This is a genomic window from Streptomyces sp. NPDC024687 (assembly GCF_055559055.1).
Genome location: NZ_JBVHLJ010000006.1, coordinates 560,435 through 607,114 on the forward strand (window position 1 = coordinate 560,435; position 46,680 = coordinate 607,114).

The 46,680-nt window shown below is 70.6% G+C and carries 43 protein-coding genes, 1 rRNA gene and 1 pseudogene; 20 read left to right on the top strand and 25 right to left on the bottom strand.

What is annotated here, in order from left to right; genetic code table 11:
- Positions 1 to 75: 75 nt before the first annotated feature.
- Both ACZ39I_RS26230 and ACZ39I_RS26235 read right to left on the bottom strand, forming a co-directional pair.
- Positions 76 to 204 carry a hypothetical protein gene (locus tag ACZ39I_RS26230; protein WP_467246890.1) on the bottom strand — a complete coding sequence of 43 codons (129 nt, stop codon included), beginning with the start codon at positions 202 to 204 and terminating at the stop codon, positions 76 to 78.
- A gap of 459 nt (positions 205 to 663) precedes the next feature.
- On the bottom strand, positions 664 to 2,487 hold the full coding sequence (locus tag ACZ39I_RS26235; protein WP_467246891.1) for a bifunctional metallophosphatase/5'-nucleotidase: 1,824 nt from the start codon (positions 2,485 to 2,487) through the stop codon (positions 664 to 666).
- A gap of 146 nt (positions 2,488 to 2,633) precedes the next feature.
- Between ACZ39I_RS26235 and mshD the strand changes: the two genes are divergently transcribed.
- On the top strand, positions 2,634 to 3,560 hold the full coding sequence (mshD, locus tag ACZ39I_RS26240) for a mycothiol synthase (protein WP_467246892.1): 927 nt from the start codon (positions 2,634 to 2,636) through the stop codon (positions 3,558 to 3,560).
- Between the two features lie 32 nt (positions 3,561 to 3,592).
- On the opposite strand, the gene ACZ39I_RS26245 is transcribed toward mshD, so the two are convergent.
- From ACZ39I_RS26245 to ACZ39I_RS26295, 11 genes are all read right to left on the bottom strand, one after another.
- On the bottom strand, positions 3,593 to 6,133 hold the full coding sequence (locus tag ACZ39I_RS26245) for a type VII secretion system-associated protein (protein WP_467246893.1): 2,541 nt from the start codon (positions 6,131 to 6,133) through the stop codon (positions 3,593 to 3,595).
- Complete coding sequence (locus tag ACZ39I_RS26250; protein ID WP_467246894.1) at positions 6,130 to 6,540, bottom strand: hypothetical protein; 411 nt, start codon at positions 6,538 to 6,540, stop codon at positions 6,130 to 6,132. Before ACZ39I_RS26250 ends, ACZ39I_RS26245 begins: the two co-directional genes overlap by 4 nt.
- A complete protein-coding gene (locus ACZ39I_RS26255) occupies positions 6,537 to 8,306 on the bottom strand; it encodes a putative T7SS-secreted protein (RefSeq protein WP_467246895.1) in 1,770 nt (589 codons plus the stop codon). The genes ACZ39I_RS26250 and ACZ39I_RS26255 overlap by 4 nt, the downstream gene beginning before the upstream one ends.
- Positions 8,306 to 8,914 carry a hypothetical protein gene (locus ACZ39I_RS26260; RefSeq protein ID WP_467246896.1) on the bottom strand — a complete coding sequence of 203 codons (609 nt, stop codon included), beginning with the start codon at positions 8,912 to 8,914 and terminating at the stop codon, positions 8,306 to 8,308. Before ACZ39I_RS26260 ends, ACZ39I_RS26255 begins: the two co-directional genes overlap by 1 nt.
- The gene (locus ACZ39I_RS26265) at positions 8,914 to 9,405 is read right to left on the bottom strand and encodes a hypothetical protein (protein WP_467246897.1); all 492 of its coding nucleotides are present in this window, start codon (positions 9,403 to 9,405) and stop codon (positions 8,914 to 8,916) included. Before ACZ39I_RS26265 ends, ACZ39I_RS26260 begins: the two co-directional genes overlap by 1 nt.
- 157 nt (positions 9,406 to 9,562) lie before the next feature.
- Positions 9,563 to 10,222: an ABC transporter gene (locus tag ACZ39I_RS26270; RefSeq protein ID WP_467246898.1), complete on the bottom strand. Its 660-nt coding sequence runs from the start codon at positions 10,220 to 10,222 to the stop codon at positions 9,563 to 9,565.
- An 85-nt stretch (positions 10,223 to 10,307) separates the two neighbouring features.
- Entirely contained in the window at positions 10,308 to 11,858 is a 1,551-nt protein-coding gene (locus ACZ39I_RS26275; RefSeq protein ID WP_467246899.1) for an ABC transporter permease, read from the bottom strand.
- Positions 11,855 to 12,718 (bottom strand): ABC transporter ATP-binding protein, encoded by an 864-nt coding sequence (locus ACZ39I_RS26280; RefSeq protein ID WP_467246900.1) that lies wholly within the window; start codon positions 12,716 to 12,718, stop codon positions 11,855 to 11,857. Before ACZ39I_RS26280 ends, ACZ39I_RS26275 begins: the two co-directional genes overlap by 4 nt.
- Positions 12,715 to 12,861 carry a hypothetical protein gene (locus ACZ39I_RS26285; RefSeq protein WP_467246902.1) on the bottom strand — a complete coding sequence of 49 codons (147 nt, stop codon included), beginning with the start codon at positions 12,859 to 12,861 and terminating at the stop codon, positions 12,715 to 12,717. The genes ACZ39I_RS26280 and ACZ39I_RS26285 overlap by 4 nt, the downstream gene beginning before the upstream one ends.
- A complete protein-coding gene (locus ACZ39I_RS26290) occupies positions 12,858 to 13,685 on the bottom strand; it encodes a cupin domain-containing protein (RefSeq protein ID WP_467246904.1) in 828 nt (275 codons plus the stop codon). Before ACZ39I_RS26290 ends, ACZ39I_RS26285 begins: the two co-directional genes overlap by 4 nt.
- A gap of 58 nt (positions 13,686 to 13,743) precedes the next feature.
- Positions 13,744 to 14,286, bottom strand: coding sequence for an RNA polymerase sigma factor (locus ACZ39I_RS26295; RefSeq protein ID WP_037710944.1), 543 nt, complete (start codon positions 14,284 to 14,286; stop codon positions 13,744 to 13,746).
- A gap of 75 nt (positions 14,287 to 14,361) precedes the next feature.
- Between ACZ39I_RS26295 and ACZ39I_RS26300 the strand changes: the two are divergent.
- The 6 genes and pseudogenes from ACZ39I_RS26300 to ACZ39I_RS26325 form a co-directional block, all read left to right on the top strand.
- Positions 14,362 to 14,572, top strand: a pseudogene (locus ACZ39I_RS26300) (GntR family transcriptional regulator); the annotation flags it as partial.
- A gap of 377 nt (positions 14,573 to 14,949) precedes the next feature.
- Positions 14,950 to 17,319 carry an RNA degradosome polyphosphate kinase gene (locus tag ACZ39I_RS26305; protein WP_467246905.1) on the top strand — a complete coding sequence of 790 codons (2,370 nt, stop codon included), beginning with the start codon at positions 14,950 to 14,952 and terminating at the stop codon, positions 17,317 to 17,319.
- Complete coding sequence (locus tag ACZ39I_RS26310) at positions 17,300 to 18,331, top strand: CHAD domain-containing protein (protein ID WP_467246906.1); 1,032 nt, start codon at positions 17,300 to 17,302, stop codon at positions 18,329 to 18,331. Before ACZ39I_RS26305 ends, ACZ39I_RS26310 begins: the two co-directional genes overlap by 20 nt.
- Positions 18,332 to 18,362: 31 nt before the next feature.
- Positions 18,363 to 18,797, top strand: a complete 435-nt coding sequence (locus ACZ39I_RS26315) for an NUDIX hydrolase (protein ID WP_467246907.1) — start codon at positions 18,363 to 18,365, stop codon at positions 18,795 to 18,797.
- A 297-nt stretch (positions 18,798 to 19,094) separates the two neighbouring features.
- Positions 19,095 to 19,931, top strand: a complete 837-nt coding sequence (locus ACZ39I_RS26320; protein ID WP_467246908.1) for an SCO4651 family lipoprotein — start codon at positions 19,095 to 19,097, stop codon at positions 19,929 to 19,931.
- A 98-nt stretch (positions 19,932 to 20,029) separates the two neighbouring features.
- Positions 20,030 to 20,206 (top strand): hypothetical protein, encoded by a 177-nt coding sequence (locus ACZ39I_RS26325; protein WP_467246909.1) that lies wholly within the window; start codon positions 20,030 to 20,032, stop codon positions 20,204 to 20,206.
- 48 nt (positions 20,207 to 20,254) lie between these two features.
- On the opposite strand, the gene ACZ39I_RS26330 is transcribed toward ACZ39I_RS26325, so the two are convergent.
- Positions 20,255 to 20,593 carry a metal-sensitive transcriptional regulator gene (locus ACZ39I_RS26330; protein WP_352391662.1) on the bottom strand — a complete coding sequence of 113 codons (339 nt, stop codon included), beginning with the start codon at positions 20,591 to 20,593 and terminating at the stop codon, positions 20,255 to 20,257.
- A 199-nt stretch (positions 20,594 to 20,792) separates the two neighbouring features.
- On the opposite strand from ACZ39I_RS26330, the gene ACZ39I_RS26335 reads away from it, so the two are divergent.
- Together ACZ39I_RS26335 and ACZ39I_RS26340 are read left to right on the top strand one after the other, a co-directional pair.
- Complete coding sequence (locus ACZ39I_RS26335) at positions 20,793 to 21,413, top strand: DUF47 domain-containing protein (RefSeq protein WP_007383023.1); 621 nt, start codon at positions 20,793 to 20,795, stop codon at positions 21,411 to 21,413.
- An 8-nt stretch (positions 21,414 to 21,421) separates the two neighbouring features.
- The gene (locus ACZ39I_RS26340) at positions 21,422 to 22,420 is read left to right on the top strand and encodes an inorganic phosphate transporter (protein ID WP_467246912.1); all 999 of its coding nucleotides are present in this window, start codon (positions 21,422 to 21,424) and stop codon (positions 22,418 to 22,420) included.
- Between the two features lie 113 nt (positions 22,421 to 22,533).
- On the opposite strand, the gene pstB is transcribed toward ACZ39I_RS26340, so the two are convergent.
- The 4 genes from pstB to pstS all read right to left on the bottom strand — a co-directional run bounded on the left by pstB (position 22,534) and on the right by pstS (position 26,648).
- Entirely contained in the window at positions 22,534 to 23,310 is a 777-nt protein-coding gene (gene pstB, locus ACZ39I_RS26345; protein ID WP_403671218.1) for a phosphate ABC transporter ATP-binding protein PstB, read from the bottom strand.
- Positions 23,311 to 23,349: 39 nt separating this feature from the next.
- Positions 23,350 to 24,411, bottom strand: a complete 1,062-nt coding sequence (gene pstA, locus ACZ39I_RS26350; RefSeq protein WP_352391659.1) for a phosphate ABC transporter permease PstA — start codon at positions 24,409 to 24,411, stop codon at positions 23,350 to 23,352.
- Positions 24,408 to 25,412 carry a phosphate ABC transporter permease subunit PstC gene (gene pstC / locus ACZ39I_RS26355; protein ID WP_467246976.1) on the bottom strand — a complete coding sequence of 335 codons (1,005 nt, stop codon included), beginning with the start codon at positions 25,410 to 25,412 and terminating at the stop codon, positions 24,408 to 24,410. The genes pstA and pstC overlap by 4 nt, the downstream gene beginning before the upstream one ends.
- Positions 25,413 to 25,526: 114 nt before the next feature.
- Positions 25,527 to 26,648 (bottom strand): phosphate ABC transporter substrate-binding protein PstS, encoded by a 1,122-nt coding sequence (gene pstS, locus ACZ39I_RS26360; protein WP_467246913.1) that lies wholly within the window; start codon positions 26,646 to 26,648, stop codon positions 25,527 to 25,529.
- A gap of 297 nt (positions 26,649 to 26,945) precedes the next feature.
- Here pstS and ACZ39I_RS26365 point away from each other — a divergent pair, with 297 nt between their 5' ends.
- Positions 26,946 to 28,487, top strand: coding sequence for an FAD-binding oxidoreductase (locus ACZ39I_RS26365; RefSeq protein ID WP_467246914.1), 1,542 nt, complete (start codon positions 26,946 to 26,948; stop codon positions 28,485 to 28,487).
- 22 nt (positions 28,488 to 28,509) lie between these two features.
- On the opposite strand, the gene ACZ39I_RS26370 is transcribed toward ACZ39I_RS26365, so the two are convergent.
- From ACZ39I_RS26370 to ACZ39I_RS26380, 3 genes are all read right to left on the bottom strand, one after another.
- Complete coding sequence (locus tag ACZ39I_RS26370) at positions 28,510 to 29,208, bottom strand: phosphatase PAP2 family protein (RefSeq protein ID WP_467246915.1); 699 nt, start codon at positions 29,206 to 29,208, stop codon at positions 28,510 to 28,512.
- A 169-nt stretch (positions 29,209 to 29,377) separates the two neighbouring features.
- Positions 29,378 to 30,322 carry a C40 family peptidase gene (locus ACZ39I_RS26375; protein ID WP_467246978.1) on the bottom strand — a complete coding sequence of 315 codons (945 nt, stop codon included), beginning with the start codon at positions 30,320 to 30,322 and terminating at the stop codon, positions 29,378 to 29,380.
- Between the two features lie 151 nt (positions 30,323 to 30,473).
- Entirely contained in the window at positions 30,474 to 31,184 is a 711-nt protein-coding gene (locus ACZ39I_RS26380; RefSeq protein ID WP_467246917.1) for a trypsin-like serine peptidase, read from the bottom strand.
- Between the two features lie 129 nt (positions 31,185 to 31,313).
- On the opposite strand from ACZ39I_RS26380, the gene ACZ39I_RS26385 reads away from it, so the two are divergent.
- Positions 31,314 to 32,213 carry an alpha/beta fold hydrolase gene (locus ACZ39I_RS26385; RefSeq protein WP_467246919.1) on the top strand — a complete coding sequence of 300 codons (900 nt, stop codon included), beginning with the start codon at positions 31,314 to 31,316 and terminating at the stop codon, positions 32,211 to 32,213.
- A gap of 344 nt (positions 32,214 to 32,557) precedes the next feature.
- Here ACZ39I_RS26385 and ACZ39I_RS26390 read toward each other — a convergent pair whose 3' ends face one another.
- Positions 32,558 to 33,493, bottom strand: a complete 936-nt coding sequence (locus tag ACZ39I_RS26390; protein ID WP_467246921.1) for an oxidoreductase — start codon at positions 33,491 to 33,493, stop codon at positions 32,558 to 32,560.
- Positions 33,494 to 33,582: 89 nt separating this feature from the next.
- Between ACZ39I_RS26390 and ACZ39I_RS26395 the strand changes: the two genes are divergently transcribed.
- From ACZ39I_RS26395 to ACZ39I_RS26435, 9 genes are all read left to right on the top strand, one after another.
- Complete coding sequence (locus ACZ39I_RS26395; protein ID WP_467246922.1) at positions 33,583 to 34,197, top strand: TetR/AcrR family transcriptional regulator; 615 nt, start codon at positions 33,583 to 33,585, stop codon at positions 34,195 to 34,197.
- A 292-nt stretch (positions 34,198 to 34,489) separates the two neighbouring features.
- On the top strand, positions 34,490 to 35,809 hold the full coding sequence (locus tag ACZ39I_RS26400; protein WP_467246923.1) for a S53 family peptidase: 1,320 nt from the start codon (positions 34,490 to 34,492) through the stop codon (positions 35,807 to 35,809).
- Positions 35,810 to 36,182: 373 nt separating this feature from the next.
- Complete coding sequence (locus ACZ39I_RS26405; protein ID WP_467246924.1) at positions 36,183 to 37,457, top strand: S53 family peptidase; 1,275 nt, start codon at positions 36,183 to 36,185, stop codon at positions 37,455 to 37,457.
- Positions 37,458 to 37,796: 339 nt separating this feature from the next.
- The gene (locus ACZ39I_RS26410; protein ID WP_007383036.1) at positions 37,797 to 38,105 is read left to right on the top strand and encodes a hypothetical protein; all 309 of its coding nucleotides are present in this window, start codon (positions 37,797 to 37,799) and stop codon (positions 38,103 to 38,105) included.
- A 244-nt stretch (positions 38,106 to 38,349) separates the two neighbouring features.
- Entirely contained in the window at positions 38,350 to 39,183 is an 834-nt protein-coding gene (locus tag ACZ39I_RS26415; protein ID WP_467246925.1) for a DUF8175 domain-containg protein, read from the top strand.
- A complete protein-coding gene (locus tag ACZ39I_RS26420; RefSeq protein WP_467246926.1) occupies positions 39,173 to 40,504 on the top strand; it encodes a hypothetical protein in 1,332 nt (443 codons plus the stop codon). The genes ACZ39I_RS26415 and ACZ39I_RS26420 overlap by 11 nt, the downstream gene beginning before the upstream one ends.
- On the top strand, positions 40,501 to 42,060 hold the full coding sequence (locus tag ACZ39I_RS26425) for an SCO6880 family protein (RefSeq protein ID WP_467246927.1): 1,560 nt from the start codon (positions 40,501 to 40,503) through the stop codon (positions 42,058 to 42,060). Before ACZ39I_RS26420 ends, ACZ39I_RS26425 begins: the two co-directional genes overlap by 4 nt.
- A gap of 10 nt (positions 42,061 to 42,070) precedes the next feature.
- The gene (locus ACZ39I_RS26430) at positions 42,071 to 43,480 is read left to right on the top strand and encodes an ATP-binding protein (protein WP_390001156.1); all 1,410 of its coding nucleotides are present in this window, start codon (positions 42,071 to 42,073) and stop codon (positions 43,478 to 43,480) included.
- Positions 43,481 to 43,494: 14 nt separating this feature from the next.
- Entirely contained in the window at positions 43,495 to 45,048 is a 1,554-nt protein-coding gene (locus ACZ39I_RS26435) for a type IV secretory system conjugative DNA transfer family protein (protein WP_467246928.1), read from the top strand.
- A gap of 3 nt (positions 45,049 to 45,051) precedes the next feature.
- Here the strand turns inward: ACZ39I_RS26435 and ACZ39I_RS26440 are convergent, their stop codons facing one another.
- The 3 genes from ACZ39I_RS26440 to rrf form a co-directional block, all read right to left on the bottom strand.
- A complete protein-coding gene (locus ACZ39I_RS26440; protein WP_467246930.1) occupies positions 45,052 to 45,924 on the bottom strand; it encodes a GNAT family N-acetyltransferase in 873 nt (290 codons plus the stop codon).
- Between the two features lie 31 nt (positions 45,925 to 45,955).
- Positions 45,956 to 46,501, bottom strand: coding sequence for a GNAT family N-acetyltransferase (locus tag ACZ39I_RS26445; RefSeq protein WP_467246931.1), 546 nt, complete (start codon positions 46,499 to 46,501; stop codon positions 45,956 to 45,958).
- A gap of 84 nt (positions 46,502 to 46,585) precedes the next feature.
- Positions 46,586 to 46,680 (bottom strand): 5S ribosomal RNA (gene rrf / locus ACZ39I_RS26450); the annotation flags it as partial.

Here is a 46,680-nt window from a genome sequence, read left to right on the forward strand (position 1 = left end):
CGGTGGGCAGGGCCGAGGCGGGGCCCCCGGCGCGAGACGCACTCGCCGACCGGTGGCCCCGCCTCACGGCGTGCCTCAGGCCTTGTGGCCGACCGGACGCTTGGCCGGGGGCTTCTTGGGGGCCTTGCCCTTGGGGGCACCCTTCGGCTTCGGGCCGAGGGGCTTGCCGTCCTTCTTGACCGGGGCGATCTTGTGGAAGCTCATGTCTGAATCCCTCACTGTCCTGGTTCTGCAACAGTTCCTCTGCCGATCTGCTGCAATTACCTATGAATGAATTTGCTTTACTTCAGTGAATTCTGCGTCAGCCCTTGTGGGCGACCGGGCGACGCTTCGGCGCGTGCTTCTTCGGCGCCTTCTTCTTCGGGGCCGGAGCGGGCTTCGGAGCCTTCTTGACAGGGGCGATCTTGTGGAAGCTCATCGTGTTGTCCTTTGCGTTTGCGTCGTTCGATCTCGACATGGAAAACACTACGGCAATCCTGCGGGAGAAAAGGCCATTCCGCCTTAGACCTCAATAAGACTGCATGTGCATTTCCTGAGAATCGAAAGGCTGACACAGAATTTAAGGACGACATCGTCGGCTTAGCGGACGCAAAAGACCCCGCCGACCATCCATCCGCCCGGTGCGGCGGTGGGTGGTCGGCGGGGCCGGGGTTTTTTCGAGAGTTACTGCACGACCGTGATCCGGTTCGTGACCGGCGGTGCGATCGGGCCGGTCGCCGAGGAGTTGGCCGTCAGGTAGTCCACGAGAGCGGCGAGGTCGTCGCCGCCGACGAGGTCGCCCGTGCCCTGGCCCAGCGTGGTGAAGCCGTCGCCGCCGCCCGCGAGGAAGCTGTTGGTCGCGACACGGTAGGTGGCCGCCGGGTCGATGGCCGTCCCGTTCAGCTTCACGGAGTCCACGACGATCCGGTCCGCGCCGGTCTTCGTCAGGTCGAGCGTGTAGGTGAGGCCGGTGGACGGCTGCAGGATCTTCGGCGAGGCCGCGTTCGAGCCGCTCACCTGCTCCTGGAGCACCTTGACCAGCTGCGCCCCGGTGAAGTCCTGGAGGTTCACGGTGTTGGAGAACGGCTGCACGGTGAAGCCCTCGGCGTACGTCACCACACCGTCGCCCTCGGTCCCCTTGGCCGCGTAGGTCAGGCCGGCCCGCACCCCGCCCGGGTTCATCAGCGCGAGGTCGGTCTCGGGGTCGAGCTTCTTGCCGTACGCGAGTTGCGCGTCGGCGATCAGGTCACCCATCGGGGACTCGGTGCCGGTGCTCGGGACGTCGGCGGAGATGTAACCGATCGCGCGGTTGCCGATGGGCGCCGCGAGGGTGTTCCACCTGCTGATCAGCTCGGTCATGTCGGGCGCCTTGGCGACGGTCCGGGTGACCACGTGGTTCGCCGACTTCACGGCCGTACGGGCGATGTCGCCGGTGAAGCGGTCGTACGTCAGCGTCGTGTCCGTGTAGAGGCGGCCGAAGGAGGCGGCCGAGGTGACCATGCGGGGCTTGCCCGACGGGTCGGGGATCGTGCAGACGTACGCGGCGTGCGTGTGGCCGGTGACCAGGGCGTCGACGGACGGCGAGATGTTCTTGGCGATGTCGACGATCGGGCCGGAGATGCCGTCACCGGCGCCCGGCGAGTCACAGTTGTAGTTGTACGAGCCCGAGGCCGGCTGCCCGCCCTCGTGGATGAGCGCCACGATCGACTTCACGCCCTGCTTCTGGAGCACGCGCGCGTACTTGTTGATCGTCTCGACCTCGTCCTTGAACTTCAGGCCCTTGACACCCTCGGCCGAGACCACACCCGGGGTGTCCTCCAGGGTGACGCCGATGAAGCCGACCTTGACGCCGTTCTTCTTCCACACCCAGTAGGGCTTGAGGATCGGCCTGCCGGTCTTCTCGTCCAGGACGTTCGCCGCGAGGTAGGGGAAGTCGGCGCCCTTGAACTTCTTGTCGGTGTAGCAGCCGGCGGTGGGGTGACAGCCGCCGTTCTGCAGCCGGCCCAGTTCCTTGGCGCCCTCGTCGAACTCGTGGTTGCCGACGCTCGTCACATCCAGGTCGAGCTTGTTCAGCGCCTCGATGGTGGGCTCGTCGTGGAACAGACCCGAGATGAGGGGCGACGCGCCGACCATGTCACCGCCGGCCGCGGTGACGGAGTACGGGTTGCCCTTGCGGGCCTCGCGCAGATGGGTCGCGAGGTACTCGACGCCCCCCGCGTCGATCGTCTTCGTCGTCCCGTCCGCCTGGAGTTCGGTGACCCGGCCGGAGGAGCCGGACGGCGGCTCCAGGTTGCCGTGCAGGTCGTTGAAGGACAGCAGCTGGACGTCCTGGTAGCGGCTCGGCAGCGGCTTGCCGTGCTTGCTGTCGTGCGCGCCCGCGGGCATCGCGGCGGCGAGGGCGCCGACGGTGGCGAGACCGGCGGCCGCGGCGACCAGACGGTACGTGCGGCGTCCGCGGCGGATGGCGCCCGACCGGCGCGGCTGGTCCGACTGGGATATGGCTGGCATACGCCCCCCTGTGTTCCGGGTGTGAGAGTGGCCCCCGTCCGGCGCAGCCTAGGGTCAACGCGCGTAGCGCGACAGGGGTTTCATGGTTACATCCCGGTTGCTTCTTTGCCGCCGCTTTGCCCGGACCTGCCCTTACCCTCGTAGCCATGACCAGCGACGACACCGCACACCCCGGCATCTCCCGCTCCATCGAGACCCTTTCGGTGCTCTCGCCGCAGCAGACCGAGGCCGTCCTCGGGCTCCTCGCCGAGGCCGCGCAGGCCGACGGCAGGCAGGCGGTGTCCGAACAGGGCAGGTTGCAGCTGCGGGGCGGCGCCCGCGAGGGCGTGTCCCATCTGCTCCTGTACGTCGGTGCCGAACTGGCCGGATACGCCCAGCTGGAGGACACCGACCCGGTGGAGGCACCGGCGGCGGAGCTGGTCGTCCACCCCGCCCACCGCGGTCACGGCCACGGCCGCGCCCTGGGTTCGGCGCTCCTCGCCGCCTCCGGCAAGCGGCTGCGGGTGTGGGCCCACGGCGGCCACAGCGCCGCCCGGCACCTCGCCCAGGTCCTCGGCCTGACCCTGTTCCGTGAACTACGGCAGATGCGGCGCCCCCTGACCGACCTGGAGCTGCCCGACCCGGTGCTCCCGGCGGACGTGACGGTCCGTTCCTTCGTCCCCGGCGAGGACGATGCCTCCTGGCTCGCGGTCAACGCGGCCGCATTCGCCCACCACCCCGAGCAGGGCTCCCTGACCCAGCGCGACCTGGACGACCGCAAGGCGCAGTCCTGGTTCGACCCCGAGGGCTTCTTCCTCGCCTTCCGCGACGGCGAACTGGTCGGCTTCCACTGGACCAAGGTGCACGCGACCGAACAGCTCGGCGAGGTCTACGTCCTCGGCGTCCGCCCCGGCACCCAGGGCGGCGGCCTCGGCAAGGCCCTCACGACGATCGGCCTGCGCCACCTCGCCGCGCAGGGCCTGCCGACCGCGATGCTGTACGTCGACGCCGACAACAAGGCGGCGGTCTCGGTCTACGAACGGCTCGGTTTCACGACGTACGAGACGGACCTGATGTACCGCACGGAGACGTGACGAGTCGGGCCTACGGCTGCTTGCACGGGGAGTCAGCCGGCAGCGCCTTGGGCCTCACGCCAGGCCGGCAGGAGCGTGTCGAGGAGCGCCTCGGTGCGGGGAGGCAGGCCGCGGGCGCCGCCGGTGAGTTCGTGATGGCGGGCGGCGAGCGCTGCTGCCGTCGATGCGAGCCTGGCCGTGTCGCCCGTGGCGTGCGCGGCGCGCAGGAGTTCGTTCCAGAGTCGCTCGTCTGCCGGTGCGTTGGTCAGGGCCGTGTCGAGGGCGTCGAGCGCCGGTGCCGGGTCGCCGGCCTCCAGGTGGTGGCCGGACAGGGCCAGTGCCACGTCTGCCACCAGCAGGGGCAGCTCGGTCTCCACGACCTCGTGGGAGAGCCAGGTGTAGCGGCCCTTCGGGCGGTCGGCCAGCAGGGGGCCGCGGGCCAGTGCCAGGGCGTCGTCGAGCAGACGCTCCCGCATCCGGGCGTTGCCCGAGCCGCTGCCCGCGGTGGCTTCGTGGTGGAGCGTGCGCAGCACGTCGAGGTCGCAGACGACGGAGGACGCGAGGGTCAGCCGCCCGGTGGTGCCGATGCCGAGCCGCGGGCTTCCGTCTGGGTCGGTTCCCAGCCAGGTTCGCAGGCGGGTGATGAAGGCGTCCCGGACGTCATCGGTCACGCCACGGGGCCACAGGCCGGAGGCCAGGACCCGCGGGTGCACTCCCTCGCGGTGGAGCAGGAGCATGGCCAGGGCCTCGTGGAGCAGCGGGCCGTGCTCGGCGTCGGGTGTGTCGAGGCCGATGATCTCGTAGGTGCCGACCAGCCGTGTGTACACCGCGGGTTGTCCGCTGGGGGTGAGGTCGACCCGGAACGGCAGGGGGTCGGGGTCCGGGGCGCGGTCGGCGTCGGGCACGGCGTCGGCGAAGAGCCGGACCACGGCCTCGTACCGGTCCTGCGGCAGACGCTGTGCCTGGAGGTCCAGACCGAGCGGTGGCGCGAGGAGGCGTCCGTCGGAGGTGGCTTCGAGTTCCCAGGTGGTGCCCGGCAGGCCCTTGTCCCCGGTGGCGGCCAGGTAACCGATGCCCAGTCGGCCGGAGTCCGCGGCGAGTTCGGCGAGTTTCGCTGTCTGGTCCTCGCTCGGCCGGACGGCGAGCAGAACCAGGTGGGGCGCCCATGAGGTGTCGCGGGACAGGCCGGTGCGCCCGGTGAGCACCGAGTCGTGGCCTGCCATGGCGAGGGCATCGTGTCGCCGGCCGGTCTCGGCCGCCATGTCTTCCAGCAGTTCGTCGATGTCGTCGACGTGGCGGACCCGGTCGGGGGCCGGCTCGGCGAGTTCCGCGCTGTGGCCCACGAGGGTGAGGGTCATCCGGTCCGCCCAGCCGCTGGTGGCGAGTTCCGCGGCGACCGATGCGAGGACTGCCGTCCGGTCGGCCTGAGCGCCCGTCAGCGAGACGAGTCCGGGCAGGGCTTCGAGGTTCAGCAGCAGCCGCGCACGGCCGTGGGTGCCGAGGCTGACCAGGCCGGGGTAGGGGGCGGCAGCGCCGGGGTCCGTTTCGTGTGCCGGGACGTCGGCCAGGTGGATACGCCAGAACGTGTCGTTCTGTCCGGGCTGCCACGGCGCCGGGGGCTGCTGCGTCGGCTGAGCGAGCTGGAGGGTGAGCTCGCTGTCGGTGAGCCAGGCGGCGCGGACGGTCGGCAGGCTGCGGGATTGCGCGGTCAGAGCGGCAGCCAGTCCCCGCAGGGCACGGTCGAGATCGCGTACGGCCTGCGGGTCGGCGTCGACGACCAGCGCATCCCGGGTGTCGGCGGCGGCACCCGTCGGCCGGGGAGGCGCCGGGGTGGGGTGGCCCTCGGCGCTCATCGCGGACTCCCACAGGGCCGTACGGCGTCGACGGCCGAGCGCCGCGAGCAGACCGGCGGCGAGCAGCGGCGCACCCACGAGGGCCTCGGGGAGCCCGGAGGACGAGGTGGAGGGCGACGCTGTGGGAGACCAGGTGGGGGGCGACGGTGTGGGAGACGCCGAGCCGGGGCCTGCGTTCTGCGCACCGGCTCCGCTCCCGGCCTCGGCCGGGATGGTCAGGCTGATGCGGTGTCCGGGGTTGAGTTTGACCGGGAGGCCGGCGGCCGCGACGAAGTGGCCGGTGGCCTGCCGCCACTGCTGCCAGGCGTCGGGGGTGTGGTCGGGGTGCGTGAAGGCCGGGATGTAGCGGCTGCCGTCGTCGTCGACCACCGTGTAGAGCCCGTCCTGCCCCTCCTGGGCGAACAGGAGGAGCGTGGCGTCGCGGAAGGCCGCGAGCAGTTCCGCCTCACTGCCGTAGCCGGTGACCGCTCGCTGCACGACGGCGTCCAGGGCGGTGAGCGGAGCGGGGAACTCCAGCGCGACCGGCGAGGGGCGGTACTTCGGGTTGTGCGTGAAGGAGACGAGTTGCCCGGAGCCGTCGACGGACCAGCCGCCGACGATGCCGTACGGGGGAACCGCGCCGGCGGGGTCGAAGTACGGGTCGATCGCGTACACGTAGCCGCCGCGCTGCCGGGCGGCCTGGGCGCGCAGGGCCGGGGTGACCGGGGGGACGGCGGGCGCGGAGCCGGGCGGAGGGGTCACGGGGACGGGCTCCACTCCTTCTCGAAGGCAGTCTGCTCGGCGATGGTGGCCAGCGTCTCGCGGGGGGCGGGATCGAAGGTCAGGATGCGATCGGCGTTGGTGGGACGCGTGAACGGCGTGAGGTGGTACACCTGGAAACCGCCCATGCCACGGCACATCCCGGAAGGCCAGGTGTCGCGTCGGGAACCGTTGACACCCAGGAACCACCCCAGGGGTTCGAGCTGCTCGCGGACGCGGATGAGCGCCTCGAAGCAGTCACCCGCCCTGCCGGAGAACCGCCCCCAGGGGCCTTCGGCGGTCACGGTGTAGTCGTGCTCGCGGTCGTCGCCTTCCCAGCGCACCACCGCGTCGGTCTGCCAGGCGCCGTTGTAGGCGAGGACCTCGAAGTGGTCGGGAAGGAGACTCATCGGGTCCATCCTTGGGGCAGTTGGCTTGCGGGCGGTGATTCAGGGCTGGGAGCGGTGGGAGTTCGGGGGACGTGCGGCTCGTAGTGGGGGTTGGGTATCCATTCTCCCTTGGTCCCGTCACGAGAGATCTCCCAGGCTCCCTTGATGTGCTTGCGGTCGATGCCGCCGGCGAAGGCGATCTCCTTGTCGGTTTCGGCGTACTTGTTGTTCGGCAGCGTCTGGTTGACGTCGATCCCGCCGGGAGCGTCGATCTCGTACCGGTAGTCCTTCACCCAGTTCGCGTCCGGATCCGTGGTGGTGCCCACGAAGGCCGACTTGTGGTTGCCCTCCACATAGCCGAACAGGTCGTTGTTGGACGAGTCCCATGGATGGAAGCCCTGCTCGAAGATCTCCCCGGGGTGACGGTTGTCGTTGCGGTACAGGGGTTCGTGGCTCTCGCGCCACACCGGCTGGTGTCTCATGCCGTCGATGTCGATGTTCTTGTCGACGGCCGCGGGAAGGCTGCGCGGATCGTCCGGGTCCAGCTTCCCGACCGCCTCGGAGGCGTCGTCGACGTGCTTGACGGCTCCGGCGGCGTCCTCGACGAGGCTCTGGCCGAGGGTCTTGGCCGTGTCCTTGGCGACCGCGCCCTCCACGCTGTGGGCGACCGACCTGGCGCCGATCTTGCCCGCGGCACCCCCGCCGCCGATGAAGTTGGTCGCGAAGGCGCCCATGGCCTGGTTGCGGTCGGTGCTCCAGCCCTCGCCGACAAGGCCATTGACCAGTTCGGTGGGGTGGTTGGCGGTGTGCACCAGGCCGCGGGCGACGCCGGTGAGGTTGGTGGTGTAGTCGGCCGGGTGGGTCAGGTTGTAGGGGTCCAGGGGGTTGACCGTGCGGGCCAGGCGCAGCATCGAGGTGCCGGTCTTGAGGACGCCGCCCAGCTTGTGCTCGGCCCCGACCAGTTGGTTCTTCAGCGTGTTGCCGAGTTCGCGCTTGAGGCGGTCCAGGCCCTCGGGCTCGGCGGGGGCCCGGTCGGTGCCGCGGGCGAGCTTCTCGGCCAGCTGGGCGCCCTCGCTGTCACGCTCGCCGCGGGCCGCCTTGAGCAGGTGCTCCGCCGACTTGCGTCCCTCGGCCCCGGGGTCCTGGAACGGGCCCGGCTCCTGCGGAGGCCGCTGCCCGTCCTCGGTGCCGGACAGGCCCGCCACCTGGAACGCGAGGGCCTGCCGGGTGTAGTCGTCGACCTCGCGCCGGTACTGCTCCGAGGCGGCCTCGGTCCGCTGCCGGGCCTGCTTCCACTGCTCGACCGCCTCGCGGGCCTGCTTGCGCGCCCACTCGACGGCGTGGGCGTACTGGTCCATCGCGGCGGCCGCGTCCTCGAACGAGTCGGCGGCCTTCAGCCAGCGCCTGGGATGGGTCTGCACCTTCTCGCGAAAGCGGTCGGCGGCCTGTCCGTGCCAGTCCGACGGGTCCATCTTCCGCAGCGCCAGGCCGGTCCGTTCGAAGGCCGCGCCCAGCTTCCTCAACTGCGCCGCCGACTCACGGATCGCGCTCGCGTCCCCGTGCACCAGCAGGGCCGGGTCGTCGGTCTCGTCCAGCTCCAGCTCGCGGGTGCGGGCACCCAGTTGGTCGGCCACCCAGGAGCCGGCTCCGTCGGCCTTGTCCGCCCAGCCGTGTGCGCCGGCCGCGTCGAGCAGCTCCGACGTGCCGTGGCTGACGGTCTGCACCCCGTCGGCGAAGGTGTCGCGCAGGCCCTGGGTGGCGCCGTCCAGCTCGTCGAGGAAGCCCATCACTTCCCCTTCGCCGCGACGCCGGAGTCCTGCCCGTCGTCGTCACCGCCGAAGGCCGGGGAAGCGGCGGCCCTCATCACACCGATCTCGGTGCCGACCGTGCCGGTCTCGGTGACGTCGGTCCAGGTGGCGGAGAGGTTCTGCCGGCTCTCCTCGGAAGCCGCTTCGAAACCGGCCATGGAGTAGTCGGGGCGGTAGGTGTCCCCGGCCTTGTCCCCCACCTGGCTCCAGGACATCTTCTCCGCGTCCTGCGAGGTCAGGGTCGGGTCGGCGGCCGCGGACAGCGCGACGTCCTTGAGGACGCCCATGCCGTACTCCTCCGCCTCGTGGTAGTAGCCGGCGTTCAGATCCAGCGTCCCGGCCACCTCGTTGCCCTCGTCCAGGAGCGCCTGGACCTCCCAGCCCCAGCGCTCGGCGAAGTCGTCCAGCCTCTGGGAGGCCGCGGAGTGGCCCATCACGTTCGGGGACACGGACAGATCGGAGAAGCCCTGACCCGTGGTCGCCCCGGTCGCGTCCGTGATCTTCTTCAGCTCGTCCAGCGCATCGTTGATGCCTTGGGACACCTGCTTCAGGATCTGCGGGTCGACCCCGTAACCACCACCGCTCACTACGCGGCAACCTCCCCATCGACGACCAACTGCTTGTCGAGCGCGATCCCGTCCGGCACGATCCCGGACACCGGTGGCAGGAAGGCGCGCGATGCGGAGGACACGTCCACCACGACCCCCATCGGGACCCGGTCCCGCCCCACCCAGGCGGGAAGCAGCTCGTGCAGCAACTCCTCACCGTTCACGGCGACGTAGCGCGCGTACCGGGCCAGTTCGGCGGGCAGTTCGCCGGGCTCGGCGGCCTCCCACTTCTGCTGCAGGAAGGTGTGCATCTCGCGGGTGCCGGTGAAGGCGAACAGCCAGCGGATGTCGTCCGAATCCGCAGTCCACACGGCACCCTCGCCCAGCAGGGGAAGCAGAAGCTCCGCACCCCGCACGGCTTCGACCAGGGCCCGCGGATCACCTTCACCGCGCAGGAACGCCCCCATCTGCGCCCGGAGTTCCGCCGTCCTTGTCGACGGCTTCCCGCCTCCGCCCATCCGGCTGCGCACCCCGTTCGCCTCGACCTGTCACGACTCCAGCGCACACCAGGCATCTCGGCATGACAGCAGCCCCACGGCATGAGCAGGAAAAGCCTAGCCCGCCAACTGCAGCACCGATGACGGGGACTTCACCCGCCTTCCAGTCGGCGACACCTTGCACCGGATGTCACGAGGTGAACCGGATACCGCGACCCTCTCGCCTCTTCGTGGCAGAGCCACGCACCGGCTCCCGCGCGCAAGCCGCCCCCACCAGTACCGCGCTCGTCAGCACCAGGGCCCATCGGCCGTGTGCCGCCGTCCAGTCCGGGTCGCCCACCGGGACGAACAGGTCCCAGCAGGTGGGGAGCAGGAGGGGGGCGAGGAGGGCGAGGGTCAGGACGCCGGCCGCCACCGAGGGGCCGGGTTCGGGTTCGTCGGTGAAGCGGACGGCGACGACCGCGGCGGCCAGCGCGAGGGCGGCCGTACTCGCCGCCTCCAGGGTGATCGCGCCGACCGGGGGGCGCGCCTGCGCCGGTACGAGGACCAGTACGGCCGTCCACCACAGCGCGGTGACCGGGGCGACCAGCGCCACCCGCAGTCCCGTCCGCACCCAACGCCGGGTGGGGACGGGGGAGGTGATCCGCCGGGCCGGGTCGTCCAGGAGGAAGGTCAGTCCGAGGGCGAAGACGAGCGCGGCGGCCCGCAGAAGGTTGAGGCCGAGCCGCGCATCGAGGGCGGTGGACAGCAGCCGCGGCACCCCCACGACCAGCAGCCCTACGGCCGCCCCGGCGCCGACCGCCCGCCAGGGCACCGTCCGCGCCACGGCCACCGTCAGCGCGCCGCTCACGCCTCGAGCTCCCCCGGATCCCTCGACTCCCGAAACGCCTCCGGCACCCGCCCCAACTCCCCCGAGCCCCCGCTCAACACCCCCGTCACTCATCGTCCTCACAATCCTTCGCCCCCTTCGGCACCTCGGTCCCCAGCACCCGCGCCACCTGGGCCGTCGAGACCCCCGGTGCCGTCAGCTCGGTCCAGTGCTGCTTGACGGAGGCCGTCACCTCACCGCGCGGGCGTTGCAGCAACTCTCGTACGACAGCGGTCTGTCCGGCCGTCATGGACAGCCCGCTGGTCGGGGCGAGTACATACGCGGACCCGGTGACGCTGTCGTCGAGGCGGACGTTCGCGAGGTCGGTCATCGGGTGGGAGGCCCCGCCCAGGGCCAGCCACATCGTGGTGACCACCCGGCCGTCACACAGCTCGCCGCCCTTCGACTCGTCACCGGCGACCAGCACGTAGGAGACGGCGACCGCGAACTCGGGGACCCGGTTGCCGCCCCACCGCGTGTCGACGGTGACCTGGTGCGGCGTGGTGAGCGGATCGATCGCCGCGTCGCCGCTCAGGCCGTAACGGGCCTCGACCCGCTGCCGTACGAGAAGGGGCTGCCGGGCGGCCGTACCGCCGGCCAGCGACTGGACGCGGTCCACGACCCCCGCCCAGGTGCCCGCGCGGCCGGTCCACTCGGGGAAGGCGCAGTACGTCGAGGTGCCCTGCCTGACGCAGGTCTGGTCCCGTTGCGGGGAGGCCGAGGCCTGTTCGCGGGCGGCGGCCAGCTCCGGTGACACGCCTCCGGACTGGCCCACCGCGCCGGCCAGCGTCAGCGCGAGCGCACCCGCCGCACCGGCCTTCAGCGACAGCGTCCGGCCGCCGCTCGCCAGGACCGCGCAGAGGGCGAGCAGCAGGATCAGCCCGGTCAGGTACAGCGCGTGCCAGGCCGCCGGGCGGCCGATGAGGTCCGAGGGGAGGACCGTGTTGCCGCCTTCCTCGCCCACGATCGGGGACAGCCACCGGGTCCACTCCGCGTCGCTGGTGCCCGCGGAGATGAACACGCTGAGGACGTAGAGTCCGACCACGCCGACCGGCGCCGCGAACGTGGACGGGACCAGCCGGGCGAGCAGCACCCCGAGGGCGCCGCACAGCAGCACGTACAAGGGGCCGACGGCCAGTTCGGCGACTGAGCCGTGGCCCACCGCGCCCGGCCTGAGGGCCTGCCGGGTGAACTCGCCGAGCACGACCAGCGCGGTGACGGCGGCGAAGGGCGCCACCGACAGCACATGCGCGACCGTCCGCCGCCACGGTTCCATGACCAGCACGTCGAACTGCCGGTCGGTACCGCGCCTGCGGGAGCGCAGCGTGCACCGGTTGACGCACACGAACAGGGCGATCCCGACCAGCAGGGGCCCGCTCTGGGTGGCGCGGTCGGCGTCCTGGAGGGCCGGGAAGGCGTCCATGCCCTCCTTCGAGTCGAACAGCGTCCAGGCGGTGTAGCCGACGTACAGCACGAGAGTCACCAGCACCGGGATGTACCGCAGCAGGTCGCGTGCCTCGAAACGGGCGAGGGCGAACACGGCTGCCCAGGCTCGTCGGCGCTGATCGTCCTCGTGAACGGCGGCGGGCTCGGCCACCGTCTGCGTCGCCAGGCTCATGCGGCCGCCACCTCGGCGTCCACGTCGTCGAGGGTGAGCAGGTAGCCGTCTTCCAGGGTGGGTTCGAGGAGGTCGGCGCCGGCGGGCGGGTCGCCGACGTTGCGGAAGGAGCCGGTGCCGGTCCGCCAGCCCGCCTTGGCGCCCGGGGCGCGTTCCGTGCTGCTCCACACCCGGCCGGCGGCGCGGGCGGTCAGGTCGGCGGGGGTGCCCTCGAAGAGGATGCGGCCGCGGGCCATGACGAGTACCCGGTGGCAGAGCATCGCCACGTCCTCGGTCTGGTGGGTGGACAGGAGCACGGTCCGGCCCTCCCCCGCCTGCGCGATCAACTCCCGGAACCGCATGCGCTGTTCGGGGTCGAGGCCGACGGTGGGCTCGTCCAGGACGAGGAAGCCGGGGTCGCCGACGAGGGCGGCGGCCAGTGCGACCCGCTGCCGCATCCCGCCGGACAGCCGCTTGATGCGCTGTCGGCGTACGTCCCCGAGATCGACCTCCTCCAGCACGCGGCGCACCTCGCGGTGGCGTGCGGTGCGGTCGGTGAGCTCCTTGAGGATCGCCACGTAGTCGACGAACTCGAAGGCGCTGAAGTCCGGGTGGAACCCCGGGGTCTGCGGCAGATAGCCGAGCGAACGGCGGACCTGCTGACGTCCGCGCGAGCTGCCCGGGTCGTGGCCGAGCACGGTGAAGGAGCCCCGGTCGGCGGGCACGGCGGTGGCGAGCACCCGCAACAGGGTGGTCTTCCCGGCCCCGTTGGGCCCGAGCAGCCCGGTCACACCGGGCGTCAGCCGCAGCGACACGTCGTCGAGGGCGCGGGTGCCGCCGTAGCGGAGACGGAGCCCGGAGGCGGAGACGGTGGCGGTCATTCGGCGCTCCCGTTGAAGAGGTCGAAGCGGTCACGGAGAAGGAAGAGCAGCCCGGCGGCGAGCGCGGCGACGGTTCCGGCCACGCCCTGCCCGGCCGCCGTAAAAGGCAGACCGGACACGGCGGCGGAGACGGTGGCGGTCATTCGGCGCTCCCGTTGAAGAGGTCGAAGCGGTCACGGAGAAGGAAGAGCAGCCCGGCGGCGAGCGTGGCCACCACCCCGGCCACGCCCTGCCCGGCCGCCGTGAAGGGCGCGAGCGGGTCGGCGGCCGTCTGCTGCGCGGCCTGCGCGGCGAGGAGTGCCGTGACCCAGGCGCCGCCCACCAGGGACGGGGCGAGCACCGGGCCGAGCCGCGGAGTGAGCGCGAGGCCGGTCGCCGTGAGGGCGAGCGCGGGCAGCAGCCAGGCCAGGGCGCGCAGGCCGTAGCCGGGCAGGGCGAGGGTGGCGAGCCCGTTGAGGCCGAGACCCGCGACCAGCACGGCGAGCGTGCGGATCATCAGCAGCCGGAAGCCGTGGGTGGGCGCGACGACCGTCATCTCGTAGGTCGGGTCGAGCACCGGACCGTAGGACAGCGCCACGCCGGCCAGCGGCAGCAGCGGGGCGAGGGCGAGGAAGAGGGTCGGGGAGTCGGTGGTGCGCACCGCGCCGACGGTCGCCAGCAGCAGGAACACCACCGCCGCCAGCCAGGAGCGCCTGAGCACCGGCGTGGCCGCGAGCAGCCGCGCGGTGTGGTCGGCGATCCCGACCCGCGTCAGCAGCGACTCGAACCACCCCGGCCGGGGTGCGTCCAGTTCGGCGTCCAGCCGCTCCCACCCGTCGTCCAGCGCCACCGGGTCGGTGACACCGGCCAGCAGCCCCCGGCACTCGGCGCAGGCGGCGAGATGGGTGTCGGCGGACCACAGCAGGGGGGCGGCCAACTCGCCCAGGGCATACGCCCGCAGATCTTCTTCGGCCACATGCCAGGTCATGCCGCCCCACCTTCTCGAGTGCGTCCCCGTGCCGGGCCCTGCGATCGTGCGTCGGTGATCATGCGAGGGCCTCCCTCAGCTGCTTGCGGGCCCGCATCGCGCGGGTCTTGACCGTGCCGGGCGGGATGCCCAGCAGGACGGCGGCCTCGCGGGTGGTCAGGCCGTCGATGACCGTGGCCTGCAGGACCGCCCGCAGCTCCGGTGACAGCCGGACGAGGGCGCCCGCGAGGTCCCCGTGCTCCACCCCCGCGAGCACGCGTTCCTCCGCGGACACCTCGTCCCGGTGCCGCAGGCGGGACAGGGCCTGCCTGAGCCGCCCCCGCGCCCCGTCACCGCGCAGCGCGTCGATCAGCCGCCGCGAGCCGATCCGCCACAGCCACCCGGCCACGTCGCCTTCCTCGCGATAGCGCGCGGTCCCCCGCCACACCGCGAGGAACGTCTCCTGTACGACGTCGTCGACCAGGCCCGCGTCGGCGCACCGGCCGCGCAGCCGGGCCAGCAGCCAGGGCGCGTACCGCCGGTACAGCTCCTCGAAGGCGCGCCGGTCGCCGTCCGCCGCGATGGCCCGCAGCAGATCCCCGTCGCTTCTCGTTTCCCTCACGCCCCTTCATCGGACGACCCCCGCCGACCGGTTCACCCGGCTCCGAAAAAACCGCGCTCCGGCGTCGCCGCCTACCTGCAGATCGTCCAGCAGACCAGGGCAAGCCCTGCGGCTGGGCCTCCTGGAACCCGGCGAGCGGCTCCCCACGGCCCGCGAGGTCGTGGAGGCCGCCCCCGTCAACCCGAACACCGTGCTCGAGGCATCCCGCGAGCGGGAGCGCGAAGGCCTGGCCGAGGCCCGTCACAGCCTCGGCACCTTCATCCGCAGGACGCTCGGCGCCCGTGCCCGTGCCCGTGCCCGTGCCCAGTCCGCGGGCCTGGCCGTCGCCCTGGAGGCGGCCGGCCCGGGCAAGCCGTACGGCAGGCCGGCCCCGGCCCTCGACGGCTGCTCCTTCCGGCTGCCCACGGGCCGCATCAGCGCGCTGGCCGGCCCAGCTCCGGCACGCCCCCGGCAGGAACAGGGCGGGCACACGGCAGGTGCGGCCCTCCCAGCCCCGACTCGCGCCTCGCGACCGCGCACCCCCGCCCCAGGACCCACCTCACCCCCCACCCCCGAGAAAAACACCCGCCCCCCGCTCCGCAGACCCCCGCGAGCCCTCCCCCGATATCCCGAACGCCATGTCGCCGTAACCGTTGGTTCAGACAGGCTTGCGAGGCTCGCTGGATGAAGCCCGCTGTGCCAGAGCCTTCGCCGCCGCCCGGGGAATCCGCAGGGAACGGGGACTCCCCGGTCGCCGCCGTGCTCCCGCTCGCCGCCTCCGACGCGCCCGTTTCGCTCCTGGCGCGGAAGAATGGGTCCATGAGCCAGTCGAACGCCCAGGCAGAGGTCCAGCACATGCAGCCCTCCGTGGGCTCCATAGCCGCGCACCGCCCGCACACCGTGTCGGCCACCGTCTCCGATCTGGAGCCCGACCTCGACGCCGATCTCGACGCGTACGAGGAGATCCCGGTCGACGGTGCCGCCCAGCTCCCGCAGGGTCGTTTCCTCGACCGGGAGCGCAGCTGGCTCGCGTTCAACGAACGGGTCCTGGAACTCGCCGAGGACCCGAACACGCCCCTCCTGGAGCGTGCGAACTTCCTCGCGATCTTCGCCAGCAACCTGGACGAGTTCTTCATGGTCCGGGTCGCCGGACTGAAGCGCCGTATCGCCACCGGCGTCGCCACCCGCTCCGCCTCCGGCCTCCAGCCGCGCGAGGTGCTGGAGATGATCTGGGCCCGCTCCCGCGAGCTGATGGCCCGGCACGCCGCCTGCTACCACGAGGACGTCGCCCCCACCCTCGCGGAGGAGGGCATCCACCTGGTCCGCTGGAACGAACTCCAGGAGAAGGAGCAGGCCCGCCTCTTCACCCTGTTCCGGCACCAGATCTTTCCGGTCCTGACCCCCCTGGCGGTCGACCCGGCGCACCCCTTCCCGTACATCTCCGGCCTCTCCCTGAACCTGGCCGTGATCGTGCGCAACCCGGTCAACGGCAACCGCCACTTCGCCCGGGTCAAGGTCCCGCCGCTGCTGTCCCGCTTCCTGGAGTCCTCCCCCGGCCGCTACGTCCCCATCGAGGACGTCATCGGCGCCCACCTGGAGGAGCTGTTCCCGGGCATGGAGGTGCTGGAGCACCACACCTTCCGGGTCACCCGCAACGAGGACCTGGAGGTCGAGGAGGACGACGCCGAGAACCTCCTTCAGGCCCTGGAGCGGGAACTCATGCGGCGCCGCTTCGGTCCGCCGGTCCGTCTGGAGGTCGAGGAGTCCATCGACCGCGATGTGCTCGACCTCCTCGTGCGCGAGCTGAAGATCTCCGAGGCGGAGGTCTACCCACTGCCCGGCCCGCTCGACCTCACCGGCCTCTTCCGCATAGCCGGCCTGGACCGCCCCGAGCTGAAGTACCGCAAGTTCGTCGCGGGCGTCCACCGTGACCTGGCCGAGGTCGAGTCCGCGTCCGCGCCGGACATCTTCGCCGCCCTGCGCACCCGTGACGTCCTGCTGCACCACCCCTACGACAGCTTCTCGACGTCCGTGCAGGCCTTCCTCCAGCAGGCGGCCGACGACCCGGACGTCCTCGCCATCAAGCAGACCCTGTACCGCACTTCGGGCGACTCCCCCATCGTCGACGCCCTCATCGACGCCGCCGAGGCCGGCAAGCAGGTCCTCGTCCTGGTCGAGATCAAGGCCCGCTTCGACGAACACGCCAACATCAAGTGGGCGCGCAAGCTGGAGGAGGCGGGCTGCCATGTCGTCTACGGCCTGGTCGGCCTGAAGACCCACTGCAAGCTGTCCCTGGTGGTCCGTCAGGAGGGCGACACACTACGGCGGTACAGCCACGTCGGCACCGGCAACTACCACCCGAAGACCGCGCGGCTCTACGAGGACCTCGGCCTGCTCACCGCCGACCCGCAGGTGGGCGCCGACCTCTCCGACCTCTTCAACCGGCTGTCCGGCTACTCCCGCCGCGAGACCTACCGCCGTCTGCTGGTGGCACCCAAGTCCCTGCGCGACGGCCTCATCTCCCGCGTGAACAAGGAAGTCCAGCACCACCGCGCAGGACGTCCGGCCTTCATCCGCATCAAGGTCAACTCCCTGGTGGACGAGGCGCTCATCGACTCGCTCTACCGCGCGTCCCAGGCGGGCGTGCCGGTCGACGTCTGGGTGCGCGGCATCTGCGCGATCCGCCCGGGCGTCGCGGGCATGTCCGAGAACATCCGGGTCCGCTCGATCCTCGGCCGGTTCCTCGAACACTCCCGGGTCTTCGCCTTCGGCAACGGCGGCGAACCCGAGGTGTGGTTCGGCAGCGCCGACATGATGCACCGCAACCTCGACCGCCGGATAGAGGCACTGGTCCGGGTCACCGACCCGGCCCACCGGGCAGCCCTGAACCGCCTGTTGGAGACCGGGATGTCCGACACCACCGCGTCCTGGCACCTCGGCCCGGACGGCGAGTGGACCCGGCACGCCATGGACGCGGACGGCCAACCCCTGCGCAACGTCCAGGAGATGCTCATAGACGCCCGGAGGCGCCGGCGTGGCACAGCAACACCTTGAACCGACGGATCCCCGGTCCGGGCACGTCGGGCCGCCGGGCCCCAACGGGGACGCCCTCGCGGGCTACCTGCGGGCCCAGGCCACCGAGTTCCTCCGCGCCCTGCGCCAGCACCGCGACCCGGGCGCTACGGCGGTGGGCGCGCAGGACCCGGTCGACGCGGCCCGGGCCCTGCGCCGCTCGGTCCGCCGCATCAGCGCCTGCCTCCACACCTTCCGCCCCCTCCTGGACCCCGACTGGTCGGAGTCCCTGCGGCCCGAACTGGCCTGGCTGTCCGGGACCTTGGGCATGGAGCACGCGTACGAGTCCCGGCTGGAGCGGCTGTTGCTGGCGCTGCACAGGCTGTCGGGGGCGGTGTTCCCGACGCAGGCGGTGGTGCCCGGACCGGACCGCGGCAACCTGACGGTGGGCGCGGCGAAAGCGGGCGCCCTCCTGGACCGCCGGCTCACCCTCGCCCGCACCCGGGCCCACAGCACCGCCCTCCAGGCCCTCGGCTCCTCCCGCTTCCACGCGGTCGCCGACAGCATCGCCGTACTGGCGAGCGAGGTCCCCCTGACGAGAACGGCCGTCACCACCGACCTCCACCCCCTGGCCACCGCCGCCCAGGAACGTCTCGAGGCCGCGGTGACCGCCCTGCCCCTGGTCACCGCGGGCAGCCCCTACAACGCCGAGGCCCTCGTCCACGGCCTCTCCCCGGACCCCTCCCCGCACCCCCAGGACGCCCCCTGGCACCAGGTCCGCCTCCTCCTGCGCCTGCACCGCTACGCGCGGGAGGCCCTCACCGGCGGCGATCCCGCGGTGGAGGTGCGGCTCCTGACCGCGGGCCAGGCCCTGGACCGCCACCGGGACGCCTCGGAGGCCGCCGCCGAGGCCGCCGCTGCGGCCCGCACCCCCCGCATAGCTCCGGCCACCGCCTATGCCCTGGGTGTCCTGCACGCCGACCAGCGCCACGAGGTGGAGGCGTCCCGGTTCGCGTTTCAGCAGTGCTGGCAGAAGCAGACGGTCAGCACCTGAAGAAGGCGGCGACAGGAAGGCGGCGACTCCCGTGACCGACCCCGACACCCCGCAGACACCCGTCCAGGCGGCCGGCTGCGTCCTGTGGCGCCGCTCCCCCGTCGACGGTGAGCTCGAGATCTGCCTGGTCCACCGGCCGAAGTACGACGACTGGTCGCACCCCAAGGGCAAGGTGAAGCGCGGCGAGGACGCCCTCGCCGGTGCGCTGCGCGAGGTCGAGGAGGAGACGGGTCACCGGGCCGTGCCCGGCGCCCCGCTCTCCACCGCCAAGTACTACGCGGGCGGCCGCCCCAAGGAGGTCCGTTACTGGGCGGCCGAGGCCGTCACCGGCGCCTTCACCCCGAACGACGAGGTCGACCGCGTGCTGTGGCTCTCCCCGGCGGCCGCCAGGAACCGGCTGACCCAGCCCAAGGACCGGACCCTGGTCGACGAGCTCCTGGGGCACGTGATCGACCACGACACGTAGGCCTCAGCCCTCCGCATGTCCCTCCGCGTCCGCCCGGGCCTGGCTGCGGGCTCTGCGCGCCGGTCCGCGCCAGCCGCAGGTGCACCGGGCCAGGCAGAAACGGCCTTGTTCGACCATCTGTGTGTGGTGGGCCGGTCGGTCGGAGGGAGGTGGGGGGATCCTGTCCTGCTGCGCCACGCCGACAACGTTACCCACCCCGGGTAAAGGGCCGGTGTACGCGTGACGGGCCCCACCCGGCCGTCGTTATGCGGAACGACACGGGTCCTTGACGGACGTATCGGCTGGGGGTTGGCGGCGATGGCGAAGCGGCAGCAGAGGCAGGCCGGCGGGTCGGTCGTCGTCGCGGCGGTGCTCATGGTCTGCGCCTGCGCCACCAGTTGTGCGGAAAGCGGCGCCGCGTTGGACGACGCGCGGGCGGCCGACCCGGTCGGGACCCTGCGCCGGGCCGCCGACACTCTGGTGGACGCGGGCAGTTCCAAGGCCCGTACGTCCATGGAGATGGCCACCGGCGGCACCCTGGTCACCATCCGCGGCGAGGGTGTGTACGACTACCGTGAGCGCCTCGGCCGGCTGAAGGTGATGCTGCCGCAGGACCCGGCCGGCACCAGCGAGCACCGGCCGATCACCGAACTCCTCGCTCCGGGCGCCCTGTTCATGAAGAACCGGGGCGCGGGTGTGCCCGCCGACAAGTGGGTGCGGGTCGACACCGCGACCCTGACCGACGGCAACCTCGTCACCGGCGGTGCCACCGATCCGCTGGTGGCCGCCGAGATTCTGCGCGGGACCAGGACGGCGACGTACGTGGGCGCGACCGAGCTCGCGGGAACCGAGGTGCGGCACTACCGGGGCACGGCGGACCTCGTGGCCGCGGCCAAGGGCACCCCGAGCGCCGACAAGGACGTCCTGGCGGCGGCGGCGAAAGGGTTCGCCACGGCGACGGTGCCCTTCGACGTCTACCTCGACGACCAGGGCCGTATCCGCAAGGTCCGCCACCGCTTCAGCTTCGTCAACGGCCGGCGGCACGGCACCGTGGCGGTCGCCTCGACGACCCTGCTGTACGACTTCGGGACCGCCACGGACGTACGTCTGCCGGCCGCCCGGGACATCTACGCCGGCAGGATCGCCGAGGAGTGAGCGGCCGTGACGGGCCTCAAGGACTAGCCCGTCCGTGCCATGCGCGGGGTGTAGGCCGCTCCCTACTCTAGGAAGTCGGTAACGGCAGAGAAGAGGTGATGCGCGTGGCTCCGGTCGGCGGTACGGCGGTTCAGGACCACGTGGCCCTCGCCGAGATCGAGCTGTGCGGAGAGCTGATCATCGCGGCCTCGGCCGCGGACGACCGGCTCAGCCCGGAGAGCATCGACGAGGTGCTGAAGGTGGCCGAAGAACGCGCGAGCGCCCCCGGCACGTGAGCCGGGGGCGCCCGTCGCGTCGTAGGTCGCGTCGTAGGGGAAGGCCGGTCACGTCCGCAGCAGACGGCCGATCGCCTTTGTCGCCTCCTCGACCTTCGCGTCGATCTCCGCGCCGCCCTTGACGGCAGCGTCCGCGACGCAGTGCCGCAGGTGTTCCTCCAGGAGCTGCAGGGCGAAGGACTGCAGGGCCTTGGTGGAGGCGGACACCTGCGTGAGTATGTCGATGCAGTAGACGTCCTCGTCGACCATGCGCTGCAAGCCGCGGATCTGGCCCTCGATCCGGCGCAGGCGCTTGAGGTGCTCGTCCTTCTGCTTGTGGTAGCCGTGCGTGACGTTTTCGGCCACTGCCTCGGAGGGCGCCGTGGCGCCGGTGTCGGTCGTCGTCATCGCGTCCTCACAACCAGGGGCATTCCTATACCCCTCCTGGGTATATCGTACCGAAGTTTCCGGGGTATAGGGCCTGCGGACGGCCCCCGTGCCAACCACTGTGCCTGATGGGCGACACTGGGGGACGGCCCATTAGCCGTGGCCGGATGATGCACTTAGCATCACCCTGACCGAAACCGATGCACCCCGAGGACCCCTTGTGCGCTTTCGTCTGACCCCCAGGGAGACGAGCTTCTACGACATGTTCGCCGCCTCCGCGGACAACATCGTCACGGGCTCGAAGCTCCTGATGGAACTGCTCGGCGCGGACACCGCCGGCCGGGCCGAGATCGCAGAGCGTATGCGGGCTGCTGAACACGCCGGTGACGACGCCACCCACGCGATCTTCCACCAGTTGAACTCCTCGTTCATCACACCGTTCGACCGCGAGGACATCTACAACCTGGCGTCCTCCCTCGACGACATCATGGACTTCATGGAGGAGGCCGTCGACCTGGTCGTCCTCTACAACGTCGAGGAACTCCCCAAGGGCGTGGAGCAGCAGATCGAGGTGCTCGCGCGGGCCGCCGAGCTCACCGCCGAGGCCATGCCGCACCTGCGGACCATGGACAACCTCACCGAGTACTGGATCGAGGTCAACCGGCTGGAGAACCAGGCCGACCAGATCCACCGCAAGCTGCTCGCCATGCTGTTCAACGGCAAGTACGAGGCCATCGAGGTCCTCAAGCTCAAGCAGATCGTGGACGTCCTCGAAGAGGCCGCGGACGCGTTCGAGCACGTGGCGAACACGGTGGAGACCATCGCCGTCAAGGAGTCCTGACCTCTTCCATGGACACCTTCGCTCTGGTCGTGACCATCCTGGTCGCGCTCTTCTTCACCTACACCAACGGCTTCCACGACTCGGCGAACGCGATCGCGACCTCGGTGTCGACGCGAGCCCTGACTCCGCGGGCCGCGCTCGCCATGGCAGCGGTCATGAACCTGGCAGGAGCCTTTCTCGGCTCCGGGGTCGCCAAGACCGTCAGTGAGGGCCTGATCGAGACACCGCAGGGCTCCAGGGGGATGGGGATCCTCTTCGCGGCACTGGTCGGCGCGATCGTGTGGAACCTCGTCACCTGGTACTTCGGGCTGCCCTCCTCGTCCTCGCACGCGCTGTTCGGGGGCATGGTGGGGGCGGCGCTGGCGGGCGGCACCGAGGTGATCTGGCAGGGGGTGCTCGACAAGGTCGTCATCCCGATGTTCATCTCGCCGGTCGTCGGCCTGGTCACCGGTTACCTGGTGATGACGGCGATCATGTGGATCTTCCGGCGCGCCAATCCGCACAAGGCGAAGCGGGGTTTCCGCATCGCGCAGACCGTGTCCGCGGCCGGTATGGCCCTCGGGCACGGTCTCCAGGACGCCCAGAAGACCATGGGTATCGTGGTGATGGCCCTGGTGATCTCCGGCCACAAGACGTACGGCGACCCGATCCCGGTCTGGGTGAAGATCGCCTGTGCTCTGATGCTGTCGCTGGGCACCTACGCGGGCGGCTGGCGCATCATGCGCACCCTGGGCCGGAAGATCATCGAACTCGATCCGCCGCAGGGCTTCGCGGCGGAGACGACCGGTGCGGCGATCATGTTCACCACCGCCTACCTGTTCAAGGCACCGGTGTCGACGACCCACGTCATCACCTCGGCGATCATGGGTGTCGGTGCCACCAAGCGGGTCAACGCGGTCCGCTGGGGCGTCGCCAAGAACATCGTCCTCGGCTGGTTCATCACCATGCCGGCCGCGGCGATCGTGGCCGCCTGCGCCTACGGCATCGTGCATCTGGCGTTCCTGTAGGAGCCGTACACCGAGAGAGGGCCCGCCCCCGGATTCCGGGGGCGGGCCCTCTGTGTCCTCGCGGTGGCACCGCCATGCAGCACCGCGAGGGGTCTGGGTACGGCGGCTCCGGCTCAGCCGAAGCGGCCGGAGATGTAGTCCTCCGTGGCCTGGACCGACGGGTTGGAGAAGATCCGCTCCGTCTCGTCGATCTCGATCAGCTTGCCGGGCTGTCCGACCGCGGCCAGGTTGAAGAAGGCCGTACGGTCCGACACACGCGCCGCCTGCTGCATGTTGTGCGTCACGATGACGATCGTGAAGCGCTCCTTCAGCTCACCGATGAGGTCCTCGATGGCGAGCGTGGAGATCGGGTCCAGGGCCGAGCAGGGCTCGTCCATGAGCAGGACCTTGGGCTCCACCGCGATCGCGCGGGCGATGCACAGACGCTGCTGCTGACCGCCGGAGAGCCCCGAACCCGGCTTGTTCAGGCGGTCCTTGACCTCGTTCCAGAGGTTCGCGCCCTTGAGGGACTTCTCGACGACGTCCGCCAGCTCGCTCTTCTTGTACGAGCCGTTCAGACGCAGGCCCGCCGCCACGTTGTCGAAGATCGACATCGTGGGGAACGGGTTCGGGCGCTGGAAGACCATGCCCACCTCGCGGCGGACGGACACCGGGTCGATGCCGTGGCCGTAGAGGTCCTCGTCGTCGAGGAGCACCTTGCCCTCGACCCGGCCGCCCGAGGTGACCTCGTGCATCCGGTTGAGCGTGCGCAGGAAGGTCGACTTGCCGCAGCCGGAGGGGCCGATGAAGGCCGTCACCGAGCGCGGCTCGACCGTCATCGAGATGTCCTCGATCGCCTTGTGGGAGCCGTAGTAGGCGGTGAGCCCGCTGACGTCGATTCGCTTCGCCATGATTGCTTCACTTCCAGATCGGTCGCTGAGTGGGCCGCGTCAGCGACCGGTCTTCGGTGCCTTCCAGCGGGCGATGCCGCGAGCCACCAGGTTGAGGATCATCACGAAGGCGATCAGCGTCAGCGCCGCCGCCCACGCTCGGTCGTACGCCGCACCGGAACCCGCACTGTTCGCGTACTGCTGGTAGATGAACAGCGGCAACGACTGCTGCGCGCCCTCGAAGGGGTTGGTGTTGATGAGCGAGTTGCCCCACACCAGCAGCAGCACCGGCGCGGTCTCGCCCGCGATACGGGCGACCGCCAGCATGATGCCGGTCGTGATGCCGCCGATCGAGGTCGGCAGGACCACCTTCAGGATGGTGCGCCACTTCGGGACACCGAGCGCCAGGGACGCCTCGCGCAGCTCGTTCGGGACGAGCTTGAGCATCTCCTCCGTCGAGCGGACCACGACCGGCATCATCAGGATGGCCAGCGCGAGCGAGCCGGCGAAGCCGAAGGGCTGCATGTCGAACATCAGCATGATCGACAGGATGAACAGGCCCGCGACGATCGAGGGGATACCGGTCATCACGTCCACGAAGAACGTGACGGCCTTGGCGAGGTTGCCCCGCCCGTACTCGACGAGGTAGATCGCCGTGAGCACACCGACCGGCGCCGCGATCACGGTGGCGAGGCCGACCTGCTCCAGGCTGCCGAGGATGGCGTGGTAGATGCCGCCACCCGGCTCGGTGTCGGAGACCAGGCCCATCGAGTGGGTCAGGAAGTAGACGTCGAGGACCTTCACGCCGCGCACGACGGTCGTCCAGACCAGGGAGATCAGCGGGACCAGGGCGATCAGGAAGGCGACCCACACGAGGGCGGTCGCGACCCGGTCCTTGGCCTGCCGGCGCCCCTCGACGCGGGACGCGATGACGTACGTGCCGAGGACGAACAGCACCGCGGCCATCAGGGCCCACTGGATGCTGCTGTGCAGACCGGCGGCCGCGCTGATGCCGAGCCCGAGGGCGACGGAGCCGGCACCGATGGCGTACGGGCTCCACTTGGGAAGGCGCGCGCCGCGCAGGGTGCTGCGGGGCTTGTCGGCGATGACGGCGTTGCTCATGCGTTGGCCCCCGAGTACTCCTTGCGGCGGGCGATGATCATGCGGGCCGCGCCGTTGACCAGCAGGGTGATGACGAACAGCACCAGACCGGAGGCGATGAGGGCGTCCCGGCCGAGGTCGCTGGCCTCACTGAACTTGCTGGCGATGTTCTGGGCGAAGGTGCCGCCGCCCGGGTCGAGCAGGCTGGCCTGGATGGTGAAGGTCGGGGAGAGCACGGTGGCCACGGCCATCGTCTCGCCGAGCGCACGCCCGAGGCCGAGCATCGAGGCGGAGATCACGCCGGAGCGGCCGAAGGGGATCACCGCCATGCGGATGACCTCCCAGCGCGTGGCGCCGAGGGCGAGGGCCGCCTCCTCGATCATCTGCGGGGCCTGGCGGAAGACCTCGCGGCTCACGTTGGTGATGATCGGCAGGATCATGATCGCGAGCAGGATGCCGACGGTGAGCATCGAGCGGGGCGCCCCGCCCTGCCACTCGAAGATGCCGGTCCAGCCGAGGTAGTCGTCGAGCCAGCCGTAGAGGCCGTTCATGTGCGGGACGAGGATCAGGGCGCCCCAGAGGCCGTAGACGATCGACGGCACGGCGGCGAGCAGGTCGATCACGTAGGCGATCGGGCCGCTCAGCCTGCGCGGAGCGTAGTGGGTGAGGAACAGGGCGATGGCGACCGCGATCGGGACCGCGATGACCATGGCGATGATCGAGGAGACGACCGTGCCGAAGGCGAGGACCGCGATGCCGAACTTCGGCGGGATCAGACCGGTGTTCCACTCGAAGGTGGTGAGGAAGTTCGCGTCGTCCTTGCTGATCGCGATCGAGGCGCGGTAGGTGAGGAACACGGCGATCGCGGCCATGATCGCCAGCAGCAGGATGCCCGACCCGCGGGAGAGACCGAGGAAGATCCGGTCACCGGGTCGGGTGGCGCCGCGGGTCGCGCGCTTTTGCTCGGCCTCGGTCGGCTGGGGGGCTGGAGGATGTACGTCTTTTAGCTGTGTGGTGTCCATCGGGTTCTCCGGTCTGCTGAGCCGCACGCGATGTGCGGCTCCTGGCGGCGGTGCACCGGACGGTGCGGTCGGACCGGGCCCTCGAAGCGGGCCCGGTCCGGCCACACGCTCAGGTCAGCTCAGGCCCTCGATGGTGGTGCGGACCTTGGCGATGATGTCGTCGGGGATCGGCGCGTAGTCGTTGTCCGCGAGGACCTTCTGGCCGTCCTCGGAGGCGATGTAGCGCAGGAACGCCTTGGTGGCGGCCAGGGTGTCGGCCTTGTTGCCCTTGTCGCAGGCGATCTCGTACGTCACCAGGGTGATCGGGTAGGCGCCCTCTGCCTTGGTGGCGTAGTTCAGCTGGAGCGCCAGGTCGGAGCCGGTGCCGACGACCTTGGCGTCGGCGATGGCCTTGGTGGCGTTGTCCACGCTGGCCTCGACCGGGGCGGAGGCACCGGTGTCGATGCTGACCGGGGTGATGCCGTCCTTGGCGTACGACAGCTCCATGTAGCCGATCGCGCCGGAGGTCTGCTTCACCTGCTGGGCGATGCCGGAGGAGCCGGACGCCGACTGGCCGCCCTCGGCCTGCCAGGCCTTGCCGCCCGAGTAGGGCCAGTCGCTCTTGGCGGTGGCGATCAGGTACTTGGTGAAGTTGTCCGTGCTACCGGAGTCCTCGGAGCGGTGGAACGCCTGGATCTTGAGGTCGGGAAGCTTCGCGTCGGGGTTCAGCTTCTTGATCGCCGCGTCGTTCCACTTGGTGATCTTGTTGTTGAAGATCTTGGCGAGCGTCGGGGCGTCCAGCGTGAGCTTGTCCACGCCCGGGACGTTGTAACCGAGCGCGATCGGGCCGCCGACCATCGGGAGGTCGATGGCCTGGCCGCCGGAGCAGACCTTCTTGGAGGCGGTGACCTCTTCCGGCTTCAGCGCCGAGTCGGAACCGGCGAAGGCGACCTGGCCGTTGGTGAAGGCGGTGATGCCGGCGCCGGAGCCGCTGCCCTTGTAGTTGATCTGCACGCCACAGGCCTGCGTGAACTGCTTGACCCAGGCGTCGATCGCGTTCTTCTGCGCGGAGGAGCCGTCGGCGAGCAGCTGGCCCTTGGCGCCGTCGCACTTGATGTTGCCCGCGGCGGCGGTGGCGGAGGCGTTGCCGCCGCCACCGCTGGTGTCGTCCGAGCCGCACGCCGTGAGGGCCAGGGCGCCGGAGACGGCGAGAGCACCGAAGGCGAGGGCCCGCCGGTTCTTGCGCTGAAGCTTCACTTGAGTTCCTTCCGGGAGCCGCCGTCCTGAATCCGGCGGCGTGCGCGAAGTCTGGGAGATGCGGATGCGCGCTCACGGCGCACCACACATCGCGTAAGGCCGAAATTAGGCAGATCAGGTGAAGGCGTTCATGGCCGGAAGTGAACGGGGGGTGAACCCCTGCAGAAGGTGCGGTGAGGTCACGGAACGCTTACGTCGAGGGCACAGTGTGATTCCGGAACCCACCAGGGAACCCTCACCCCCACAGTCCCGTCTCGTCCCAGGGAAGGCCACGCGGCCGACGAAAGGCACGGACACATGGAACGGCGTACGTTCATCGGGGGCGGCGCGGCCGCGATCGCCGCGATCGGCACGGCCGCCTGCGACGGCGGCAAGAGCGCCGGCACCACACCCAGCACCTTCGGCCAGTCCCTTTCCGCCCGTACACCCGCCGCGGCCGCCGCGAACTGGACCGCCCTCGGCCGCGACCTGGACGGCACCCTGGTGCGCCCCGGCGACGCGAACTGGGCGACCGCCCGGCAGCTCTACAACACCCGCTTCGACTCGCTGAAGCCCGCGGCGGTGGCGTACGTGGCGCACCCCGACGACATCCGCACCACGCTCGCCTACGCCCGCGCCCACGGCGTCCGGGTGGCGATCCGCAACGGCGGCCACTCCTACGCGGGCTGGTCCTCGGGAAACAACCGGCTGATCGTCGATGTCTCCCGGCTGAAGCGCGTCCGCGCCTCGGGCGGCACCGCCGTGGTCGGCGCCGGCGCCAAGCTGATCGACATCTACCGGGCCCTCACCGCGAAAGGCGTGACCATCCCCGGGGGCTCCTGCCCGACCGTCGGCATCTCCGGCCTGGTGCTGGGCGGCGGCCACGGCGTGGCCTCCCGGGCCTACGGCCTGACCTGCGACAGCCTCACCCGGGCGACGCTGATCACGGCCGACGGCAAGGAAGTGACCGCCGACGCGTCCACCGACAAGGACCTCTTCTGGGCCCTGCGCGGCGCGGGCAACGGCAACTTCGGCGTGGTGACCGAACTGCACTTCAGAACCCACCCGGCCCCGCAAGGCGTGACCGCGTACGCGACCTGGCCGTGGTCCAGGGCCGCCGCCGTGGTGCGGGCCTGGCAGGAGTGGGGTCCCGGCCAGCCCGACGAGATCTGGTCCTCCTGCCACCTGGAGAACGGCGGCTCGCCGTCCGTGGCGGTCGCGGCGTTCTCCATGGGCACCTACGGCGAGCTCCAGAACGCCCTCGACCGCCTGGCCGACCGGGTCGGTTCACCGGCCCGCAGCGTCTCACTGCGGCGGCACTCCTACGAGAGCGCGATGGAGGCGTACGCGGGCTGCTCGTCCTTCTCCACGGACGCCAAGTGCCACCTGCCCGGCTCCACCCCGAACCGCGACCCGCACGGCGCCCTCGGCCGCGAGACCTACGCGGCCCGCTCGGACTTCTTCGACCGCTCGATCCCGGCGGCCGGCATCCAGACCCTGCTGAGGCAGATCGCGGCGGCCCGGGGCGGCTCGGGCAGCATCGCCCTGACCGCCCTCGGCGGAGCGGTCAACCGCGTCTCCCCCACGGCCACGGCCTTCGTCCACCGCCGCTCCCGCATGCTGGCCCAGTACATAGCGTCCTGGAGGTCGGGCACGCCGGGCACGACGGCCCAGTCCTGGCTGGCGGGAGCCCACGGCGCGATGAAGCCGTACGCCTCGGGAGCGGCCTACCAGAACTACACGGACCCGACGCTGAAGGACTGGCGGAAGGCGTATTACGGCGACGCGGCGACCAAGCTCGCCAAGGTGAAGAAGCAGTACGACCCGCAGGGCTTCTTCACGTACCCGCAGTCGCTGTAGCGGTAGTTGCAGCTTTCGTCGGCTACGCGGCGAGGTCCCGCTGGGAGGCCGGGGTCTCCTGCCGGGCCCCGGAAATCACCGACGCTCCCCGCCCGCCGTCTCGCGCGCGAACGATCCACGCCCCCTTCGGCGACCTCTCGACGGCCCTCATCAAGGGCGTGAGAAGGGCCATCGCGAGCGGCGACAGCAACAGAGCCACCGCGGTCCCGAGCGCGAACCCGCCGATGACGTCCGTCGGGTAGTGCACCCCCATGTACACCCGGCAGAACCCTTCGAGCAGCGCCAGCGCGATCCCGACGAGCCCGAACTTCCGGTTGGCCACGAACAGTCCGACCGCCATCGCCATGGTGATCGTCGCGTGGTCGCTCACGAAGGAGTAGTCGGTCTTCCCGGTCACCAGGACCTCGAGCCCCTCATGGGTCCGGAACGGCCGGGGCCGCTCGACGAACCCCCTTATGGGCACGTTCACCAGCACGGCCAGCGCGGCGGCGAGCGGCGCCCACAGCAGCGCGGCCACCGAGGAGGCGGCGTCCTCACCCCCGCGCCGGCGGCCCGACCACCAGCACCACAGGACGAGCAGCACCATCCCGAGCAAAATGCCGTACTCCCCGACGTACTCCATGACCCGGTCGAACCAGTGCGGGGCGTCCTTGGCCAGGCCGTTGATGTCGTAGAGCAGGTCGACGTCGGGGTTCGACCCGGATTCGGCGAGAACAGCCATGGTGCTGCGGCCCCTTCGTCGTCTTTCCCGGCGTACCCATGTGCGCTCGGCTACGTCCCCAGGAACGCACGGCTCCCGTTAATACGTTCCACACTCCACTGAATGATCACGCAGACGTTATCGAAGAGAGACACATCGCCGCAGCTCAGGGGGTGAGTTTCACGCTCGGTCACACCGTCGTCGGCAATGCTTTCGCGCCATCTTCGGTGACGCGGGTGGCGCCGAAGTACTCAGAAGTGTCGATCGGGTCGAACCGGATCACAGCACCTGTTCTCGGTGCGTCGATCATGTATCCGCCGCCCACATAAATCCCCACATGGTGGATGGCGCGCGAATTGCTGAGGTCCTTGGAGAAGAACACCAGGTCCCCCGGCAGCAGTTCACTTCTGGCCGGATGCGGGCCCGCGTTGTACTGGTCGTTCGCGACGCGCGGCAGCGTGATGCCCACACTCGCGTACGAGGCCTGCGTCAGCCCCGAACAGTCGAAGCGCCCGCCCTGCTCGGCGGTACCGGTCCCGCCCCACAGATAGGGCGTCCCGAGCTTCTTCTGCGCGTAGTAGATGGCACCGGCGGCCTGCCTGGAGGGATCGACGCGGGTCGTGGGCGCCGCGAAGCTCTCCTCCAGGGTCGTGATGGTCTTCACGTAATTCTGGGTTTCCGCGTACGGCGGCACGCCCCCGTACTTGATGACCGCGTAGGCGCCCGCGTTGTAGGAGGCGAGCATGTTCTCGGTGATGTTGCCCGGGACGTTCTTCACGTAGGACGCGAGCGAGCAGTCGTAGGAAGCCGCCGAGGGAATCGCGTCGTTGGGGTCCCAGACGTCCTTGTCGCCGTCGCCGTCGCCGTCGACCCCGTGGGTGGCCCAGGTCCCCGGAATGAACTGCGCTATTCCCTGCGCCGCCGCGGCGCTCTGGGCCTTCGGGTTGAATCCGCTCTCCTGGTAGAGCTGGGCGGCGAGCAGGGCCGGGTTGATGGCGGGGCAGAGGTTGCCCCACTTCTGCACGAGCGGCTGATAGGCGGCCGGAACAGCCCCCTTGGCCAGGGCCTTGGTGGCCCCGCCGACCCCGCCCGCAAGGTTGCCGGCGACGAGGTAGACCCCCACGACGAGCAGCATCACAAAGCTGAGCCCCGCCCCGAGAACGGCGCCCGCAACGAGCCACGCCTTACGCACCGTCAACCGCCCCTCAACGACCGGGAGTCCGCCCGCCCCAGTCTAGGAGCTTCCCCGAAGGAAGCCGGGGTACTCGGCCGGGTCGGCGCAAAGATCAGCGCACGGCGTCACGGTGGAGCGCGGCGGCCTCGGCCCCCAGCACCACGCTGTACGACACGTCGGGCGTCGCCCCGCCCTGCTCGTGCCCGCCCACCACCCCCACGACCTGCCCGTCCCCGTTCACCCAGGGACTGCCGCTGGTACCCCCCGTGAAGTCGGGGCACGCTATTCGCTGCTGCGTGCGGCTGTGCACGGTCGGCTTGTTGGTGCAGCTGATCGGCACGTCACGGGAGGAGGGGTACCCGATGACCGTGACGGCGGTGGCCCCGGTGGCGGTGCCGGTCGCGACACCGTTCCCGCCGACGACGTCCTGGACCTTCCCCTCCACCGTGGCGAAGGCGACGTCGCTGTCCTCGTCCTGCCCCTTGGACCACCCCTCGGGCAGATACCGCGTCAGCACCCTCCACCTGCCGTACGGCGCCTCGCCGTCCCGGTAACCGGGCACGAACACGAGGTCGTCGTCGCCGTCGAGACAGTGCGCGACGGTGACGAGGAGGTCCCGGTGCGGGCTGCGGACGACGGAGGCGGTGCAGTGGTGCCGGCTGCCGTTGAACAGGGGTCCCACGCGGGCGGCCGGCGCGTTCGCCGCGGCGACCGTCGTCACCCCGAAGGGCCCCGCCCCGTCGTCGGCGGCCGCCTCGGAGGCCGAGGTGACGGTGAGCAGGACAGCGGCGGCGTGGAGAGCGAGACGTGGCGTGCGCTTCACGGAAGAAAGCATTCCGCACGAAGGTGAGAAACGCATCAAGCGGAGGTTTCGCGACAGTGCCGGGCGACAGTGTGGATCCCGCGTCCCGCGGGCAGCCGAACCTCGACGAGGGAGTCCGGGAGGCTGGGCGTGTTCGACGGATTCGAACTGACGCGGTGCGAGGGCGACGACGGCGTTCGGCTACGCGTGCGGCACGGCGGCAGCGGCCCCGCCGTACTGCTCCTGCACGGACATCCCCGTACGCATGCCACCTGGCACCGTGTCGCCCCGCTGCTGGCCGCGGCGGGCCACACCGTCGTCTGTCCCGATCTGCGCGGCTACGGCCGCTCCGACAAGCCCGCGACCGACCCGGAACACCGCCCGTACTCCAAACGGGCGATGGCCGGCGACTGCCTCGCGGTCATGCGCCGGCTGGGACACGAGCGGTTCGCGGTCGTCGGGCACGACCGGGGCGCGTACGTGGCGACCCGCCTCGCCCTGGACCACCCCGGGGCGGTGTCCGCGGTCAGCGTGCTGGACGCGGTCCCCATCGGGGAGGCCCTGCGCCGCTGCGACGCCGGCTTCGCCGCGAGTTGGTGGCACTGGTTCTTCCTCGGCCAGACGGACAAGCCCGCCGAACGCGTCATCAACGCCGACCCCGACGCCTGGTACACGGCGAAGCCCGAGCAGATAGGCGCCGAGGCGTACGAGGACTACCGGCACGCGATCCACGATCCGGCCACCGTGCACGCCATGTGCGAGGACTACCGGGCCGGCCTCGGCATCGACCGCGAGCACGACGACGCCGACCGGCGGGCCGGCCGGCGCATCGACCGCCCGCTCCAGGTCCTGTGGGCCACGCGGGACGACATGACCGACCTGTACGGCGACGTCCTGGCCGTCTGGCGCGACTGGGCGGGCGCCCACCTGGAGGGCGGCCCGATCGACTCCGGGCACCACATGGCCGAGGAGGCCCCGGAAGAGCTCGCCGGCGCGCTGCGCGCATTCTGGGCGAGCGCCGGACACCTGACCGCGACCGAGCAGCCCTGACATCGGCGGGGCACCGGGCGAACGGCTCGGTGCCCCGCGTCCCCACACCCTCTGGAGGACGGTCCGACCGACTCCGGGCACCAACATGGCCGAGGAGGCCCCGGAGGCCCTCGCCGGCGCACTGCGCGGGTTCTGGGCGGGCGCCGGACACCTAGACCGCGACCGAGTAGCCCTGACATCGGCGGGGGCACCGGGCGAACGGCTCGGCCCCGCGTCCCCACGCCCTCTGGAGGACAGTCCGACCGACTCGGGGCCACACACGGCCGAGGAGGCCCTGGGGACCTCACCGACGCACTGCGCGGGTTCCGGGCAAGCGCCGCCTGAGTCACGGGCGCGTGCCCCGGTCAGGTGGCCCGCGTCTGCGCACCCTGGAGCGTCTGCACGCCCTGGGGAAAACGCGTCCCCGTCAGCTCCTCCGACACCGTCCACAGGCGCCGGGCGACGGCAGGGTCGCTCGCCGCCGCGCTCCGGCCCACCAGAGTCGGCGCACCCCTCATCTCACCGAGCCCGTCCGGACCGACGTAACTCGCCCCCGGCAGCTCCTGCGTCGCCGCGTACAGCGTGGGCAGGGCGCCCGCGCGGTCGTCCTGCGCCAGGAACCTGTTGCCGAACTTCATGAACGCCCGGGCCGCCGCACTCGCCGCGTGGCTCTGGAGGTTGGTGGCCGAGTAGCCGGGGTGGGCCGCCAGGGCGCGGACGCCGGAGCCCGACTCGGTCAGCCGGCGCTGGAGTTCCAGCACGAACAGCAGGTTCGCGAGCTTCGACTGGCCGTACACGCCCCTGGGGTCATAGGCCGACGTCCTGTTCAGGTCGTCGAAGTCGATCCGCTGGTCGCCCCAGCGGTGCGCACCCGAGGACACCGTCACGACCCGGTCGGTGACGTGCGGCAACAGCAGGTTCGTCAGCGCGAAGTGGCCCAGATGGTTCGTGCCGAACTGCATCTCGAAGCCGTCCGCCGTCCGCTGCTGCGGGACCATCATCACACCCGCGTTGTTGATCAGCAGGTCCAGCGGACGGTCCCAGCCCGCCGCGAACTCGCGCACCGACGACAGGTCCGCCAGGTCCAGCCGCCGGACCTCCGTGCTGCCGTTCACGGTCCTCGCGGCCGCCTCACCGCGCTCCGGGTCCCGTACGGCGAACACGACGTGCGCGCCCGCCTCGGCCAGGGCCTGCGCGGCCCGGAGTCCGATCCCGCTGTTCGCCCCCGTGACCACCGCCGTACGGCCCGTCTGGTCGAGGATGCGGGTCGCGTTCCACTTCTGCTGCTTGTCCGTAGCCATGCGCCGAATGTAGACGCCGCCAACAATGCTGTCAATGACAACAATGATGACGTCGCCAACAATGCTGGCATCGCCTACATCCAGATACGATGGCGCCCATGCCAGCCGAGAAGCCCGAGACCCGCCCCTACCACCACGGAGACCTGCGCTCCGCCCTCCTCGCCGCCGCCGAGCACACCCTCCGCGACAAGGGCAGCGCCTCCCTCTCCCTGCGGGAACTCGCCCGCGACCTCGGCGTCAGCCACGCCGCCCCCGGCCGGCACTTCAAGGACAAGCAGGCCCTGCTCAACGCCCTCGCGCTGGTCGGCTACGACCGCATGGCCGAGGCCCTCGAAGCCGCCGACGAACCGGGCCTCCCCCTCCAGGACCGCCTCACCGTCCTGGCCCGGACATACCTGGGCTTCGCCATCGACAACGCCGCACTCCTGGAGCTGATGTACGCCCGCAAGCACGAGCCCGACGCCACCGAACAGATGGCCGCCGGGATCGACCGCACGGTGGGCGCCCTGGCGCGGGCCGTCGCCGCCGCCCAGCAGCGCGGCGAGATCGTCGACGGCGACCCCGAGCTACTCACCGTCGTCGTGGGCACCGCCCTCCACGGCCTCGCGTCCTTCGCCGCCACCGGCATGTTCACCACCGAGGCCGCGATGCAGACCGTGCCGGAACTGGTCCACCACCTGATGTACGGCCTCAAGCCCCGCTGATCGGGATCCTCCAAGTACCGTCAGGCACCCGGGAGTTGTGTGCGACGCGTGTAGATGGTCAAGCCGTGACCATCCCCCGCCCATCCGCCGGCCATTGATCAGCAATCCCCCAACGCCCTTCGGTATGGCGGAAGTCAGGATTCCACCGCCTGTCTTGTTGTCACGTACTCAACAAAGGGATGGTCTTCGCGGGTCGCCGCCCCCACCGGGAACCTCACCGGTGGTCCCCCACTGCAGGCCTCTGCAACCACTCCCAGGAGGCTGTACGTTGCGTACTTCCCGTTCCCCCCACATGTCCGGCAGATGGCGCCGGGCCGGCTCCACCGCCGTGGCCACCTCCGCCCTCGTCCTCGCCGGACTCGGCACCGCCGTCCACGCGACCGCCGCCACCCCCGACCACGTGAGCGCCAAAGCCGTCGCCACCGCCGTCGCCAAGGCCCACGTGCAGTACGAGAACGCGTGCGGTGCCACCCCCAAGAAGGGCTACGCCGCCTGCAACGCCCTGCGCGTCACCGGCGGCACCACCGCGTTCATGGAGAAGCAGGCCGCGCTGAAGGGCGTCACCGCCAAGACGCTCAAGCCGAACGCCTCCTCCGCGAGCCCGACCGGCTACGGCCCGAGCGACCTCCGGTCCGCGTACGGTCTGACCTCCGCGGCCGCGAACAACGGCTCGGGCCAGACGGTCGCCATCGTCGATGCCTATGACGACCCCAACGCCGCGGCCGACCTGGCGACTTACCGCTCGTACTACGGTCTGCCGGCCTGCACCACGGCCAACGGCTGCTTCAAGAAGGTCTCCCAGACCGGCTCGACGACCTCCCTGCCCACCGCCGACAGCGGCTGGGCGGGCGAGATCTCCCTCGACCTCGACATGGTCTCCGCCATCGCCCCCAACGCCAAGATCCTGCTGGTGGAGGCGAGTTCGTCGAGCATGGCCAACCTGGGCAAGGCGGTGAACGAGGCCGTCACCCTGGGCGCCAAGTTCGTCTCCAACTCCTACGGCGGCTCCGAGTCCTCCTCGGACACCTCCTACGACACCTCGTACTTCAACCACCCCGGCGTCGCCATCACCGTCTCCGCCGGCGACGAGGGCTACGGCGCCGAATACCCCGCCGCCTCCAAGTACGTCACCGCGGTCGGCGGCACCGCCCTCAAGACCTCCTCCACCACCCGCGGCTGGACCGAGAGCGTCTGGAACACCAGCACCACCGAGGGCACCGGTTCAGGCTGCTCGTCCTACGACGCCAAGCCGAGCTGGCAGACCGACACCGGCTGCAGCAAGCGCATGATTTCGGACGTCTCCGCCGTCGCCGACCCCGCCACCGGCGTCTCCGTCTACGACTCCTACGGCGCCGACGGCACCGGCTGGAACACCTACGGCGGCACCAGCGCCTCGTCCCCGATCATCGCGTCGGTGTACGCGCTGGCCGGTACGCCGTCCAGCGGCTCCTACCCGTCCTCCTTCCCCTACGCCCACACCTCCGCCCTCAACGACGTGACCTCCGGCAACAACGGCTCCTGCTCCACGAGCTACTTCTGCACCGCCAAGTCGGGTTACGACGGACCGACCGGTCTGGGCACGCCGCAGGGCCTCAGCGCCTTCACCGGCTGAACCGACAGCTCCCGAATCGTCCCCGTCGGGTCACGGGGGCGCCGCCCTTGAGAGGGGGACGTGGGGTCCCCTCGGCGGCACGACGGCAACGGGCCGCGACATCCGGTCGCGGCCCGTTCGCCGTGTCACGCGCGCCGTTCGCCGTCTCCACACAGGTCAAGTGACCACCGCCCGCAGTCCATCGAGCGGCCATGCACGAGTAAGCCCGGGACAACTTTCGGTATCGCGAAGGTCAGAATTCCGGCCACTGCCTGTTGTCACGTACGGAACAAGGTGGACCGTCGTCGCAGGCCGCCGCCCGCCGCCGGGGACACACCGTACCGACGGCACGCACCCGCACCGCCCTGTTCCGTCACCATCAGGAGGCTGCACCTTGCGTACCGACTTCCCCCACACCCGCCTGAGATGGCGCCGCGTCAGCTCTGCCGCGGCAGCCACCGCCGCCCTCCTCCTCGCCGGCATCGGGACCGCCGTCCACGCCGACGCCGCGAGCTCCACGAAGGTCACCTGGGCCGCGACCCCCTGCGCCACCCCCAAGAAGGCGGGCGAACTCGCCTGCGACTCCCTGCGCGTGACAGGCGGCACCACCGCCTTCCAGAAGGCCCGGGGCATCACCCCGAAGGCCGCCGACGCCGCCACCCCCTCCGGCTACGGCCCCAGCGACCTCCAGTCCGCCTACGGCCTGACCGCCGCCTCCGCCTCCAACGGCTCCGGCCAGACCATCGCCATCGTCGACGCCTACAACGACCCCAACGCCGAGGCCGACCTCGCCAAGTACCGCAGCTACTACGGCCTCCCGGCCTGCACCACCGCCAACGGCTGCTTCAAGAAGGTCTCCCAGACCGGCTCCACGACGTCCCTGCCCTCCAGCGACAGCGGCTGGTCCGAGGAGATCTCCCTCGACCTCGACATGGTCTCCGCCATCGCCCCGAACGCGAAGATCCTCCTCGTCGAGGCCAAGTCGGCCACCATGGCCAACCTGGGCAAGGCGGTGAACGAGGCCGTCACCCTGGGCGCCAAGTTCGTCTCCAACTCCTACGGCGGCTCCGAGTCCTCCTCGGACACCTCCTACGACACCGCGTACTTCAACCACCCCGGCGTCGCCATCACCGTCTCCGCCGGCGACGAGGCCTACGGCGCCGAGTACCCGGCAGCGTCCAGGTACGTGACGTCGGTGGGCGGCACCGCGCTCTCGAGGTCCTCCACCACCCGCGGCTGGACCGAGAGCGTCTGGAACACCAGCTCCACCGAGGGCACGGGTTCGGGCTGCTCGTCCTACGACGCCAAGCCGAGCTGGCAGACCGACACCGGCTGCACCAAGCGCATGATTTCGGACGTCTCCGCCGTCGCCGACCCCGCCACCGGCGTCTCCGTCTACGACTCCTACGGCGTCACCGCCGGCTGGTACACGTTCGGCGGCACCAGCGCCTCGTCCCCGATCATCGCGTCGGTGTACGCCCTCGCGGGCACCCCGGGCAGCAGCGACTACCCGGCCCAGTACCCCTACAAGCACACGTCCGCCCTCAACGACGTGACCTCCGGCACCAACGGCTCCTGCTCGACGAGCTACTTCTGCACCGCCGGCTCGGGCTACGACGGCCCGACCGGGTGGGGCACCCCGAAGGGAGTAAGCGCCTTCACCAGCTGACTCTCCGTCAACGAACGGGTCGCGGGCCTCCCCTACCGCGGCCCGTTCGTCATGCCGGTGGCCTTCCGGGTTAGCCTTCACCCGCAGAACATCGGTGCCAGAAGCGCCGCAGGTCGTAAGAGGGGTCAACGACGGAACCATGGGCCAGGTTCCGCTCAGGCCTCATTGCCCGGCGTAACCTGCCGTGATACACAGAGTGACCAGACAGTCATTCGTACGAAACCCGCCAACCAATGACGCCAAGTCGACATACGACGGCAGAATTGTCGGCGACAATGAGGCCTGACCTCTGCGCACACGCAGGGGAGACGGAACTACCCACCAGGGGCGGTGACTTACATGCTCTTTGCGGCCGACAAGGGAGACATCAACACCATCATCGGCGGGATCGCTCCGGACTGGGGCCCCTTCGGGGCACTGGGGACCGAGGCGAAGACGATGATCCAGGTCGTCATGGCGGTCGCCATCCTGCTCTGCCTCGGCATCGCCATCTGGGGCGCCGCCAAACAGCGCATCGGTGCCACCGCCCTGCGGGACACGTTCAGCGCGGAACAGGGCAAGGGCCTCATCATCGCGGGACTGACAGGGGTCTTCATCATCGGCTCCCTGGGCACGCTCTTCACCATCGTGTACGGCATGGCCGTATAGCCGCCGCGTCCGGTCGACGCACCTCCGGCCCGGCCGGGCGCGCCCGGTACCCCCTACCCCACCCGTCCGCAGTGCCCACCGGCTGAGGTTGCGTTCCCCCGATGTCTCCGATCTCCTCGATGACTCCTACGACTCTGATGCCGAGTCACCACACCGCGCCCGCGCGGGAACCAGCCCGGCTACCGTCGTACTCGTACGCGTTTTCCCGCGCTGTTCCGCACCACGTCGAGGGGGCGTAAGCGGCATGAGTCTCGGAGACGACCAGGAGGGCTCCGGCGGTTACGGCGGCACCGGCCAGACCCGCACCCACCTGCCGGGCGGCACCACGGACGTGTACGGCGGCGCCCGCCGCTCCGGCCGCTCGTCCTCCAGAAGCCTGGTCACCGTGGTCGGCGTCGTCGTCCTCCTGATCGCCGCGATCGCCTTCGCGAACCGCGGAGGCGACGATCCCTCCTCCTCGGCGCAGGGCACGGGCGGCCAGCCGAACGCCACCACCACGGCCCCCACCGGCACCAAGCCGGTGCAGTCCACCCCAGGCACCATCCCCACCGGCTACGCCCACGACGCCCAGGGGACACAGAGCGCTGCGGCGAACTACGCGACGGTACTGGTCTCCGCCGACATCCTGAAGCCGGCCCAGCGAACCGAGATCGTCCAGCAGGTCTTCGTGACCGACAAGCAGGCCGCCCTGACCGCCAAGTTCAACAAGGCCTACTCCGCGGCCTTCCTGAGCAAGCTCGGCCTCGACCAGAACGGCGACGCGGCCGCAGGTCACACCTACGTCTCCCGCACCGTCCCGATCGGGACCAAGGTCACGAGCGCATCGGCCACCTCAGCGGCCGTCGAGGTCTGGTGCACCGGCTTGTACGGCACAGCCGGCGCCGATTCGACCGACCCGGTGACAAGCGACTGGTTCACCATGACCCTCCACATGCGCTGGGCCGACAGCGACTGGAAGGTCGACAGCTTCTCCCAGAAGGACGGCCCCGCTCCCGTCCCCGGAGACGACAAGGCGTCCAGCGCCGACGACATGGCCAAGGCCGTCGAGGAGTACGGAGGGTTCACGTATGCCCGGTAGCCAGCGCCTCGCACTCAAGGCCGCCGCCACAGTCGCCACCGTACAGACCGCCGTTGTGCTGCTCGCCGCCCGCGCCGCAGCGGCACCTACGCCAACACCGACCCCCACCGAGTCGGCCGACAACTGCAGCCTCCTGTCGGGCCAGGCCAAGCAGATCTGTGAAGGTGACTCCTCGGGCGGATCCTCCGGCGGAGCCCCCTCCCTGAGCCCCACCTCCACCCTCGACCCCATGTCCTCCCTCGCCAAAAGCTGTGCCAAAGCCGCCGCCTGGACCATCGGCAAGCTCAGCGAGGCCGTGAAGGAGACCGCGAACGTCGACTTCACCAACCAGAAGTTCCTCCAGCAGTACGCCGTCGTCTTCGCCGCGTCGACCATCCTCACCCTCCTCCTGTGGCTGCTCGCAGTCGCCAAGCGCGCGGTACGAGGCGTCCCCCTCACCACCGCCATCAGCGAGGCGATCGGGTTCCTGTGGCTGACCGTGCTCGCGTCCGCCTTCACCCCCCTCATCCTCTACACCGTCGTCTCCGCCACGGACGGCGTCTCAGAGGTCCTCGCCAAGGCCACCGGCGACCAGACCGACACCTTCTTCGGCACCTTCTCCGGCGCCCTGGAGAAGGGCAACGACATCGGCGGCGGCCCCATCATGCTGATCGTCGTCTCCCTCGTCAGCATCCTCGCCGCCGGAGTCCTCTGGCTGGAGCTCGTCATCCGCGCCGCGCTCCTCTACGTCGGCGCCCTCCTCGGCACCGTCGTCTACGCCGGCCTCGTCGACAAGAACCTCTGGGGCCACGTCCGCCGCTGGGCCGGCATCATGATCGCCGTCATCCTGGTCAAACCGGTGATCGTCATCGTCCTCGGCCTCGCCGGCGCGCTCTCCTCCGACAACGGCCCCGACGCCTTCTCCGCCGTCGTCTCCGGCCTCGCCATCATCCTGCTCGCCATCTTCGCCAGTGCGATGATCTACCGTTTCGTCCCCGGCTTCGGCGACGAGATCGCCGGCTCCCGCAACAACCGCATCATGCAGAACGCCGAGGGCAAGGCCGCCGCGGTCATCAGCTCCCCGGCCACCCTGGTCGCCCAGGGCATCAAGACCCACAGCTCCCGGGCCGACAACAACGGTCAGGCCTCCGGAGGCTCGGGCGCCCGCCCGAGCAACCCGGCGTCCGGCGGAGTCGCCGCCCACAGCTCGCGCACCCCGAACGGAGGCGGCGGATCTGTCCCCTCCGCCGCTCCCGCTCCCCGCGCGGGCAACGCGGTGAACACCCCGCACGCCGGCAACCGCAACGCAGGCAGCAACAGCACAGGAGGTGACGGGCGTTGACGACCGAGTCCCACGTGTCGCATACGGTCACGCCCCGCCGTACATATCTGATCGGCCGCGCCCGGCCGAACGCGATCGTCGGCCGCAACCGTGAGTCGGGCGAGATCGCGCTCATCATCGTGGGCGCGTTCCTCGGCATGATGTGCGGGCTCCTCGTCCCCGTCCTGTCCCTGCGCATCGTCCTGCTGATGGGCTTCCCCCTGCTCGCGCTGGCCGCGGTCTACGTCCCCTACAAGCGCCGCACCTTCTACAAGTGGTTCGAGATCAACCGCAGTTACAAGCGCACCCTGCGCCAGGGCACCACCTACCGCTCCTCCGTGATGGAGGCCGGCACCCACGTCGACGGCCGCGAGGTCGAGGTCGGCCCGCCCCCCGGCATCGGCCGGATCAACTGGCTCGCCGCCCCGTTCGGGCCCGACGAGATCGCCGTACTGCTCCACGCGGACCGCCGTACCGTCACCGCCGCCATCGAGATCGAGGGCCCCGGTGTCGGCCTGCGCGACTCCGAGGACCAGGAAGCCCTCGTCGACCGCTTCGGCACCCTCCTCAAGCACGTGGCCAACGGCGACGGCTTCGTCACCCGCATCCAGATGCTCGCCCGCACCCTCCCCGCCGACCCGGACGCCCATGCCAAGGACGTCGCCATGCGCGGGGACGACAGGGCGCTGCCGTGGCTGCAGACGTCGTACGACCAGCTCCAGTCGATGGTGTCGACCAGCAGCGAGCAGCACCGCGCGTACCTCGTCGCCTGTATGCACTACACCCGTGAACTGGCCGCGGAGGCCCACGCCATGGCCCGCGCGGCCCGCCCCCAGTCCGGCCGCAAGCTGGACAAGGACGCCGGCCTCGCGGTCGTCATGGCCCGCGAGCTGACCGACATCTGCTCGCGCCTCCAGGAGGCCGACATCCGGGTCCGCCAGCCGCTCGGCCAGGGCCGGCTCGCCTCCCTGATCCACTCCATGTACGACCCGGACCACCCCATCGACCACATCCAGGCGATGACCAGGCGCAACGCCTGGCCGGCCGAGCTGGACGCCATGGAACCGACGTACCTCCAGGCGAAGACCCGGGAGTCCAGCACCCGCGCGCCCTGGTGCCACGCCACGGCCTGGGTGAAGGAATGGCCGATGACCCCGGTGGGCGTCAACTTCCTGGCACCCCTGCTCGTCCACACCCCGGACGTCATCCGAACGGTCGCCGTGACGATGGATCTCGAGCCCACCGAGGTAGCCATCGAACGCATGTTGACCGAAAAGACCAACGACGAGGCCGAGGCCTCCCGCGCCGCCAAGATGAACCGCACCGTCGACCCTCGCGACGTCGCCTCCCACAACCGCCTGGACCAGCGCGGCGAGGACCTGGCGAGCGGCGCGGCCGGCGTCAACCTCGTCGGCTACATCACCGTGTCCTCCCGCAACCCCGAGGCCCTGGCCCGCGACAAGCGGACCATCCGGGCCTCGGCCGGAAAGTCGTATCTGAAACTGGAGTGGTGCGACCGCGAGCACCATCGCGCCTTTGTGAACACGCTTCCGTTCGCCACCGGCATTCGAAAGTAGGGGACCAAGCATGCGGGATCCGCTGTCCGTCCTCAGCGACGCCTTCACCTCCTTCCTCTTCGGAAAGGTCGAGACGACCCGCCTGCCGGTCCGCACCTCCACCGGCCAGGCGCAGGCGGTCTACCTCCCGACCGCCGCGCCCGGCCTCGGCGACTCGGGCGTGATCATCGGCCGTGAGGTGTACTCCGGCAAGGGCTACATCTATGACCCCTTCCAGCTCTACGGCCAGCAGCTCCCGGCGCCGCACTGGCTGGTCCTGGGCGAATCCGGAAACGGCAAGTCCGCCCTCGAGAAGACCTACGTGCTGCGCCAGTTGCGCTTCCGGGACCGCCAGGTCGTGGTCCTCGACGCCCAGGGCGAGGACGGCGTCGGCGAATGGAACCTCATCGCGCAGGAGTTGGGGATAACTCCCATCCGCCTGGACCCGATGGCCGCCCTGGACATGGGAATCCGCCTCAACCCGCTCGACCCCGCGATCACCACGACCGGCCAGCTGGCCCTGCTGCGGACCATCATCGAGGTCGCGATGGGCCACGGCCTCGACGAGCGCTCCGGCTTCGCGCTGAAGGTCGCGCACGCCTACGTCAACGAGACGATCGTCGAACGCCAGCCGATCCTCACGGACATCGTGGAACAACTACGGCACCCCGAGCCCGAGTCGGCCGAGGCGATGAACGTCGACATAGAGGACGTCCGCGCGTGGGGCCTCGATGTCGCCCTGGTCATCGACCGCCTGGTCGACGGTGACCTGCGGGGCATGTTCGACGGCCCGACCACGGTCGGCATCGACCTGGACGCGCCGCTGATCGTCTTCGATTTGTCCCACATCGACCGCAACTCCATCGCCATGCCCATCCTCATGGCGATCGTCGGAGTTTGGCTGGAACACACCTGGATCCGCCCCGACCGCAAGAAGCGCATCTTCCTGGTCGAGGAGGCCTGGCACATCATCGCCAGCCCCTTCGTGGCCCAGCTCTTCCAGCGCCTGCTGAAGTTCGGCCGCCGGCTCGGCCTGTCCTTCGTGGCGGTGGTCCACCACCTGTCCGACGTGGTGGACGGAGCGGCGGCGAAAGAGGCCGCGGCGATCCTGAAGATGGCCTCGACCCGGACGATCTACGCCCAGAAGGCCGACGAGGCCCGAGCGACGGGCCGCGTCCTGGGCCTGCCCCGCTGGGCGGTCGAGATCATCCCGTCCCTCACCCCCGGCATCGCCGTCTGGGACGTCAACGGCAACGTCCAGGTGGTCAAACACCTGGTCACCGAGACCGAACGCCCCCTGGTCTTCACCGACCGCGCGATGACGGAGTCCTCCAGCGATCTCGCCGACGACGCCCTGCGCGCCGCCGAGCTGGAGGCGGAGGAGCGGGCGGCGGCCTTCGTGGAACAGCACATGGGCGACTCCGAGTCGACGGTGGCGTAGGAGGGCGGACAGTGGTGAGACCGGACGATCGCCACCAGAGCGGTCAGGGAGGCCAAGGAGGCGTCCCTGACGGGCTGTTGGTCGGCATACTCGCCTTCCTCCTCGGCATGACCCTGCTGGTCTGGACGGCGACGGGCCTCGCGGGTCTGTTCGCCCACGGCGACTGGCCGAGCGGCGTCACCTTCACCCGCACCCCGCCGGCCATGCGCCACCTCATCGGCCACCCCCAGGACGTCCTGGGCGCCTGGCCCGACACCCCGGCGGGCCAACTCTCCGGCTACGGCCTGGTCTGGGGCCTGTTCATCGGCCAGCTGCTGGTCCTGGTAGTCCTGACGATCTTCGTGATGGGGACGCTGGCCCGCTGGAGAGCGGTCCGCGCGAGGACGCGAGCGGAGAAACTGGCGGCACGGGAACGACGTCCGGAACCGGAACCGGCTGACAAGACCCCGGCCCACGAGGTACCGGCTCACGAGGTAGCCGCTCCCGAGGTGGCGATCCCGAGACCGACGCCAGAGCCGCAGCCACAGCCACAAACACAGCCGTTGCCGCAGCCTTTGCCGGTCACGGTGAGCCGACCGCCCGAGCGAAGCCCGCACCCGGTGACGCAGGGCGCAGCGGTGAGCGGGTGGGAAACCCCTCGCACCGAAGGCGTGGTGCACTACGGCCCACCGGCGACCCGGCACCCCACCGCGACCCAGGCCATCAGGGACGCCGAAGGCCCCGCTCTCGTCGTCACCTCGAACCCCGCCGTCTGGCAGGACACCAAGGACGCCCGAGCCAAACTGGGCCCGGTCCACGTCTACGACCCCACCCACCTCTGCGACACCCCGGCCCGCCTCCACTGGTCCCCCACCACAGGCTGCGAGACCAGGGAGACGGCGAAGGCGAGAGCCGCCGCGCTGCTCGCCCCGGTCCGCCCCACCGCGAAGATCGACCAGGCCGTGGCCGACGTGGCCGAAACGCTCCTGCGCAGCTATCTCCACGCGGCGGCCATAGAGGCCCGCACCATCCGGCACGTCCACCGCTGGTGCCAGGGCACCCAGGTCCAGGACGCGGTGAGAACCCTGCGCACCCACCCCAAGGCGGCCCCGGGCGCCGCGGGCGAACTCGAAGCCGCCCTCACCGCCCACCCCGAACGCCGTGACATCGCGCAGGAACTGGCCGGCCGAGCCCTCTCGGCGCTCCTCACGGTCAACATCCGCGAGGCATGCACTCCCAACCGAAATGATGCCCTCGCCTTGGATTCCTTCGTCGACGAAGGGGGCACGCTTTACGTGGTGGGTGAATCCCTCGAGGACCCCAGGACGAAGCCAGGCGCGATGCCTCTTCTGACGGCCCTCACCTCAAGCGTGGTCGAGCGTGGCCGGCGCATGGCCGAACGGTCATCCTCCGGTCGCCTCGACCCACCACTGACGCTCGTCCTGGACGACGTGGCAGCCGTGGCTCCGCTTCCCCAGCTCCCGGAGCTGCTGACCGCCGGAGCGGACCGGGGGCTACCGACCCTGGCCCTGCTCCGGTCCCGCGAACAGGCCCGCACCCGCTGGCCGGACGCGGAGTTCCCGGCGTAGGGCTCAGAAGTCGTACGCGACCCAGTCCACGACCGGCACATAGCCGAGCCGCCGGTAGAGGGCGTTGCTGGTCGGGTTCGCCGCGTCCGTGAACAGCACGACGTCCTCGGCGCCCGCCGCCAGCGCGGCCCGGCTCACCTCGACCGTCACCGCGCCCGCGTATCCCCGACCCCGAAGGTGGGCCGGCGTGTACACGGGGTCGACCTGGACGAGGCCCGCGACCATCGGGTTGGCGCCCGCCATGGAGACGGGCGTGCCGTCCGGGGTCTCCCAGAACGTGTAGCTCTTGTCGGCGAAGCGGGTGCCGGCCCAGGTGCCGGCGTCGATGGTGACGGCTTCCCCCACATCCGCGGCGAACCCACGGCACATACCCATGAGTTGCTCATGGTCCCGCTCCCCCACGGGCCGTCCCCGGCCCGCCGGGAACGGCTCCGGCGGCACGAGCGTGCCGAGACGGTGCAGACAGAGCCGGACGCGCTCCCGCGGCGCCGCCCCGGTACGCCGCTGCCACGCCTCGGCGAAAACGGCGGCGGTTCGCTCGTCCGCGCTGATGGAGGGTACGGAGTGGCCGAGCGCGACCAGCCGGGCGGCGAGGGCGTCGGCCTGCCCGGCGGTGAGCGGAGTCAGACCCAGCCCGCGGCGGGGCGACAGACGGTAGAAGGCTCCCTGGACCTCGCCGGCCTTCTCCAGCAGACCGAACACGGCTCCTTCGGCGTCGTACACGGCCGCCCCACGGGTACGGAGTCTCGCGGTCCAGGTCAGCTGCATGATGTGCGGGACGGGCCGCGAGCGCAGGAACTCCCCGCCTCGGGCGAGGAAGTCGTCGAGGTCTTCGGTCAGGTGCCAGTCGTCGAGATGCCAGTCGTCCGAGCGCATGCCTCATGATCCCTCAAGGACCTCGGCGTGGTCAGACGCGCTCCAGCGCGAACTCCAGCTCCGACTCCCCCGCAGCCGACCCCAGCGGCACGACCACACCCGTGGGCTCGAAACCGGCCTTGCGATAGAACCGCTGCGCCCGCCCGTTGTCCTCGTGCACGATCAACCGCACCCGCTCGGCGCCATGCGCCCACGCCCACTCCACAGCGGCGTCGAACAGCACATCCGTGAGCCCACTGCCACGCTCCTCGGGCCGTACGAACACCCCGACGAGATGCCCCTGCTTCCGCTCGACCGGAAACCCGGCCCAGTCCGTGGTCCCGGGCTCTTCCATCAGCACCGTCACCGTCCCGACCCACTGTCCGTCCGGTGCCTCGGCGATGACCGTCTGTGCCCCGTCCGCCCCCTCGGCGCCCTTGGCCGTCCGCTCCTGCCAGAAGGAGTCGGGCCGTGCGGCGGCCGCCTCGTAGGTCTCCAGGAAGGCGAGGGGCGCGACCGGATCCTGAAGTGCCGCGAGCCGCAACTCCTTCGCGGCGGGCCACTCATGGGCGCGGACGGACCGGATCACGTAGCTCATACGGGCCACAGTAGTCCTCGGCCGGGTAATGCGGGAAACGAAAAAACCCCCGTGCCGGATGGCACAGGGGTTTTCCCAAAAATTGTTCGGCGGTGTCCTACTCTCCCACAGGGTCCCCCCTGCAGTACCATCGGCGCTGTAAGGCTTAGCTTCCGGGTTCGAAATGTAACCGGGCGTTT

Bases quoted from the DNA above. Each gene is read 5' to 3' on its own strand.
- ACZ39I_RS26230 (WP_467246890.1), bottom strand. From the start codon at position 204: ATGAGCTTCCACAAGATCGCCCCGGTCAAGAAGGACGGCAAGCCCCTC.
- ACZ39I_RS26235 (WP_467246891.1), bottom strand. From the start codon at position 2,487: ATGCCAGCCATATCCCAGTCGGACCAGCCGCGCCGGTCGGGCGCCATC.
- mshD (WP_467246892.1), top strand. From the start codon at position 2,634: ATGACCAGCGACGACACCGCACACCCCGGCATCTCCCGCTCCATCGAG.
- ACZ39I_RS26250 (WP_467246894.1), bottom strand. From the start codon at position 6,540: ATGAGTCTCCTTCCCGACCACTTCGAGGTCCTCGCCTACAACGGCGCC.
- ACZ39I_RS26255 (WP_467246895.1), bottom strand. From the start codon at position 8,306: ATGGGCTTCCTCGACGAGCTGGACGGCGCCACCCAGGGCCTGCGCGAC.
- ACZ39I_RS26275 (WP_467246899.1), bottom strand. From the start codon at position 11,858: ATGAGCCTGGCGACGCAGACGGTGGCCGAGCCCGCCGCCGTTCACGAG.
- ACZ39I_RS26280 (WP_467246900.1), bottom strand. From the start codon at position 12,718: ATGACCGCCACCGTCTCCGCCTCCGGGCTCCGTCTCCGCTACGGCGGC.
- ACZ39I_RS26285 (WP_467246902.1), bottom strand. From the start codon at position 12,861: ATGACCGCCACCGTCTCCGCCGCCGTGTCCGGTCTGCCTTTTACGGCG.
- ACZ39I_RS26290 (WP_467246904.1), bottom strand. From the start codon at position 13,685: ATGACCTGGCATGTGGCCGAAGAAGATCTGCGGGCGTATGCCCTGGGC.
- ACZ39I_RS26305 (WP_467246905.1), top strand. From the start codon at position 14,950: ATGAAGCCCGCTGTGCCAGAGCCTTCGCCGCCGCCCGGGGAATCCGCA.
- ACZ39I_RS26320 (WP_467246908.1), top strand. From the start codon at position 19,095: ATGGCGAAGCGGCAGCAGAGGCAGGCCGGCGGGTCGGTCGTCGTCGCG.
- ACZ39I_RS26325 (WP_467246909.1), top strand. From the start codon at position 20,030: ATGCGCGTGGCTCCGGTCGGCGGTACGGCGGTTCAGGACCACGTGGCC.
- ACZ39I_RS26330 (WP_352391662.1), bottom strand. From the start codon at position 20,593: ATGACGACGACCGACACCGGCGCCACGGCGCCCTCCGAGGCAGTGGCC.
- ACZ39I_RS26340 (WP_467246912.1), top strand. From the start codon at position 21,422: ATGGACACCTTCGCTCTGGTCGTGACCATCCTGGTCGCGCTCTTCTTC.
- pstB (WP_403671218.1), bottom strand. From the start codon at position 23,310: ATGGCGAAGCGAATCGACGTCAGCGGGCTCACCGCCTACTACGGCTCC.
- pstA (WP_352391659.1), bottom strand. From the start codon at position 24,411: ATGAGCAACGCCGTCATCGCCGACAAGCCCCGCAGCACCCTGCGCGGC.
- pstC (WP_467246976.1), bottom strand. From the start codon at position 25,412: ATGGACACCACACAGCTAAAAGACGTACATCCTCCAGCCCCCCAGCCG.
- ACZ39I_RS26365 (WP_467246914.1), top strand. From the start codon at position 26,946: ATGGAACGGCGTACGTTCATCGGGGGCGGCGCGGCCGCGATCGCCGCG.
- ACZ39I_RS26370 (WP_467246915.1), bottom strand. From the start codon at position 29,208: ATGGCTGTTCTCGCCGAATCCGGGTCGAACCCCGACGTCGACCTGCTC.
- ACZ39I_RS26375 (WP_467246978.1), bottom strand. From the start codon at position 30,322: ATGCTGCTCGTCGTGGGGGTCTACCTCGTCGCCGGCAACCTTGCGGGC.
- ACZ39I_RS26390 (WP_467246921.1), bottom strand. From the start codon at position 33,493: ATGGCTACGGACAAGCAGCAGAAGTGGAACGCGACCCGCATCCTCGAC.
- ACZ39I_RS26395 (WP_467246922.1), top strand. From the start codon at position 33,583: ATGGCGCCCATGCCAGCCGAGAAGCCCGAGACCCGCCCCTACCACCAC.
- ACZ39I_RS26400 (WP_467246923.1), top strand. From the start codon at position 34,490: ATGTCCGGCAGATGGCGCCGGGCCGGCTCCACCGCCGTGGCCACCTCC.
- ACZ39I_RS26410 (WP_007383036.1), top strand. From the start codon at position 37,797: ATGCTCTTTGCGGCCGACAAGGGAGACATCAACACCATCATCGGCGGG.
- ACZ39I_RS26415 (WP_467246925.1), top strand. From the start codon at position 38,350: ATGAGTCTCGGAGACGACCAGGAGGGCTCCGGCGGTTACGGCGGCACC.
- ACZ39I_RS26420 (WP_467246926.1), top strand. From the start codon at position 39,173: ATGCCCGGTAGCCAGCGCCTCGCACTCAAGGCCGCCGCCACAGTCGCC.
- ACZ39I_RS26430 (WP_390001156.1), top strand. From the start codon at position 42,071: ATGCGGGATCCGCTGTCCGTCCTCAGCGACGCCTTCACCTCCTTCCTC.
- ACZ39I_RS26440 (WP_467246930.1), bottom strand. From the start codon at position 45,924: ATGCGCTCGGACGACTGGCATCTCGACGACTGGCACCTGACCGAAGAC.
- ACZ39I_RS26445 (WP_467246931.1), bottom strand. From the start codon at position 46,501: ATGAGCTACGTGATCCGGTCCGTCCGCGCCCATGAGTGGCCCGCCGCG.